43 protein-coding genes and 2 tRNA genes (2 of these 45 running past the window's edge) are annotated in these 57,671 nt (G+C 58.5%); 13 read left to right on the top strand and 32 right to left on the bottom strand.

Going from position 1 to position 57,671, the window contains the following annotated elements:
- The 3 genes from M0D66_RS21860 to M0D66_RS21850 all read left to right on the top strand — a co-directional run.
- On the top strand, positions 1-1,123 hold the final stretch of the coding sequence (locus tag M0D66_RS21860; protein WP_266211570.1) for a non-ribosomal peptide synthetase/type I polyketide synthase. 8,774 nt of this gene lie to the left of the window's left edge; only the last 1,123 of its 9,897 coding nucleotides appear in the window; its start codon lies beyond the left edge, outside the window; its stop codon occupies positions 1,121-1,123.
- 3 nt (positions 1,124-1,126) lie between these two features.
- Positions 1,127-3,457: a condensation domain-containing protein gene (locus M0D66_RS21855; protein WP_266211569.1), complete on the top strand. Its 2,331-nt coding sequence runs from the start codon at positions 1,127-1,129 to the stop codon at positions 3,455-3,457.
- Positions 3,458-3,598: 141 nt separating this feature from the next.
- A complete protein-coding gene (locus M0D66_RS21850) occupies positions 3,599-4,825 on the top strand; it encodes a dienelactone hydrolase family protein (protein ID WP_266211568.1) in 1,227 nt (408 codons plus the stop codon).
- A gap of 41 nt (positions 4,826-4,866) precedes the next feature.
- Here the strand turns inward: M0D66_RS21850 and M0D66_RS21845 are convergent, their stop codons facing one another.
- The 6 genes from M0D66_RS21845 to M0D66_RS21820 form a co-directional block, all read right to left on the bottom strand.
- Positions 4,867-5,865 carry a glycosyltransferase family A protein gene (locus tag M0D66_RS21845; protein ID WP_266211567.1) on the bottom strand — a complete coding sequence of 333 codons (999 nt, stop codon included), beginning with the start codon at positions 5,863-5,865 and terminating at the stop codon, positions 4,867-4,869.
- 245 nt (positions 5,866-6,110) lie between these two features.
- The gene (locus tag M0D66_RS21840; RefSeq protein WP_266211566.1) at positions 6,111-6,767 is read right to left on the bottom strand and encodes a hypothetical protein; all 657 of its coding nucleotides are present in this window, start codon (positions 6,765-6,767) and stop codon (positions 6,111-6,113) included.
- An 89-nt stretch (positions 6,768-6,856) separates the two neighbouring features.
- Entirely contained in the window at positions 6,857-7,933 is a 1,077-nt protein-coding gene (locus tag M0D66_RS21835; protein ID WP_200620420.1) for a glycosyltransferase, read from the bottom strand.
- Positions 7,934-7,960: 27 nt separating this feature from the next.
- Entirely contained in the window at positions 7,961-9,067 is a 1,107-nt protein-coding gene (locus M0D66_RS21830) for a glycosyltransferase family 1 protein (RefSeq protein ID WP_093632546.1), read from the bottom strand.
- Positions 9,068-9,565: 498 nt separating this feature from the next.
- Positions 9,566-10,480: a transcriptional regulator gene (locus tag M0D66_RS21825; protein ID WP_266211565.1), complete on the bottom strand. Its 915-nt coding sequence runs from the start codon at positions 10,478-10,480 to the stop codon at positions 9,566-9,568.
- A gap of 211 nt (positions 10,481-10,691) precedes the next feature.
- On the bottom strand, positions 10,692-11,582 hold the full coding sequence (locus tag M0D66_RS21820) for a hypothetical protein (RefSeq protein WP_200620418.1): 891 nt from the start codon (positions 11,580-11,582) through the stop codon (positions 10,692-10,694).
- A 271-nt stretch (positions 11,583-11,853) separates the two neighbouring features.
- Here M0D66_RS21820 and M0D66_RS21815 point away from each other — a divergent pair, with 271 nt between their 5' ends.
- Positions 11,854-13,335: a flippase gene (locus M0D66_RS21815; protein WP_256456433.1), complete on the top strand. Its 1,482-nt coding sequence runs from the start codon at positions 11,854-11,856 to the stop codon at positions 13,333-13,335.
- A 112-nt stretch (positions 13,336-13,447) separates the two neighbouring features.
- A complete protein-coding gene (locus tag M0D66_RS21810) occupies positions 13,448-14,551 on the top strand; it encodes an acyltransferase (protein ID WP_093632542.1) in 1,104 nt (367 codons plus the stop codon).
- A gap of 140 nt (positions 14,552-14,691) precedes the next feature.
- Here the strand turns inward: M0D66_RS21810 and M0D66_RS21805 are convergent, their stop codons facing one another.
- Positions 14,692-16,743: an acyltransferase family protein gene (locus M0D66_RS21805; protein ID WP_266211564.1), complete on the bottom strand. Its 2,052-nt coding sequence runs from the start codon at positions 16,741-16,743 to the stop codon at positions 14,692-14,694.
- A gap of 387 nt (positions 16,744-17,130) precedes the next feature.
- On the opposite strand from M0D66_RS21805, the gene M0D66_RS21800 reads away from it, so the two are divergent.
- Positions 17,131-18,051 (top strand): glycosyltransferase family 2 protein, encoded by a 921-nt coding sequence (locus M0D66_RS21800; protein ID WP_266211563.1) that lies wholly within the window; start codon positions 17,131-17,133, stop codon positions 18,049-18,051.
- Positions 18,052-18,211: 160 nt separating this feature from the next.
- Here the strand turns inward: M0D66_RS21800 and M0D66_RS21795 are convergent, their stop codons facing one another.
- The 3 genes from M0D66_RS21795 to M0D66_RS21785 all read right to left on the bottom strand — a co-directional run bounded on the left by M0D66_RS21795 (position 18,212) and on the right by M0D66_RS21785 (position 22,059).
- A complete protein-coding gene (locus tag M0D66_RS21795) occupies positions 18,212-19,687 on the bottom strand; it encodes a hypothetical protein (RefSeq protein WP_266211562.1) in 1,476 nt (491 codons plus the stop codon).
- Positions 19,688-19,750: 63 nt separating this feature from the next.
- On the bottom strand, positions 19,751-20,968 hold the full coding sequence (locus M0D66_RS21790; RefSeq protein WP_266211561.1) for a glycosyltransferase family 4 protein: 1,218 nt from the start codon (positions 20,966-20,968) through the stop codon (positions 19,751-19,753).
- Positions 20,956-22,059, bottom strand: a complete 1,104-nt coding sequence (locus tag M0D66_RS21785) for a glycosyltransferase family 1 protein (RefSeq protein ID WP_054034696.1) — start codon at positions 22,057-22,059, stop codon at positions 20,956-20,958. The genes M0D66_RS21790 and M0D66_RS21785 overlap by 13 nt, the downstream gene beginning before the upstream one ends.
- A 455-nt stretch (positions 22,060-22,514) precedes the next feature.
- On the opposite strand from M0D66_RS21785, the gene M0D66_RS21780 reads away from it, so the two are divergent.
- The gene (locus tag M0D66_RS21780; protein ID WP_266211560.1) at positions 22,515-23,915 is read left to right on the top strand and encodes a calcium-binding protein; all 1,401 of its coding nucleotides are present in this window, start codon (positions 22,515-22,517) and stop codon (positions 23,913-23,915) included.
- A 166-nt stretch (positions 23,916-24,081) separates the two neighbouring features.
- On the opposite strand, the gene M0D66_RS21775 is transcribed toward M0D66_RS21780, so the two are convergent.
- The 8 genes from M0D66_RS21775 to rnr all read right to left on the bottom strand — a co-directional run bounded on the left by M0D66_RS21775 (position 24,082) and on the right by rnr (position 34,987).
- Positions 24,082-26,307 carry a GNVR domain-containing protein gene (locus M0D66_RS21775; protein ID WP_093632537.1) on the bottom strand — a complete coding sequence of 742 codons (2,226 nt, stop codon included), beginning with the start codon at positions 26,305-26,307 and terminating at the stop codon, positions 24,082-24,084.
- 97 nt (positions 26,308-26,404) lie between these two features.
- The gene (locus tag M0D66_RS21770) at positions 26,405-27,406 is read right to left on the bottom strand and encodes a polysaccharide biosynthesis/export family protein (RefSeq protein ID WP_308112698.1); all 1,002 of its coding nucleotides are present in this window, start codon (positions 27,404-27,406) and stop codon (positions 26,405-26,407) included.
- 458 nt (positions 27,407-27,864) lie between these two features.
- Positions 27,865-28,944 carry a sugar transferase gene (locus tag M0D66_RS21765; protein ID WP_266211559.1) on the bottom strand — a complete coding sequence of 360 codons (1,080 nt, stop codon included), beginning with the start codon at positions 28,942-28,944 and terminating at the stop codon, positions 27,865-27,867.
- Between the two features lie 608 nt (positions 28,945-29,552).
- A complete protein-coding gene (locus M0D66_RS21760) occupies positions 29,553-29,975 on the bottom strand; it encodes a type II toxin-antitoxin system HigA family antitoxin (RefSeq protein WP_093632535.1) in 423 nt (140 codons plus the stop codon).
- Positions 29,976-30,171: 196 nt separating this feature from the next.
- The gene (locus M0D66_RS21755; RefSeq protein WP_167378278.1) at positions 30,172-30,327 is read right to left on the bottom strand and encodes a hypothetical protein; all 156 of its coding nucleotides are present in this window, start codon (positions 30,325-30,327) and stop codon (positions 30,172-30,174) included.
- A gap of 477 nt (positions 30,328-30,804) precedes the next feature.
- Positions 30,805-31,500, bottom strand: coding sequence for a ribose-5-phosphate isomerase RpiA (gene rpiA / locus M0D66_RS21750; protein ID WP_093632534.1), 696 nt, complete (start codon positions 31,498-31,500; stop codon positions 30,805-30,807).
- A 43-nt stretch (positions 31,501-31,543) separates the two neighbouring features.
- Positions 31,544-32,287, bottom strand: coding sequence for a 23S rRNA (guanosine(2251)-2'-O)-methyltransferase RlmB (gene rlmB, locus M0D66_RS21745; RefSeq protein ID WP_063496380.1), 744 nt, complete (start codon positions 32,285-32,287; stop codon positions 31,544-31,546).
- A gap of 183 nt (positions 32,288-32,470) precedes the next feature.
- Positions 32,471-34,987 carry a ribonuclease R gene (gene rnr, locus M0D66_RS21740; protein WP_200569731.1) on the bottom strand — a complete coding sequence of 839 codons (2,517 nt, stop codon included), beginning with the start codon at positions 34,985-34,987 and terminating at the stop codon, positions 32,471-32,473.
- Positions 34,988-35,291: 304 nt separating this feature from the next.
- On the opposite strand from rnr, the gene M0D66_RS21735 reads away from it, so the two are divergent.
- The 4 genes from M0D66_RS21735 (at position 35,292) to M0D66_RS37975 (ending at position 36,793) form a co-directional block, all read left to right on the top strand.
- Positions 35,292-35,378: transfer RNA gene (locus tag M0D66_RS21735), tRNA-Leu, on the top strand.
- 261 nt (positions 35,379-35,639) lie between these two features.
- Positions 35,640-35,726 (top strand) — tRNA-Leu (locus tag M0D66_RS21730).
- A complete protein-coding gene (locus M0D66_RS21725) occupies positions 35,686-36,144 on the top strand; it encodes an Arm DNA-binding domain-containing protein (protein WP_266211558.1) in 459 nt (152 codons plus the stop codon). The genes M0D66_RS21730 and M0D66_RS21725 overlap by 41 nt, the downstream gene beginning before the upstream one ends.
- Before the next feature lie 358 nt (positions 36,145-36,502).
- Positions 36,503-36,793, top strand: coding sequence for a DUF6602 domain-containing protein (locus M0D66_RS37975; protein ID WP_367619543.1), 291 nt, complete (start codon positions 36,503-36,505; stop codon positions 36,791-36,793).
- Positions 36,794-36,806: 13 nt separating this feature from the next.
- Here the strand turns inward: M0D66_RS37975 and M0D66_RS21720 are convergent, their stop codons facing one another.
- The 8 genes from M0D66_RS21720 to M0D66_RS21685 form a co-directional block, all read right to left on the bottom strand.
- Positions 36,807-37,949, bottom strand: coding sequence for a branched-chain amino acid ABC transporter substrate-binding protein (locus M0D66_RS21720; protein ID WP_266211557.1), 1,143 nt, complete (start codon positions 37,947-37,949; stop codon positions 36,807-36,809).
- A 418-nt stretch (positions 37,950-38,367) separates the two neighbouring features.
- Complete coding sequence (locus tag M0D66_RS21715; protein WP_266211556.1) at positions 38,368-38,907, bottom strand: hypothetical protein; 540 nt, start codon at positions 38,905-38,907, stop codon at positions 38,368-38,370.
- Positions 38,908-38,929: 22 nt separating this feature from the next.
- Entirely contained in the window at positions 38,930-39,760 is an 831-nt protein-coding gene (locus tag M0D66_RS21710; RefSeq protein WP_266211555.1) for a glycine betaine/L-proline ABC transporter ATP-binding protein, read from the bottom strand.
- Entirely contained in the window at positions 39,757-40,683 is a 927-nt protein-coding gene (locus M0D66_RS21705; RefSeq protein WP_266211554.1) for a proline/glycine betaine ABC transporter permease, read from the bottom strand. The genes M0D66_RS21710 and M0D66_RS21705 overlap by 4 nt, the downstream gene beginning before the upstream one ends.
- A gap of 50 nt (positions 40,684-40,733) precedes the next feature.
- The gene (locus tag M0D66_RS21700; RefSeq protein WP_266211553.1) at positions 40,734-41,777 is read right to left on the bottom strand and encodes a glycine betaine ABC transporter substrate-binding protein; all 1,044 of its coding nucleotides are present in this window, start codon (positions 41,775-41,777) and stop codon (positions 40,734-40,736) included.
- 75 nt (positions 41,778-41,852) lie between these two features.
- Positions 41,853-42,797 carry an electron transfer flavoprotein subunit alpha/FixB family protein gene (locus tag M0D66_RS21695; protein WP_266211552.1) on the bottom strand — a complete coding sequence of 315 codons (945 nt, stop codon included), beginning with the start codon at positions 42,795-42,797 and terminating at the stop codon, positions 41,853-41,855.
- Between the two features lie 10 nt (positions 42,798-42,807).
- Positions 42,808-43,557, bottom strand: coding sequence for an electron transfer flavoprotein subunit beta/FixA family protein (locus tag M0D66_RS21690; RefSeq protein WP_266211551.1), 750 nt, complete (start codon positions 43,555-43,557; stop codon positions 42,808-42,810).
- 16 nt (positions 43,558-43,573) lie between these two features.
- Positions 43,574-45,997, bottom strand: a complete 2,424-nt coding sequence (locus M0D66_RS21685) for an FAD-dependent oxidoreductase (RefSeq protein WP_266211550.1) — start codon at positions 45,995-45,997, stop codon at positions 43,574-43,576.
- A gap of 361 nt (positions 45,998-46,358) precedes the next feature.
- Here M0D66_RS21685 and M0D66_RS21680 point away from each other — a divergent pair, with 361 nt between their 5' ends.
- Positions 46,359-47,270, top strand: coding sequence for a LysR substrate-binding domain-containing protein (locus M0D66_RS21680; RefSeq protein ID WP_266211549.1), 912 nt, complete (start codon positions 46,359-46,361; stop codon positions 47,268-47,270).
- 5 nt (positions 47,271-47,275) lie between these two features.
- Here M0D66_RS21680 and M0D66_RS21675 read toward each other — a convergent pair whose 3' ends face one another.
- The 4 genes from M0D66_RS21675 to folD form a co-directional block, all read right to left on the bottom strand.
- Positions 47,276-48,307, bottom strand: coding sequence for a flavin reductase family protein (locus M0D66_RS21675; RefSeq protein ID WP_266211548.1), 1,032 nt, complete (start codon positions 48,305-48,307; stop codon positions 47,276-47,278).
- Positions 48,304-49,551, bottom strand: a complete 1,248-nt coding sequence (locus M0D66_RS21670) for an aromatic ring-hydroxylating dioxygenase subunit alpha (RefSeq protein WP_266211547.1) — start codon at positions 49,549-49,551, stop codon at positions 48,304-48,306. The genes M0D66_RS21675 and M0D66_RS21670 overlap by 4 nt, the downstream gene beginning before the upstream one ends.
- A 262-nt stretch (positions 49,552-49,813) precedes the next feature.
- The gene (locus M0D66_RS21665; RefSeq protein WP_266211546.1) at positions 49,814-50,956 is read right to left on the bottom strand and encodes a porin; all 1,143 of its coding nucleotides are present in this window, start codon (positions 50,954-50,956) and stop codon (positions 49,814-49,816) included.
- 467 nt (positions 50,957-51,423) lie between these two features.
- On the bottom strand, positions 51,424-52,290 hold the full coding sequence (gene folD / locus M0D66_RS21660) for a bifunctional methylenetetrahydrofolate dehydrogenase/methenyltetrahydrofolate cyclohydrolase FolD (protein WP_266211545.1): 867 nt from the start codon (positions 52,288-52,290) through the stop codon (positions 51,424-51,426).
- Between the two features lie 622 nt (positions 52,291-52,912).
- Here folD and M0D66_RS21655 point away from each other — a divergent pair.
- Entirely contained in the window at positions 52,913-54,103 is a 1,191-nt protein-coding gene (locus M0D66_RS21655; RefSeq protein ID WP_266211544.1) for an amino acid aminotransferase, read from the top strand.
- 159 nt (positions 54,104-54,262) lie between these two features.
- On the opposite strand, the gene M0D66_RS21650 is transcribed toward M0D66_RS21655, so the two are convergent.
- Together M0D66_RS21650 and M0D66_RS21645 are read right to left on the bottom strand one after the other, a co-directional pair.
- Positions 54,263-54,847, bottom strand: coding sequence for a sarcosine oxidase subunit gamma (locus M0D66_RS21650; protein WP_266211543.1), 585 nt, complete (start codon positions 54,845-54,847; stop codon positions 54,263-54,265).
- Positions 54,840-57,671 carry the 3' portion of a sarcosine oxidase subunit alpha family protein gene (locus M0D66_RS21645; protein WP_266211542.1) on the bottom strand. 168 nt of this gene lie beyond the right edge of the window, so the window shows 2,832 of its 3,000 coding nt (coding positions 169-3,000); the start codon falls outside the window, past its right edge; it ends in the stop codon at positions 54,840-54,842. The genes M0D66_RS21650 and M0D66_RS21645 overlap by 8 nt, the downstream gene beginning before the upstream one ends.

Raw genomic sequence — 57,671 nt, 5'->3', positions numbered from 1 at the left:
GATCCTTTGCGGCGGTGAGCCGTTGCCGCGCGATCTCGCCGACGATCTGCTGGCGACCGGCGCTCAGGTGTGGAACCTCTACGGCCCGACGGAAACAACGATCTGGTCTTCTGCCTTGCGTGTTGTTGCGAACGGGCCCGTGGTCATCGGCGCCCCCATCGCCAATACGGACCTGCATGTGCTGACCGACGACCTGCATCTGGCGCCCGAAGGTGTCAGCGGCGAACTGTGGATTGGCGGCGAAGGCCTGGCAAAGGGCTATTTCAACCGTCCCGATCTCACCGATGCCGCTTTCAGGCCGGTTGCCATCGAGGGTGCTGCGCCGCGCCGGCTCTACCGCACCGGCGATCTTGCCAAGCGGCTTGCCGATGGCTCGCTGCTACACCTCGGCCGTCGCGACCAGCAGATCAAACTGCGCGGCTTCCGCATCGAGATCGAGGATATCGAGGCAGCCTTGCGTAAGGCGCCCGGCGTTGCTGCGGCAGCCGTCGCCTTGCATACCGTCAACGACAGTCCTCGCCTCGTGGGCTATATCGTCGAGACTGCCTTTGACAAGACCGACCAGGGAGCGATCGCGGCGCATGTTGCCGGGCAATTGCCGGCCTATATGGTGCCGACCCTGTGGATGACGCTCGACGCGCTGCCGCAGACCAGCAATGGCAAGCTCGACCGTAAAGCCCTGCCCGTGCCGACACCGGACATGGTGGCCACACCTGTCCGTCAGCCGCACGCCGCTCTCACGGTGGTTCCGCAGGCGTCCATGCCGGCCGGATCAGTGGCCACGCCGATCGAACTACCGGCCGTGCCGGCCGAAGCAGCAACCGTGACGCCGACTCAGGCCACCATCGCGGCGATCTGGGGGGAAGTGCTCGGCTTGCAGCATATCGGCATCGACCAGCAGTTCTTCAGCCTCGGCGCAGACAGCCTCCAGCTGTTCCGCATCGTTGCACGAATGAACGAGCGCGGACTGGGTGTGGATGCCCGTCAACTCATGAAGAACGTTACGATCGCCGAATTGGCGGTGAGCCTTGACGGCACGCAGGAAAACGAACTGATGGAGGCTCCTGCCGTAGCCCGGCCATCGATCCTCAACTTCAAACGCAGAATTGCCGAAGGAGCCTGAGCGATGAACGGGATAGCCTTGAATATCGCCCCGACTCACGAGATCGAAGCCGGCTACGCCCTGTTCCCGGCGACCGCCTGCCAGGTACGGTTCTGGCATGAGCAGAAGGCATCGCCAAAGGCCTCCGCCCTCAACATCGCCTTCCGGCTGCAATTGTCGGGTCCGCTCGATGCCGCGAGCATCGAACAGGTGCTCGGCGAACTGGTCGCGCGACACGAGATATTGCGGACCCGCTTCGTGATGACGGGTGCGGGGCTACGCCAGCAAGTCTGGAGCCATGCTCCTTTTCGGCTCGAAGTGGGCGACCTCACCGGTTTGGAGGAAAAGGCCGGCGTAGCCGAGGCCGAGCGTGTCGGTGGAGAGCAGGCTCGCACGCCCTTCGAATTGTCGTCCCCCTCCTTCTTCCGGGCCGTATGGTTGCCCAGGTCGACCACGCAGGGTGAATTGCAACTGACCTTCCATTCGCTTGTCATGGACGGCTGGTCCTTCGCAATCCTCGTGCGTGAACTGGTGGAAGGACTCGCCGCATTGCATGCCGGCCATGATCCCGAATTCCCCGATGTCGACCTTCACCATGGCGACTACGCGCTGTGGAAGGAAGAGTTCCTTGCCAGCGGTGCGCTCGATCGCGCGCGCACCCATTGGCGCCAGGAGCTTCAGGATTTCAGCCGCTTCGATGTTCCCGGCGATCGTCCCCGGTCGCAGGAGCGACGCTTCCAGGGCGTCATTCGCTCCATTCTGTTGCCCAGCGCGCTTAGCGACCGCCTGATTGCGGCTGCCAAGGCCCAAGGCGTCACCCTGTTCAGCGTTGCGGCCGCCGGCCTCGCGATGGCGCTGCAAACGGCAACCGGCCAGATCCGTGTAGCCATGGGCACCCAGATGTCGGTGCGGGATCAGCAGGAACTCGAGGGGGTGGTCGGACCGCTCATCAACACGGTGATACTTCGCCTCGACGTTCCTCGAAACAGCACCATTGCCTCTGTCACAGCGCAGTGCGGTGCAAAGCTCAGCGACGCCATCGAACATCTCCACTTGCCGTTCGAAGAGATGATGGAGATGGCGGGCGAGGTCTCCGATGTAGATCGCCCGTCGCTATGCTCGGTCAATTTCGCCCTGCAGCAAAGCTTCGTCGGCGGGGGCGATGAGGTTCGCCGGCAGGATTTCGCCGCGACGACCTCGCCTTCCTTCAACGCAGGCGCACTCTACGACCTCAACTTCTTTATGGTGCGGCGCCCGCAAGGCTGGCGCATCTCCTGTGAAGGCGACACGGACCTTTACGACGTCGAGACGATCGACCGGCATCTGGCCAAGTGGCGCGAGATGCTGGAAGCCGTTGAAATCGAGGCGCACCTGCCGCTGGCGCCTGCTGCCGGGAGAGCGACGGCGAACGTGGCGGGAGGCGTCGGTGCTAGTGGTTTCATGAGTCAGGCCGACCTGGAGGCGAAAGCGCGCAATATCGTGCGATTCAACGAGGATGCGCCTGGAACGCCCATCATCGCGCTCAACAACGTGGCGGTACTCTTCGGACTGGCTCAGCAAATCGGCTCCGATCGGCCGATCGTCGACATCTCTATGGTGCCGGAAGGAGCCCCGCGCGAGTTCCCGCAGCGTGCTTTCCAGGATATCTCCGCGGACGCCGTGCGGCTGATCAGGCTGGCCCGGCCAAGAGGCCCCTATATCCTCATGGGGCACTGCGTGCTGGGCGCGATGGCGCTGGAGGCGGCACATCAGCTACGGCGCGAAGGCGAAACGGTGGAGCTCGTCATCCTCAACGATTCCTGGTGCCCCGGTTATCGCGAGTTGATGCCTTGGTACGACCGGCAGTTGCGCAAGATGCAGGTGCGTGCGGACAACATCCCGCGCGACTTCCGCAAGGCAATGCGGGGCGAGACATCCATGGTCTCCTTCCTCAAGCAGTATCGGATCGTTCGCTGGCTCGGTATTGCAGACCTTGCTCTCAAACTCGGCCTGATCAAGGGCGATGCTTCCGAGCATATGGTTTCCGAGAATCGCTGGTACATCGAATATCTGCTGGCTCAGCAGGCGCGGTACCGTCCGGCTCCCTATGACGGCGACGTCCAGATCTTCCGCAGCGGCCAGGTGCTCAACGGACGCCTGTTCGCCTGGGACCTGGGATGGCATCAGGCGATAACGGGCAAACTGGTTGTCACCGAGATTCCGGGCATGCACGACCAGATTTTCCGCTCGGCCGGCGCCGCTGTCATCGGCAAGCAACTGCGTGAGCGTCTGGCCGGCATCGAAGCTAACGGGGTTGAAACCAGCCCTGACGAGCAGGACGGTCCGACAACATTCCTGAGCCGTGCCGAGGCTTAGATCCGCGATGCACACCATACATTTCGGACCTGATTGGATAAGGCGGTTGGGCTATGTCACGTTTGCGTAGAGTATTACTTCCCTGGAATCGACACGGACACGTCCCTTTCCCTAGGTTCCTAACAGCGACGAGGCATCCGCATGATCTCTGGAGCACCTTCTTCCTGGGCTCTTGCCGCTTCCAGTCTTGTCGCGCTCGTGGTCGCGGCGGTGATTGGCGTCAGCTGGTATGCAGGGCTTGCCGACCCGAAGGAAATGATCCGTGCCGTGATGTTCCTCGACACAGACAGGCCCCGGTTGGAGGGGCCCTATGCCGTCGGCTTCGCCAGTGTTGATGTGAAAACGGGGAGCGACGGCCCTTCGCTTCCGGTCGATATCTGGTACCCCGCGCAGGCGCCCGGCGATGGCTTTGGGCGCTCAATTCTGCAGTGGATCGCAGCAATCGGACATCCTACCTCGCCGCCGTTCACGCCAAATGGAAAGCTGTCCGAGGCCCGTGCTAAATATCCCCTCATCATTTACTTTCCATCATGGTTCAGTGTTCGCCAACAGAGCACATTTACGCCCGCAAACCTGGCGAGCCATGGTTTCGTCGTCGCTACGGTGGACGACATCGTGCACGCCCCTCGTCTTCCCGGACGAGAGGGCGAAGCTCAGGCATCGGAGATACCCGGCGATTCGATGGAAAGCTTCGAGGCTTATCGCCCCGTCGCAGCCCTCCGGGCTGAACTGGCGGCGAAATCGGGCTCTGCCATCATCGACGCATTTCAGAATATTCCGGTGTTTGGACAACGTGTGGATATGGCGAAGGTCGGCGCCGTCGGATTCTCGTTCGGAGGCGCGACGGCAGCGCAGATGAGTAGCGACGATCGACGCATCAGGGCCGTCGTGAATTTTGACGGCTCCTTGTATGGCCGCCCTGAACGCGGCAATGTCGAGGTGCCTTACATGATGTTCTTTAGTGGTTGGACCTATCCGACTTGCGAGGAACTCATGCATAGTGACTTCGCCACGCGGATCAACTCGGTGCTGACGGTCGAGTCAGTTGCGCACCAGATTCGCCAAGCCACGCTCCCGAACAACTGGACCTTCACGGTAAAGGGTACGGTACATGACGATTTCGCGGACAAGCTCGCGAAGCCCTCATGGAAGGCCGCATTCGACAAATCTGCAATCAACAGGGCGAAGACCTGGTCCGAGATCAATCGCTACGTTGTTGCATTCTTCACCCGTTTTTTGCTAGGCGAGAATCAGCCTTTGTTGACGGAGCCAGCCCCGTTCGCAGAAATACGGCCCTTCATGGAGAACCAGGCGCCGCCACAAGACCGGGCATCGGCCACTGGTTCCACACAATCCCGCTGTCCTTAGATCACAACGCGTTTTTGCGCGTCTGGTCGACCAGAGTTGATCTATTCGACGCCGACTCCGGCCATGGCTTTGCCACGCCGGTATATTGAGGCGACATCCTCTGCTCGTTCGAAACCAACGAAACGCGACAATGCCTTGAGATAGGATGGACTTAAGGGCAGGAAGCGTCCGAACATCTGGTCGAGTTGTGCGAGGCGGGTCCGGAACGCCCCGATATCGTATCGATACAACAGCCGCATGTATGACGAGAGGCGTTGCTTGAGCATTTCCTGATCGTCCTCTGAAAGCATGTCTAAAGAATGCCAGTGTCCCTCAGTTATCCTGAAGAAGTTCTCCATATATTGTTCTGTGAGGTCTATGGCGTTGTAGCGCGCTCCCCGGAGCCCAAGACGGCGGTGTCGTTGCTGTCTCCACGCGAAGAGCGGGTCTGCGCTCTCGACCGTCAAAACCTTTGCGCCTTTTTTCGCGAGCTTTAGCAGAAAGTCCTGGTCCTCATCTACCTTGAGATTCTCGTCGAAGCCGGCCACATCCGCGATCCATCGTCTTCTGAATACGCTCTGACCTAAATGTATTAGAGGTCCCTTGGCGAGAATTTCCAGTTCGCTCGGCTGTGAAGAAAACGCTGAGCACTCGGCGAGGCGGACCCTTCGCGCAGCATCGCGTTCGACGACGACCTCTTCCCATCGCGACATCACATAGGCGACACTCGGATCAGCAGTCCGGCAGGCGATCGACTGAAGCTGCAGTTTTGTAGGAGCCAGGAAATCGTCGGCATCCAGAAACTGAATCCAATCTGCTGTCGTCGATTGCCATCCCAGGTTTCGGGCAGCACTAACCCCCTTGTTGGGCTGCGTGAGAATCGTCCACCGATGGCGGCAACCCATGAGGTGTTCCCGAGCCTTCGAGACGGTATCGTCCGATGAGCCGTCGTCGACGATCAGGATTTCAACCTCGTCATGCGTCTGTGACATTACAGTTTGCAACGTAGTGTCGACATACGCAGAGGCGTTGTAGCAAGGAATGACGATGGCGATTTGCAACGATGCCCCCACTGATGGATAACTTACGATCTCATCGCACCAAGATTTGCTCGAGAGTGCGAAGTGTCAGTTCGCGGTCCTCAAAAGTAACGATCCACCGGCAGAGCCGGTGGCTTTCGATGGCTGGCGCCTCAGAGGGGCCTGTTCGCCATCGGTAAAAGGCTCCAATATCGACCGACGGTGGCCCGGGTGAGAAGCGGTACAAAACATGGGGAAAAGCCGACTCCTGGAAACGTCAAACCGTGTTAGTCCCCCAGCAGAGCTGGGGGATTTCCCGCGATAAAAAAAGATTGCCGACATTGCCACCCATGTCGAATATCTTTTTTATGCAAGGGATCCGGTCGCGGAGATAATTCGACAAGCCAAGCCACGTTATCCATCTGGTGTAGAGTGTTGCCGATCTCCGCCCTGGCGAATGTTCGGCGTCGCTCATGCCACGCTACTTCGATAAGGATGCCGGCATTGCCAGGGCCGATCGCGCGCTTGCAGCGAAGCTGGGTTGCAGAAAGCCGATGACCTCGGCATCCGTGATCGGTTTGAGATGCAATCCGAATGCGGCATTCAGGGAAGTGAAGGTGCTGTGCCCAAAGGGTATTCCAGACCACGCCGCAGTGACCGTCGGCAACGACAGCGTTGTGCGGATCGTCGCCGGATGTATTGGTGACGGCACAGCCAGGCGACAGATGCAATGTCTTGTAAAGCGGACGACCTTGGCCGTCACGTTCGCCCCACAGGCTCCTGAACAAGGCGCGATCGTCGAGAAAGTAGACATGGCGATCCGCCGCGGCCAGTTTGCGCAAGCCATTGTCAAAGAGATCGAGGCCGGCGTCGATATTGGCCATCTCCCTGGCCGATTGCCAATTGTCGAACTTATCGAGCGAGCGCTCGAAGCATGGCGGCATTGCGAACTGTCCAGGTTCCGCGCGTCGCGGCCCCACCTGTCCTGTAATCTCACACACGCCACGCGCCGTGGCCAGCACGAGCGAGTGACTCAGCCAATCCTGTCAATCAGTTCTCTCCAGCTGGCCAGGATGGGTTCACGGGCAAATTTACGGAGATGCGTGTGGGCCTGGGAAATTCGGCGGCTTCGCTCCTCGCCCGACATTACGGCTAGCGACCTCATACCAGTCACGATGGATTTCCGATCAAGCGGATCGGCGTCCAGCATGGCTTTGCCCCCGATTTCCGTCAATATGCTGGAACTGGATACGAGGCACGGCAAGTCGTGCTCTATCGCCTCGATAACTGGCATCCCGAACCCTTCCAAAAGACTCATGAGCACGAACCCGGATGCGTTACGGTAGAGCCAACGAAGCTCATCGTCACTCGTGTAACCCGGCAACACGACACCCGGAGTCTGCTTCGCGAGTTCGACAGCGGTACTGGCGCCAGGCTCGCCCCCACCGACAATGACATATTGCCACCCTTTCTCCGCAAGCCCGCTTGCCGCGAATGCCTCGATACAACAGGCTTGATTCTTACGGTCACCGATACTCCCCACCGTCAGGAGGAAAGGGCGCGAAATGCCATCCACCGGACACCCCTCACCTTCCTTCGCGCCCAATCGCGTCGGAATGTAGATGACATTGGAGGAGGCATATTCGTTACCGTACAGCCTGTGAAATTCCCGCTGAGACGTCTTGCTGACAAATACCATGTGGGGCTTGATTCGCTGGATCTGATCATAGGCCCGGAGATACAACTCATCCACGCCCGGTGCGAAGTATTGGGGATGCGTGATCGGACCGACATCATGGCAGAGCACAATATCGCGTGCCTCTAACCGATGACGCACAACGCTGACTGGGTCGAGATGCAGCGTAGGACGAGGGTCGCGGATGACCGGGAAAAGCGAAATCAGCCATGACCAATATACTCTCGCCATTGTTTCGTTGTGAGTCAGGCGACCCGCGACACGGCGCACGAAATCACTGCGCGGAAATCCGTGAAGTCGCCCATAGCGGACCCTGGCAACTCGACTGCCGAGCGACGAAATAATATCGTTTCCCAAAAAGAATTTCCCGGTACGATCATTGAGTGCCAGCGAGAAATCAACATCAACAGACATCGCGTATCCCCTGTATCTTTTTCCAGATTAGCGGGTCACAGCTTTCACAGTCTCGAACAGGTTGCGCGCCGCCCGTTTCCAGGTGAAGCCGCCAGCCTGCCGACGTCCGGCGGATATCAGCGATTGCCGCGTTGCCTCGTCGTCGAGCGCCGTTAGAATATTCAGACGCCACGCGTCCGGACTGAAAGGGTCCGCATAGAGCGCGGCCTCGCCGCAAACCTCCGGAAGCGCGCCAAACGGCGCGGCTATCACCGGACAGCCCAGTGCCATCGCCTCCAATGGCGGCAAACCAAACCCTTCCGTTAGCGAAGGAAAGGCAAGCGCGCCGGCATTGGCCATCAGCCCCACGAGCTCCGGATCGGTAATCCGGCCTGCGAATCGCACATTGGGAGGCACGACATGCCCGAGATTTTCGAAATCGGCTTGCGTGGCGCCACCGAATAGCACGAGCTCGACGCCATTCAGTTCCGCACCGGCGAACGCCTTGAACAGGACGCCGATGTTCTTGTGCTTCTGGGTGTTCGCGAGCGCGAGCACATAGCGCCGCGGTTTAAGGCTCAATGCCGCAAGCTGCCCTTCGTCGGGTTGAACCTGCAGAACATGATCGCAACCGTTGTAGACGACGACGATCTTGTCGGCACTGGCAACGCCATAGCGTACGAGTTCTCTTTTGGAGAATTCCGAAACGGTAAAGATGATCTTGTGCCGCTTGCCAATGAAAAAGAAGAGAAACTTGTACCACAAGCGAAAACCCAGGGAATAGGATTCGGGTGCAGAATACACTTGGGCGTCGTGGATCATCGTCGCCGAATCGCGATGCAACAGCGGGCCGAGATTGCAGAGGTTGAGAATAAAGTCCTTTCTGCGAGCCAAGGGAAAATAGCATTGTTCCCACGCGATTCTGTGTATCCTGCGAACCCAGGGATTCTCGCGAACGCACGAAATATTGCGGTAAGGCGGGACCTCGACGCTGTCTCTGACTACGACGGCATAATCAACGTCGTTACCGGCTTGTCCGGCAATCAAGGCATCAGTTGCGGCGACGAGTTGCTCGGCAACCCTGTGCACGCCCGTCGGCGCTGCCCCGAAGAACTTGCCGTTGAACGCTATCGTCTTCGATGCGATCGTTTTCATAACTTTCCCGCACGCTCACGCGTGAATATTCTTCGCACAAAGTCCCAGAAGCCAATCAGATTGCCGCTCAAACGGTCCAGACGATCGCCTCAAAGCGCCGGCGCGATACTGCGCACGATGTCGCTGGCGACGTTACGCAGGACAACGCAGTTTTCTCTGACAGGTAGGGTATCGGTGTATCAAACACGGCACTGCTGCCTAACGCACGCAAGCGCACGCAAACACGCGCATACCGGGTAAGCCCGCGCGCTACCGGTTTCCAGGGGCAATCATGCGCTTGCCCAAAACTTGACCGGACAGCTCCAGCCGATACGCCGGCCTTCCGCAGTCTCGTGGCAAGTTGATCGCCGGAACTGATGCCGATACCTTGTCTGGTCAGCGCTTACCGATGAACGCCCTCAAAGAAAAGGCCCTCGTCTCCACGAGGGCCTTGGGAATCAGCCTGCAGGGCGGACGCGACGACGCCAATTTTCAACAGGTTAAGCGACCGGCTTGAGACTAACCGCCTCTTTGCAAAGCCGACTTGATAGCTCGCCCGGCGGCATGCGCCGTCGAAAACGCCATGGCCTTGGCTCGATCCCGCACCGCGCATCGTCCAGGCGGACTGGGATTGATTCCAAGCTTCCTGAGGTAATAGTTGGCGCGATAGATATCCCTTCGCACAGAGTCAATAAACTGGAAGTTTACGCTCAAAGTCACCGAGATATTGTCATCGTTCTTCAACCAGTGGGGGCAGTTGACAGGAACGTGAACGCCATTTCCCGGGACCAATCTGTACAGCCGCGCTCGGTCCTGCAGTTCGGGTCTATAGTTTGCCGCGTTGTTGTCGTTTGTCCAGAACCGCTCAATTTCCACCTCTGGAAGAACCTGCCGATCTTCCCGGTCAAAGACGTACAAATCCTTTCCCCCATGGATTTGAAGAATAAAATTGCATTCGCGATCTATGTGATATGCCGTCACCCGCTTCGGTGACGTGATGAAAATGATGATCTCCTCATTTCTGATCTTGGATTCGATGCCGCCGCCAACCATATCCTTGACCTCTGCAATCGCATGCCTGTACAGCTCGGTGTAGGCAGGATCTCTTTGCGCGTCTCTGAGGATGAACCAGGCGTTTGAATCTTCCAGCTGCCTTAGTGCATTCAGCGGTGAGAACGCACGATTCGTATCTCTCCATTTTTGACCAGGTGCGACGTCACCCATGTCGTAGTAGAGATCAGATGGGCGCGTTCTCAGGGTTCGCTCCGCCAAATCTATCAATTGAGGGACTTCAAAGCGTGGATGAGATGCCAGGCGGTGGGAAACCTCGAAGCTCTTCCGGTCGAAACGCTCTCGAAACACTGAAGAATCTGCGTCGATCCACTTGTCTGGCAATGTCACTTCGGGGACCGCGGAATCCGTGGAGATGTCCATGCGATCGCTCCTTATAGTCTGATAACCGTTGGGAAAACGAGATCCGTTAGTGCCAAAGCCGAACGCCACCCAATTGCGTGGAATCTGCAGAAATCGTACACCGGAGGCCAAGCCGATCAAACCCAGCTTTCAGGGGTTCGGTGCGCTAGCGCACCTTCTGGTTGGTTCAGTCCATCGAATCAGACGAGAAAATGACGACTGCAATGCCAGATCAACGGCCCCGATTCAGATTGCGAACGATACGCCTGCGGACGGGAACAACAACCCTCATCACCGATGATTTCGCATTGTCGGTCCCGGCGTTCGCACCGGGCGGCTGAGGATTTACTCCGAGTTTGCGCAGGATGTGATTGGCGGCCAGGATGCGGCCACGGGCCCGGCTCGCGTCGGTCTCATAGACGAACGCATAGGAAACGCTGCGTTCCGCGCCGGTTTGAACCCAATGGGGCGCGTCCTGCGGCTGGTGAAAACCACTACCGGGCACAAGGTCGAAGACATGTTCGAGGCTCTTGTCTCGCGTGGCCAGATCCACCTGGCCGATCTCGACTATGCCCTGCACGTAGAAATCCTCGAGTTCGTCTTCCCGAACGGCACTGGGACGATAGACATGGTAGTGCTTGTCGCCCTCGATCTGGAAGAAGTGATTGATTTCCGGATCGAAATGGAACGGCGTGGTCGAGGAGGCGGAGCTGACGAAGATGGCCGATTCGAGCCGCACGACCTTTTCACCATTGAGACCACCGCGTAGTTCGATCACTTTTTCGAACAGCTTGTCCAATAGTTCTCGAAAGCCGGCGTCATAATTCTCGGGCCGCTTCAAAAGCACGCGCGTCGGCCCCGTGGCAAGCTGAGCAAGCGCCTCATCCGGCTTCGACGTTTTTGATTTGACATCGAAGAATCGGGTCCCCGGCGTGGAAGCCGAATTGGAAACGTAATAATCCGCAGGTTTCCCACCATACTTCTTCGCCAACTCCGCTAGTGCCGCCGGCTGGAACATCGACAGCTGATGCAGACAGTGCTTGAAACTGAACGGTGTATTGTTGAATGCGGTCTTGTAGACGGCTCGATCAACGGTCAGCAGAGCGTCGGCAGAAGGGATCATTGTTGTAAATCCAAAGGGTTAGACAACGTCGCAAGCGCGGCAGAACCCGATGTCCAAGGCCTCTCTCGTCAGCGCTTGACTAGCCGCAAGCCATTCCGGCCAGCATATGAGAGGGCATGCTATTGGTGTAGCAGACGCAGCACTGCTGGCTACCGCACGCAAAACATGCCTCGATAGATTTAACCTTTAAACCCCGTCTCTCCGTACGCGGACACACAAACGCTCTCGCCTGCCTCGGTCAGAATGTGCAAGTCGCGCACTGGAGTACCCCATGACCGCAAAACCCAGTCTCACACGCAGCGCCACGCTCAACTTCGTGGGCGGGATCCTGCCTATGTTCGTTGCGCTCGTGACGACGCCGATTTATCTCCACCACATCGGTGCGGCGCGCTACGGGGTACTCGCCATCGTCTGGATGGTGCAGGGTTATTTCGGCTTTCTCGATCTGGGGCTGTCTTCGGCGACGTCCAACCGCATCGCGCAACTCGGCGATGCGCCACACCGCGAGCGCGAAGCAGTCCTGTGGACAGCGATGATCCTCAACGCAGCACTGGGTCTCGTGGGCGGCGTAGCACTGTATGCGCTCATGCACGTGCTGCTCGCGTACTTCGACATGGGTGAGGCCCTGCGCGTCGAGTTGTTGCCCGCATTGCCCTACGTAGCCTGTCTCGTGCCGCTCTCGAATCTCATTTCCGTGTTCAACGGCGCACTCGTGGGGCGCGAGCGCTTTGGCACGCTCAACGCGGTAACACTCCCGGTCACGCTGATGTATCAGCTTGTGCCGCTCGGGGCGGCGCTCGTCTTCGGGCCGAATCTGCGCTTTCTGGTGTTCGGCACGCTAGTGGCCGGGGTAGCGGCGCTGACGGTGACGGCATTCGCGGTCTGGCGCGTCTTTCCGTTGCGCCTCGCCAGCGGCCCACGCCGCGAACTGGTCGGCCAACTGTTTTCCTACGGCGCGTGGATCAGCGTGACGAGCCTGGCGCAGCCGCTGCTGGAGACCGCCGACCGCCTCATGATCGGCCACGCGCTCGGGCCGCAGGCAGTCACCTACTATCAGGTGCCCTTCAATCTCGCCGCGCGCGCGCGACTTTTTCCATCCGTCATCGCCCGGACGCTATTTCCGCGCCTCTCGGCACTCGACGCCGCGAGCGGCGTGGCGCTCTCCTCCAGCGTGATACGCGGCCTCGCCGCCGCACTCACGCCGATGATGGTGTTCGGCATATTCCTTATGCATCCCTTTCTCTCACTGTGGGTGGGCCAGGAATTCGCCTCACGTGCCGCGTCGGTTGGTGAGACGATTCTGGTTGGCATCTGGATCAACTCCCTCGCATGGATCGCTGCCTGCCACCTGCAGGCAACGGGCAGGCCAGGCATCGTCGCGCGTTTGCAGGCTTATGAAATGTTGCCGTTCCTTGCCTTGCTGTGGTGGATGCTGCAACACTTTGGCGTGCTGGGCGCAGCGCTCGCGTGGAGCGCGCGCAACCTGCTCGACGGCGTGCTGTTGCTCCATGCCGCGCGTCTGGATGCGCGGCCAACACGCATGCTGGCCGTGCCGGCGCTGATCGTCACAGCAGCGTATGTCGGCACACTCGTCTTCGCTCCACTCACATGGCCAAGCATCGTGGTGTGGCTCGGTATGACAGCCGTCTCGCTCGCATGGAGCGCACGCACCGAACCTCGGTTCTACGCACGTGTGCTCGAGCTGGTCGCGTCGATGCGCAACTACACGCGACGGTGGGCGCAAAGCCAATGATCACGCGGCATGGCAACGGGCACTCCCTCCCCGCGCGATGTCTGAATGACCGCGCCGACACAGGGCGTCCGCTCCGGTCGGGATTGTCGAACACGCAGACTGCGAGCCAGACATGAGCAAGCTCCACTCCCTTACCGTGCTGCGCGCAATTGCGGCCACGACGGTCATCTTTTTTCACATCCTTGCGCCGACCGGACACACGTTCGGCGAATTCGGCGTGGACATTTTCTTCGTGCTCAGCGGGTTTGTGATCGCACTCGTGCTGGATAGCCCCGGTATGACCGTAGGGCGCTTTCTCGCAGACCGCATTGCCCGAATCGTGCCGCTCTACTGGCTGCTGACATTCAGCGTATTAGCCGGCACCCTCATCGCCCCGTCTTTGTTCAATTCAACGACGGCCAACTTCGGAAACCTGCTCAAGTCGCTGCTTTTCATTCCCTACCGCAAGGAAAGCGGCGAAATTTTCCCGATGTTGTTCGTCGGCTGGACGCTGAACTACGAAATGATGTTTTACGTGGTTGCGGCAGTGTCGCTGATACTGATGCGCCGCCATCGACTGCTATTCGCGTCGGCATTGATCTTCGCAATCTTTTGCGCATTAAAGGCCTCAGGCTCGCACGGCGCGATTGCCACGTTCTACTCCTATCAGCGCGTATTTGAGTTCCCGCTCGGCTTCGCGAGTTATTGGCTCTGGAGGCTCGGGGTCCGGATCATACCGGTCCTTGCGGGCTGTATCGTGGCAGGCGCCTACGCATGGATGGCATTCGTGGACTGGCACGCAATGGCGAATATCCCATTGCTGTATTACGGTATTCCGGCGTTCCTGATGGTCATTGGCAGTCTGAGTCTCGAATCGAAGATGGGGTCTGGCCTGTTGACACGTGGCGCGATATTCGTCGGCAATGCCAGTTATGCCGTCTACCTGAGCCATCCATACTGCGTCGAAGCAGCGCGCAAACTGCTGCCGAGGGCTATCAATGATTTTGACGTCACTGCGCCCATCGGCGTGGCGGCCATCATTGTCCTGGCGACAGCGGTGGGCGGCATACTCTACTGGTTCGTCGACCGACCGCTGCACAAGAACGCGCGCCGGCTATTGCAGCGGCTAGCGAAGATACCGTTGCGTGGAACAGGCCACGCAGGACTGAACCAGCCGGTCATGGCCACTCATGAAGCCCGGGCCCGCAACGTGCCCGTCAAACAGGACGCGAGCTGACTGGCGAACCTTGCCGAGAGGTTGGCACTGGCGGCAATCAAAGCTGATCGGAGCCGGCGCGAACCGGCCTCACCTCAGTTGGCGACTCCGGCTATGCCGCCCTGTTCGAGATCGAAGCTGCTCATGCGTGGCAGGAGCACTCAGATTTGCCCCCCGCCCTCGATGTCCTGCATGAGCCACCTAACGACGTAGCGCGAACCATCGGACGTCAAGTGATCCCGGTCCGCGTACATAAACGCCCCGCCCTGCCGTGCGTAGCAATTCTGCGCGTCGCACAGAAGCGGAACCGGATTGAACACCTTCACGTCGGGAAACCTGGCCAGCACCGCTCGGATGCGCGTTTGCACGGCCCTCAGCCGCTTCTCCACTTTTGCGCGTGGGACCGCGCAGGGCGAGCGCACGGAAAATTGCACGGGGCGGCGTACGCAGGCGTTGGGATCGAAATCCAGCTCCGGCGTGTCGAGCACGAACACCACGTGCTTACCCGCAGCGGTAAGCCGGCCCAAGGTGCGTTCAAGACCAGCGAGATAGACGTCCAGGTTGCTCTCTTCGTCACGCTGGCCCAGCGTCGGATTAGCCCGACCGCCGCCCGCAGCCACGAGACGGATATAGCCACCCTGACCGTAGTCGAAGCCGCCCGTGATCGACGAAATGGCGTAGCTCGACAGCACCACCGAACGGATGTCGGACGATTTCACGACGTAATCGAGCACGCCGCCGAACAGCGCCGCGCAATGCTTGACGTGCTCGCCAAGGTAAATGTCAACGTCGGAGAACGGTGGACAGTTGCCGCTACCGACCGCAAACAGCCCAATCCCGTTGGATGCCAATGCCGGCTGCAGCCCTTCGTACAAGTGATTGGCGTGACTGTCGCCGAGCAGCGCCACCTCGGGACGTCCGTTGGGCGCGGGAATGACGCAGAATTCCGAGCCTGGGAAGGTCTTCTTGCATGTGTCAGTGAGTACCCAGTGTTGCTGATGTGCGCCGAAGCTCGCGTCGGGAAAACGGTCCGGCAAGCCGTTATCGCTCGAAATCGCGTAGCTGGACAGGCCAACGCCCGTCATCATCGCGACTAGCACGCTCGCAGCACGCACAGGGTGGCACCGCACCGTGCGGCTGAAGCGCGCGGGCGTCTCGATAAAGCTGAGTGTGATGGAAGACAACGCAAAAGCGACGACGACGGCGGCGACCAACATCGTCGCCGTTGGCGTGCCGCCACTCAAAAGATGCAGAAAGACCAGTATCGGCCAATGCCAGAGATAAAGCGGGTAGCTGATGAGTCCGATGTAGACCAACGGCTTAAGGGCAAGCACCCGGCGGTTGAACCAGGCCGCCGGGCCTGCGGCAATGATGAGCGTGGCGCCGCCGGCGGGTAGTGCCGCCCGCCAGCCCGGAAACACAATCTTCGGATCGAACAACGCAAGGCTGGCGGCAATGAGGGCGACGCCTGCAAACGAGGCGAAATCGCGCAGCGTCAAGCGCCATGCTAACGCCGTATCCCTTGCAAGCGCGGTGCGGCGTTCGCCGGAATGAAACTCCACCCATGCAAGCGCGGAGCCAAACAGCAATTCCCAGAAACGCGTGACCGGCAGATAAAATGCCGCGATGGCGTGCGTACCGCTCAGGAAGATGCTGCTGGCAAGTGACAGCACGATGCCCGCGGCGATCGCAATTGTCGCCACGCGCCGACTCACGAATCGCCAGAGCAGAAAGAGCGCGATCGGCCAGATGATGTAGTACTGCTCCTCCACGCCGAGCGACCACAGATGCAGGAGCGCGCTTGTCGATGCCCCCTGCGAAAAGTAGTCTCGCGTCATATAAAAGTAGATGTTCGCGACGAACGCGACGCTCGCAAGTGCATCCGATGCGAGCTGCTTGAGTTCACCCGACGCCATCAGCACGATGCCAGCCGCGAGACTGGTGACCATCACGGTGATGAGAGCCGGGTAGATGCGCTTGATACGCCGCGCGTAGAAGTCAATGAGGCTGAAGCGTCCCTGATCGAGCGTCTCGATGATGTGCTGCGAAATCAGGTAGCCGGAGATCGCAAAGAATATATCCACGCCGGCGAAGCCACCCGCCAGTGTCCCAGGGAACGCATGGAAAATGACCACTGAAATAACCGCGGCCGCGCGCAATCCATCAATGTCCGGCCGATAAGCCTGTACAGGCTTGCGCGATGTGACGCTCATCGATGTCTCCCCTCGAATGTCCGCGTGGCTGCGAGCCTGGCCAACGGCAAATCCGCTCGATGACGACGCGCGACGCAGCGCGCCGTTCAGGCTGCTGGTACATGGTATCGGCTCGCCATACGCGCACTGCTACCTACCCCACGCAAGCGCATACATCCCAGACGCTCTCGCACCCTGTGTGGCGCACCGCACATACGGGATACGATTCGCGAGCGCTCGATATGCGTGTATTTGCGTGTGCGGTAGGCAGCAGTGCTGCGTCTGCCAGACCAATACCATGCCTTCTACATGGTGGCTGGAATTGCTTGCGGCATCCGCAACTTTCAGCCAGAGGCCAGACAACGGCAGTTGGCCCCAGCATAGACACTGAGGACGGAAACACTGAGGATGGAAACCGTGAAAATAAGCCACGACAGAGGCCCCTCTGCCGGCAAGCAATCAAAAGTTTGCCTGATCTTCGCCACGCGGGGCCGCGCCGAGCTCCTTAAGCATGTCATCGCCTTCGTCGATCTGCAGACTGTCAAGCCGGATCTGATCATCGTCTCTTGCGTATCGGATGAGGATATTGGCGACCTTCCAACCCAACCTGGCATGCTCGTCATCAAGGGGAAGCCTGGCAGTTCCGCGCAACGCAATACCGCATTGAACCATGTGCCGGAAGACTTCGACGTCGTGATCTTTCTGGACGATGATTTCCTGATGCACAGCACCTGGATTTCGGAAATCCTCAAGGTCCTGGATAGCGATCCCTCTATCGCCTGTGTTACCGGAACGGTACTCGCAGATGGCATCCATGGGCCGGGTTATTCGTTCGAAGAAGGACGAGCTATCCTGGCCGGGACGCGTGAAACCCCGGAAAGATTGATTGCAACTCCGGCCGGTGCTCCCTACGGGTGCAATATGGCGTTTCGAGCCCGCAGCATTGCAGGCCTCCGCTTTGATGAGCGCCTTGTTCTCTATGGCTGGCAGGAGGATCGTGATTTCGGAGGCCAGATATGGAATCTCGGCCGTCGTGTCGTTCGCGTTAATACCGCACTCGGAGTGCACCTGGGAGCCAAGCGTGGGAGGGTGTCTGGGCGCAAGCTAGGCTATTCACAGGTCATCAATCCACTCTATCTGGTGAGAAAGAAAACGATGCCTTTGCGCGTTGCGCTCGACCACGTTCTGCGAAATGTTGCCAGCAATATTGTACGAAGTATTGCACCGGAGCCTTGGGTCGATCGTCGCGGTCGTCTGAGCGGCAATCTGATCGGCCTCTGGGACTTCGTACGAGGAAGGCTGACACCTGAACGAGCGGCAAAGTTATGAAAACTATCGAACATAAGACGATAGCGTTAGATTGCAAGCCGGCATTCTTCCTGTACCAGCCGCGGATCGTCGAGTGATTGTTGAGTGCGCCGCACAAGCCGCCGCGCGGGGTTAAAAGGCAGGCCAGGCGCACTCTCCCACGCGGCTCTTCGCCAGAACCCTACCCGCGGCGTTTCGGCTGCGCCACAAATTCAACAGGCTCTACGTCGACAGGTTCTACTACGTTACGACTGGGCCAGACATAGGCAGAAGAGGCAACCCGTCCCTGACGCCTGAATACGCGTCTTGACGCAAGCGGCGAGAGTGCCCCCGCTGCGGCCGCAAACAGGTAGAAACACGAACCCAGCTCAAACACCCCAGCCGAAGTCGAAGCGACGATCAATGCCGAGATCATGCTATGCCGAGCCGCGTAGCAGACGGCGCGTTCCGTGATTGGGTAATGGGCTGGCATCGGCGAGAGCAGAGACTTGCCAACGAACATCCCATAGCAGACCGCACCCACGATACCCAGACTCCCCAGCAGTACCACCAGGAAGCTCGATGCGCGAATGCTGCCCAATCCGACGCCTATCCCATAGGTATCGAAGAAATTGGTCATGCCCTGAGTGTTCCAACTCATTCGTTCAACGCCGGATGAGCTACCAGCTTTGCTCAATATCGCCGCGTCGACGAATTGCCCGAGCGTATCCACCACCCCCGGCAGGAAGAGTATGACGTAGAGCACACCCAGCACGCCCATGCAAGCAGAGATGATCCACATGCGATGCTTGCGCACAGCGGCGTCACGCGCGACAAGATGCGGCCTGCTGAACACCAATACGATCAGATACCCAGCCATCCCGACATAGGCGCTTCCCGAAGTGGACAGCAGCATCAGTGCACCCGTCGCGACAGCAAGTGCGCCGGCCAGTTTCGGACGCCACCCGACCAGCCATAGATTCAGGCAAAAGACAAAGAGCGGCAGCGTGAAGGTTGAGAACGCGGAAGTCTCGCTGAACGTGCCGCTGATGCGCACCAGTCCACCCAATTCCTCGCCGCTCAGATCGGCGAACTGTGCTGTCTTGACGAGCGAAAGAACATCAATGCCGACAATGTGCGAAACGGCATCGATCACGCCTGCGAGCACGTCGAGCAGAGTGAGCAGGAAGATCGCGTTCGCGAAGGTCCTGTACGCGCCACGACATTTCAGAAATGCATACATGCAGCAATACACCACGACATCGCCAATGCAATACACCACCTGAGACAGATTGCCCGAGACTGGGCGGAGCGGCTGTAGCAGTATCAAGTCGGTACTGCGATCGACGGGAAACACGAACGTCGTACCGAGTAACAGGCGCGGCAGCAGGATGGCGCCCACGCTTGCCCACAGGCAGTTGCAGAGCAGCCAGAAACCCGGCTTGTCCATCGAGAACGCATCGCCAAGCTTCTTCCCGCCGACAAGATTGAAAGCCCTCAAGGCGAAGAATGCGAGAAAGAGTTGTGGCGGCAAGATGCCGATACCGCCCAATCCCAACGCGAGCGCACAACCGAACAGCGAGTAGACAGCCATTCCGTAAATCACGGCGCGATGCGACGTGTAGAGCGCCACCATTCCGGTGACGAACACAATGATCCCGAATATCGTCAGTTCCACTTGCTTGAACCCCTATCCGTCCGCCGCACGCTCATGCGCGAACGATCTTGTTGCTGCGCCGTCTCATGCGGAGCGTCGGTACTGGAGCGCCGGCGGTGTATCGGCAAACCCTTTGTTGTCATGCATCGCGCGTTCCACGACATCCATGAATTCGTGTTTGAAACGTTCCGCCGTAAAGCGCAAGGCATTGCGGCGGCAGACTTCCCCACGAAACAGCGGGCGCGCTTCGAAACGCTCCACCGCATCGACGATGGACGCCACATTCTGCTCATCGAAGAAAAGCCCCGTGCCGCGCTCCGGATCCGCCGAATCGACGACGATCTCCCGCACACCTCCACGGCCCAACGCGATGACCGGGGTGCCGCAGGCCTGTGCTTCGACTACCGAAATGCCGAAGTCCTCTTCCGCGGCGAAGACGAAGGCGCGCGCGCGTTGCATGTAGTCCACCAGCACCGCATCGGGCTGATAACCGAGCAGCGTTACGTTAGGCGTCGCGCATGCTTTGGCGCGCGCGAAATCGGGGCCGTCACCGATCACCACGAGACGCCGCGAGGGCATCGCCGCAAAAGCCTCGACGATGAGCGGAATCCGCTTGTAAGGCACCATGCGCGAGGCAATCAGATAGAAGTCCTCATGCTGCGTGCCAAGCTCGAACCGCTCGACATCGACAGGTGGATAGACAACGGTGGCGTCACTACCATAGGCCTTCCGGATGCGTCTTCCGACGAAGGCCGAATTGGCGACGAAAGCGTCCACACCATGTGCGGTGCGATGGTCCCAGATACGCATGTAATGAAGCAGCAGACGCACGATCCAGCTCTTCATGCCGCGCTGCATGCCGGCTTCGGCCAGATATTGATGCTGGAGATCCCACGCATAGCGAATCGGCGAATGCACATAGCTCACGTGCACCTGATGCGGCCCGGTCAGCACGCCTTTGGCCACAGCATGGCTCGACGAAATCACGAGATCGTAGGCCGATAGATCGAACTGCTCGATCGCCAGCGGCATAAGCGGAAGGTAGCTGCGGAACGATTTGCGCGCCCGCGGCAAATGTTGAATGAACGAAGTATGGGCGCGTTTTCCGCCCAGCACGCCCCGCTGCGACTCCGGAAAGAAATCGACGATACTGTAGAGATCGGCATGGGGAAACAATTGAAGAATCTGTTCCACCACCTTTTCCGAACCCGCATATGCAGCGAGCCAGTCATGCACGAGGGCTACCCGGCCGAAGCGACGTGTGTCGTTTGCAAGGGTTGCGGCAAGCGTTACATTAGCCACGGCGATATCTCCTCGATCAGCTTGACTGCGGTGGCACGCCAGGTCAGTTCCGCAGTACGCGCACGGCCCCGCTCGCGCAGACTCGCACGCAGCGCGGCGTCGCTGGTGATCTGTTCAAGCAGGTGCGCTAGTTCCGCGGGATCATCCGGCGAGGTGTAGAGCACGGCATCGCCACACGCTTCCAGCACGGCCGGCAACCTCGAAGCAATGACAGGACAGCCGAGAGCCAGCGCCTCGACCGGCGGCAGCCCGAAGCCCTCATAACGTGACGGATACACGAAACACGCCGCGCGCCGGTACAGCGCCGCCAACTCGCCGTCGCTCACGTAACCGAGGTGTTTCACGAACGCGGGCAACGCATCCCGGCCCGCTCCGTACACCCGCGAATCCCCGCCGCCCACCACCACGATGTCGAACTGCGCATCGTTGATGAGGTGCGCGGCCTCGGCCACGAGACGGAAATTCTTGTGCCGGTTGAGGCTTCCCACCGCCAGCACGAATGGACGTCCATTCAGCGTGGACTCCACTGCGCCTTGATCCTGTTGCACACGCAACATGTGCTCTCCGCTCTCCGGCACGACACCAATCTTGCCGGCAGGAATCCGGTAAGCGTCGCACAACTCGCGCCGCGAGAATTCCGACACGGTGAGCACGCGCTGCGATACCCGGCCGATGCGTGGTGCCATCAGGCGGTACCAGGCGACAAAGGAACGGCTGTAACTGTCGGGCACGCGTGCGGGCGCCGCGTCGTGCAGCACCGTCACCTGACGGCCGTACATCAGCGGCCCGGAGTTGCAGAGATTGAGCAACAGGCGGCCCGATGCCGCCTGTGGTAACGCGAGTTGTTCCCAGCGCAGGCCGCCGCCTTTTCCGCTCCCCCGCAGCCCGACGTGCCGAAACGGATTGACCATGCCGGCCAGTGCTTCGGGTACGACGATTTCGGTCCTCAGTCCGGCGACGAGCGGATCGTCCAGTTCGATCAACTGATCGAGCGCTCGAATGGTCTCGAATGCGAAGCGATCGACGCCCGTCGCGCGGCGCCCCAGAAAACGGCCATTGATTACCAGATTCGGAGTATGCAGGGGTTTCATCGGCGGGTTCCGGGGCATCGCTCAAGGTACGTCGTTACGCGTGCGCAAAGTCACCGCGACACACAACCAGATTCGACAGACCGCGTCATACAGGTCATATGGCCCAGAGTGTGACCGACCCGCAGCCAGAAAAATGTTCGCCGTCGCTCATGCAACGCCAGTTTTCACACCGGGCCCCGTTCGCCGGCAATCGCATAGGTGAACCGGAACGCCCGCGCGTACAAAAACGCAGCCCGCCGCGGCGGGCCGGGCGGGCCAGGATATCCCTTTGCCTCGGAGACCCACACCTTCGCGCAGCATGTCACGTCCTATCCGTTCGCCGTCGCACACACGAAGGACGCAACAACGTATCAAGATGATCTTTGAATGCGTCTCCAACAGAGGCCAAACCATCGAGATGCCGGCATCGCGCAACGCGCACGGAGCCGGCAGCCCTCTCACACAAGGAATCCGCCGTGAAGCATCCCGTAGCAACCACCCGTGTCCTGCCCGCCAACACAGCCGTCTCGTCCGATTCGCGATCCGCGAACCGGACGAAAACATACCGGTGGTTCGGCACACGCGCCGCCGAAAGCGTCGCAGCAGGCATCTGCGTGCTCGCGTGCGTATCGACGGTGCAAGCCAGCGATGCTGTGCGAGCCATGCCTGCCGACACCTTCATCGAGACACTCGCTGTCATTACCCACGTCAACTATACCGATGGCGCCTATGTCAACGTACGTAACGTCGCCGACGATCTGGCATGGCTCGGCATCCATCACGTGCGCGACTATGCGCCCGGCAGCAGTCCGCCGTTTTCAAGCTATGTCTATCTCGCGCAACACGGCGTCAAATTCAACTTCCTGACGGGCTCGAACTTTGCGGAGTCAATCGGACAGGCTGCGAAATTGAACGTCACAGTGCCTGGCAGTGTCACGGCCATCGAAGGTTTCAACGAGATCAACAACTGGCCGATCCCCTATCACGGCCTCACGGGCACCGCTGCCGGGCTCGCCGTGCAGCGCGAGATCTACGCACGTGTACACGCCACGCCGGAACTCAAGGGCGTGCACGTCTACGATCTCACCGGCTACGACGAGAAGTCAGTCGAGACGCGCGCAGATTCCGCCGATTACGCGAATCAGCATGTCTACCCACAAAACGGCGAACAACCAACCTATAACGCGAACGGCGACAGGTGGATGGGCGCGGCCATTGATGCCGTCAAGAAGTTTCAGCTGCCGCTCGTCATCACCGAATTCGGCTACTTCTCGATGCCTCAGGCAGGCTGGTACATGCTCGGCGTCGACGAGCCGACCCAGGCCAAGGGTGTTCTCAACGGCTACATGGACGCGGCGGCGGCGGGCGTAAAACGGACCTTTGTCTACGAACTGCTCGACCAGAAACCCGATCCGCAGAACAAGAGCGGCGAAATGCACTACGGACTCTTTCGCAACGACAATAGTCCCAAACAGGTGGCCCACGCGATTCGCAATCTCACGTCGATACTGAACGCTGGCACGACACTGCGCGCGAACGGCACAACCGGCGCGGTGCGTGGCACCCTCGCTTATAAACTCTCCGAAATGCCGGTATCGGCGAACAGTTTGCTGCTGCAGAAAAAGGACGGTCGCTTCGTACTGGCGCTATGGAACGAAACGCCGATCTGGGACCGGGCGGCGGGGACACCGCTCACCAGCCCGCCTGCCTCTGTCGAACTTGACTTCGGCGTGAAAGCGAGCCGTGTTGACCTGTACGATCCGCTCGTTTCGGCGGCGCCGCTCGCCAGCCATCGCGATTTGCGCCAACTCACCGTGAACGTACCTGACCACGTCATTCTGCTCGAAGTCACACTCGCGGACACGCCGGGAACCTGAACGCGTTCGCCAGCGCCTGACCGCTATCCCGAGGCTGCCGATTCGAGCGACGAGCCACGGGTGTACGGGCGTATCGCCCCGTACGGCGACCGTCCGCGAATCAGCTCCACTAGTTGCTGAATCGCGTACCGACACACATACTGCGCGCTCGCGCCCCCTTGCAATGTCAGGCCTCAGTCCCCTTGGCGGGTACTCCGGTGGTGTAGCTGGAATATCCGTAGGCGGCGTACGCTTTCCCGTAGCGACCTGGTCTCGACATCGCGTCGTTGAAAATGACACCGCGAATCGGCACACCGATCTGCTCGAACCTGCGCGTCGACTCGCGCAGTTCCTCCACCGTTGTCACGCCGTGTCGTGCAATCACGAACACCATTCCCGCAATCGAAGCCACAATGCCTGAATCGGCAACCGGCAGAATAGGCGGCGCGTCGATCAGGACCACGTCGTATTCGCTGTCTACCTGCTGGGCGAACGCGAGGAAGTTCCGATGCTTGAGAATTTCGCTTGCGTTCTGTATGTATCCTCCGTTCGCGATGAAATCGACACCTGGCAGAATGCCGCGGTGTACAGCATCTTCGAACGTCTTGTCACGCGTCACGATATTGGTAATGCCAGGGCTGCATGGAACTCCAAGATATTGGTGCAACGTGCCCCTTCTCAGATCAGCATCGACCAGCAGCACACGTTGCCCCGACGCCCCGATCAACGCCGCGAGATTAACCGAGACGAATGACTTGCCCACAATGGGCGTCGGCCCGGCGAGCAAGACAATCCGGTTAGGTGCGTCGACGAGAGCAAACTCAAGCGCGCTTCTGAAGCTTCGCAGACTTTCGATCGCTGCATCGCCCGCCGCTGCGTGCGCCAGCACAAGATTTGAATCGGTGTTGCGTAGAAGACTACGGGCCAACGTTTCCTGTACTCTGCTGCGAGGAATCGTCGCGTACACGGACAGCCCCGTGCCGGTTTCAATTTCGTTCTGAATGGTGACGCCGTCAAAGAGCCTTCGCTTGAGCAATACCAACACGACGCTCGCGAACAGGCCCGCCATCAAGGCTCCGATAATCGCAAGCACGCGTTTCGGCCGAATCGGACTATCCGGCACGATAGCGGTATCTACCAATCGCACATTCGACACCTTCCCCGCTTTGAGAAGACGCAGTTGCTCACGGGTGTTCAAGAGGTTCGTGTAGATGGAGGTATCCACCTGAACCTCTCTCTGCAGCCGCAGCAGGCTCTGCTCCATCGGCGGCAGTTGCTTGGTCACGGAAGCAATGCCTCCAACCTCCCTCTGAGCCTCGCTTAATTGGTCGTTGACGGCGATCACTGCCGGGTTTTCCGATGTGTACCGCGCGAGAAGCAACGCTCGCTGCTGCTCAAGGTCGGCGACCTTGCTTTTCGCCTGGGTCGACCGTTGCAGAAGCGCGGCTGCTTCCGCGCTAAGATCCACTGTCCCGTTCTTCGCCCGAAATGCGTTGAACTCGCTTTCCGCGACCTCCAGTTTGGACTTCAGTTCAGGCAATTGAGCATCGAGAAATGTGATCGACTTCTGTGCCTCTTCCTGAGTACGCAAGACATTTTGCCGAACATACGCCGCACCGATCGCATCGAGAATAGCGCTGATCTTTTTCGGATCGGTGCCCTCCAGAGCTACGCCGATCACATCAGATTCCTTACCTTTCTCCGAAATCAACAAGCCCGATTGCACACGCTGAATCGCAGCAAGCTCCGAAGTCCGAACAAGTTCGAAACCGACGCCCGGCTTTCCGACGATCTGGTCCACGAGGAGATCAACTGGCCCTTCGGCCGTTTCAGCGTGCAACAGTTCACCGACGCGCCCGGGCAACTCGATGCTTTTGTACTTCAGCAAATAGTTGCCGTTCTTGTGCAGTGTCAGGATAAATGTCACGCCTTGCAGTGCATCGGGCACATCGAATTTCGAAACGCTGATCCGCTCATAACCCCATGCATAGCCGCCCATGCCGGAGTGGGCCAGATCACTCAGGTGGCCAGCAATCCACCGGCCGACTACCGGAAAATACCGCGGCGTCGCGCTGAGGCTGAGTTGCGCACTGGTCACGGCTCCCGCGATCACCAGTCTGGAGCGCAACACCTCGATCTCGGCCGAAGCAGCCGTCTTGACAGCGAACATCGACTTCACGTCACCCAAGGCGTCCTTGGCGGCATTCGGATTCTCCTGAACCTGGATCAGAATATCGGCCTGATACACCGGCGCCGCGAGCAGTGCATAAGCCGCACCCATAAAAAGAAAGCACGCGGTGATCAGCGCGATCATGCCGCGGTTCTGATACAGGACGTCCAGAAAGACGCCAAGATGGTCCGCCTGTTCGGGGACTACATCTATGGTATTAATTGACGGGTCATGGTAATTCATGTGCCTTCTCCCCTATTCCCAAACGTTCCGGCAACGCCTGCTTTCGCCATCGCTCTGCCGGATGCACTGCCGCCAGGCCAAACAGATTTTTGGTTCATTAGTAACCGATGGCCCGGCCAGCAGCTGCCGCCTGTGTACTTGGCACAATCAAACCGATCACGCGGCTCCACCTGACAAGTGCAGATGCATCGACAAACACCACGTCATTTGGCTTTAGCTCAAAGCCATCCGCAGTTGCCATCGCAGCCGGAGACCCGGCATTCAGGTGAAAGACCACCGGCTTACCCACGTCGCGCCCGCGCACGACAAAGACCTGCGACGCATCTCCCGAGGTTTGACTGATGCCGCCGGCGTCACCTAGCGCTTCGTTCAAACTCATTCGACCGTTGTTGAACGTCAAACTCCCCGGACGTTGGACTTCGCCAAAAACGTACACTTTCGTGTCGGTCTGCGCGAAGACGCGCACCATATCGCCTCTGCGCAGTTCGATGTTGTCGGGGTTCACGCCCTTTGCAATCATGCCGGGGATATCAACATTCACGGTCTTGTCGCCACGCGTAATTGCGACCATCGACCTGTCCGCGGTAGGCGTAAATCCTCCGGCACGATTGATGGCTTCGGGCAAGGTCATCGGCATGTCGTTGAGAACCTGCACGCCGGGATTCCTGATTGCGCCGTCCAGATAGATCCGCTTGCTTCGATAAGTCTCAATCCGCAACGTCACCTGAGGTTGGCGCACGTAACGGCTGAGTTTTTGGGCCAGCAGATCACGCGCCTCCATTTCGGTGAGCCCTGCCACCTTGAGTGGACCGATATAGGCATACTGGATCATGCCACCCGAGTCGACTGTATAGCCCGAGGTCATCGAACCTGCGCTGTTCGCTTCAGGTCCGGCGGACGGCGAGGAGCCCGGCATATTCAGCTCAGGGTGATCCCATACGACAATGCTCAATATGTCGCCGGCCCCTAACGTGTATGGCGCTGGCTTCGCGAACAATTGCGTGACTTCGTCAGGCACCGCCTTCGAGCGTTCGGCGCGTTCCTTTTCAACCAGATCGTCGGTGATTTCGATCAGGCTGCCCGTGGGGAACGCATCCACACCCTTACCCGGGTGAGCGTCTGCCGTCGCGCGCACGCTGCTGCTGGCGAGACCGCTGCCCCCCTCCGCTTGTCCCGGACCAGACGTTCCGGATGGGGGACTGAATGACATCCCCGGTGACCATGCACACCCTGCCAGGCATACCGCCAGCGCAGCGCCGGTGACTGCAGTCCTGACCTGTTGTCGGCAGCTTGCAGCACGAGTTCGCCTGAATGAATCGTGCACCGGGTCTGCTCGATCTTCAACCAATACGTTTGACTCTTGCGCGTTCGTGGTCCTTTCCGAACCCAACTTGTTGCGTAACATCATCGCTACTCCCTCTGTCGCGCGTCCAACCTGATGCCCCCGTTGCAACGCGCACATCACTATGTAGAATTTTTTCTTACTTTTTGCTGGCGATACCCAGCCGCCCCACGCCGCCCGGCCTTATAGCCTTCGATCAACCCGTCACCTCCGATTCAGTACGCGCCACTCCCCTTGAAGACCACCTTGAAAGTCCTAAAAAGAATGGCGACGTCCCGGAGCAACGACCAGTTCTTCACATAGGCGACATCCAGGGACACCCGCGTCGCGTAGTCCGTCGTACTGCGGCCGCTGACCTGCCACAGGCCTGTTATGCCGGGTTTGGCCATCAGGTAGTACATGACGTTTGTTCCATAGCGCTCCAGTTCCTGGTCGATGATAGGGCGCGGTCCGACCAGGCTCATATCGCCGCGCATCACGTTCCATAACTGCGGCAACTCATCTAGACTGGTACGGCGTAGAAACCGGCCGATACGGGTGACCCGCACGTCGTTCTTGAGCTTGAAATCACGTTCCCACTCGGCACGCGCCTGCGGATCGTTTTCAATCAAGGTCTTGAGCACCTGGTCTGCGTTCACAACCATCGAACGGAACTTTAGGCAACGAAATTTCTTCCCTTTATGCCCCACACGGACGTGTCCGAACACGGCCGGGCCTCCATCGCTCAACACGACCGCCGCGAGCAAAACGAGGACCGGCAGCAGCGCGACTATCAACGACGCACTGACCACGACGTCAAAGCTGCGCTTGACGACCTTTCGTACGGCTCCAGCGCTGTCCAGGCCATATTCGCGGGGCGTCGTATCGATTTCGGCATCGAAGCCCGAAGTGCCGGCGAGCCGAAGTCCCGCGAAACGGGCAAGTTTGAATTCGCCGAAGATGAGCGTATGCGAGCCGAGCAGGGATATGCCGGTCGTGAGCGTCCAATAGAGGAACCACTGCAACGGCAACTGGTTCTCACGATGAATTGCATAGAGCAACCCAAGGCCGCAGAGCTGGACAGCGAGCCACGCGAATGCAGTGCGGCTCGCAAGGCCGAACACCGCCCGCGTACGCCGCGCAGGGTAGGTTCCGCAAGCCGGAAACACGGACAGAGCAAGGGCAGCAACGAACGCGACGAGCGACGGATCAAGCTCGTGTGGATGACCCACTTGCGGCAAGTTCAGGTGCAACGCGCCAAACGCACCCAGTACGATCAGTGCGATGTCGGTCAATCGATGGACTAGTACTGACATTTCTGTTACCCCAGACCTTAACGTTCCCCGCGACGATCACTCCCGACTCATCGCCGCCCACGGCTGCCTGATTTCCGTCGAACCGGCCGTAGGACCAGCAACGGAAATCTCGCCTCCCGCATCGCTAGCGGCGGGACGCACTCTGTCGTCCGCGCCGATATATCTCTTCGACCGCCACCGTGTCGATCGCGAACGGCAGCCTGCCCAGGGTTTCGACTCGTCTACGCGCGCCCAGCGCGGAGGGAGTCTGCACCTTGGTCCGATGTGCATTTCGTGTCGCTTCACGTCACGGTCTTATCCACTTGATAAGCAGTACTTCAGTCCACAGCAATACGCTACGCCCTCGACCGGATACATTCCGTGCGGCATCACACCAATCAGGTTGTTTAGACGAAGTTCGCATTTTGGATGAGTAACATCATGAAAGCCGGCGGGCGACTTAAATCCAAAGCGCCGTGGCAGAAGCCTGGCGCTCGCCCAAAAAAAGGCGATGCGGGTAAACTATCCCTTAGTATTATTTTTATTAGTCATGCGAATTAATATTGTTTATATATAGCGAAAACACATTTCCCACTTCGCACCGTCGATTCTCTATATTTAGCGAGATCTCATAGAAATGCGCCGACGTCCGTTCGAAAACGCACAGCTAGCGCCTTTGCCACTTTCTTGCTAATCGCACGGCGCCCCGCGAGAATATCGCTGACCACCGTTGGCGAGGCGATATCCGCCAGGTCCTTTTGCTTGAGACCATGCGTTTCCAGCAGGTGGCGTAGCACTTCACGTGGTTCTGCACTGGGGAGAACCACATGACGAGTTTCCCAGCAGTCGATCAGAGCGGACAGAACGCCGAGCAGATCCACCAGCGGATTGCCCGTGTCACCCTGGGGATATTTCGTCAGGGCATTCGCGAGTTGCGTCATCTCCTCGTATTCCTGCTCGGTACGAATGGGTTTGATAGACACCTTGCTCTGCAACGCAGCCCAAGCTTCTGCGATGTCAGGGACCTGGCCCAAAAGGCGATCGGCATTCATATTCTTTGAATTCTCCTTTTGAGAAGATCGTATTCTTTCGGTGTTGGGTAATCCAGCCATGCCGTAACGCGACTCCCCCGCAGTGATGCCGTGCCGCTCTGTCATAACTCCATCTCCGCAAGTAACGGCAATTGCTATTGCTCATCTCTCAATTTATTTAGTAAGACGAATTTTTAACAATTCAAAATCACTTTTATCAATCCAACCCGTTTGGCGTGATCGGCGCACAGTGCTTGAAGATGTCGAGCCGATCGGATGGATCGGCATTTCGATATTTCTCGACTATCTGTTTGCGCACGCCTTCTGCTTCTGCTGACGCCATGAGCCAGTCGGCGGCAATCGTCACTTTCACGATGTCGCCCTACGCGCAGCAGTCCAACTCCACGAAACCGAGTTTAAAAGGAGTGTCGTCAGCAGTGCGTGCGCGCGGCCACACTCCGCAATCGAGAAACGGCCAAAAGTGCGTGCTCGTCGATCAGCCGCCAAGGTCTGACACTGTTCGCAGCCCCGGATAGCACGCCATGGTCACAGTCGAGCGAAACCAGCGCAGCATGTGGGCCGCAACCAGAACGTCAAATAACGGGGGCAACAAACGGATCGGGGGGCCTGCGCGCACAAGAGAGCACGGGCCGACGACCGGGAAGGTAGGCAGCGCCAGGCGGCGGAGACATTGGGGTTGCGCGCTCGCGCCACCAGGCGAATATGTAGTGAGCCCGAACGCTCGGAGGGGGGAGCCGGATCACGGCACCGAGGCAGCAACAGCCGCCGGAGACATAAAACAAGGCATCGCACCGCGCTCGACGCCGTGCGATGCCTTGAATACGCAGCGTTAACTGAGGGCGTAGCGAATCGCCTCTACGCCTGTATCAGTGCCGAGCAGACACAGATTCGCTCCGCGTTCTGCGAACAGGCCAACGGTCACGACGCCCGGCCATGCATTGATCTGTGCTTCGAGTGCACGCGGATCGGCGATCTTCAGACCTTTGATGTCGAGGATCTCGTTGCCGTTGTCCGTGATAAACGGTGCACCGTCCTTCGTCACGCGCAGGACCGGCACGCCGCCGAGCGCCGTCACGCGGCGGCCGATCGCGGTACGCGCCATCGGCACGACTTCGATCGGCAGTGGGAAGTTGCCGAGCGTGTCGACCAGCTTGCTCGCATCGGCGATGCAGACGAATACGTCCGACACCGACGCGACGATCTTTTCGCGCGTCAGCGCGCCGCCGCCGCCCTTGATCATCGCGCCGCTGCGGTCGATCTCGTCGGCGCCGTCGACATACACCGGCAACGTTTCGATCTCGTTCAGATCGAGCACCTTGAAGCCGTGCGATTGCAAACGTGCGGTAGTGGCGAGCGAGCTCGACACCGCGCCACGATAGCGGGTCTTGCTGGCGGCCAGCGCGTCGATGAAACAGTTCGCGGTGGAGCCGGTGCCGACGCCGATCACGGAGCCTTCCGGCACGTTGGCGTTCACATAGTCAGCGGCGGCCTGGCCGACCAGTTGCTTGAGTTCGTCTTGGGTCATGGGGAATGCAGGCGAGCAGTAAAAACGACAAGTTTACCGGAGTTTACTTCTTCACCGAACGCTGACGCACCGCTTCGAACAGACAAACACCGCTCGCCACGGACACGTTCAGGCTTTCGACCGTGCCCGCCATCGGAATCTGCATGACCACATCGCAGGTATCGCGCGTGAGGCGGCGCATGCCCTCGCCTTCGGCGCCCATCACCAGTGCGACCGGACCGTCGAGTTCGGTCTCGTAGAGGCTCTTGGTGGCCTCGCCGGCGGTACCGACCACCCACACGCCCGCGTCCTTCAACTCACGCAGCGCGCGCGCCAGATTCGTGACGGTGATGTACGGCACGGTGTCGGCCGCGCCGCTCGCCACCTTCGCAGCGGTCGCGTTCAAACCCACTGCGCGGTCACGCGGCGCGATCACCGCGTGCGCGCCGGCCGCATCGGCCACGCGCAGGCAGGCGCCGAGGTTGTGCGGATCGGTCACGCCGTCCAGCACGAGAATCAACGGCGAACCGTTGATGCCGTCGAGCAGTTCGGCCAGATTCTGCGCAAGCGGCATATCGCCCGCACGCGCCACCACGCCCTGGTGCCGCTCGGTATGCGAGAGGCCCCACAGACGCGTTTCGTCGGCGGCGATCAGACGCACGCCGGCTTCTTTCGCCGCGTGCAGGAACTCGGTCATGCGACGGTCTTTGCGCGTGGCGTCGTAGTAAACCTCTTCGACCGTCGACGCATCGTGCCGCATACGTGCGGTCACTGCGTGGAAACCGTATAGAACCTTGAGACGTGACATGACTGACAAACCTTTGATTGAGCGCGCCCTGACAGCGCGCTGCTGTGATGAATGCGAACCTGCTTACTGTGTTGCCTAAGTAGCGTGTCTCGCTACCTGACTTGATTGCGATGAAACGAAGACCGCGCGCAACCGGTACGTTTCTACGTACCCGATGCGCGCGGTTCAAGCCGTCAAACGACTTCAGCGCTTCTTGCGGGCCTGCGGTTTCGAGGCCGACTTGGCCGGCGCGCCGCCGTGTTTCTTCGCTGCACCGCGTGCCGCGCGCGCTTCCTTGACGGCTGCGGTTTGCGCCGGCGCGGCCTTCTTGCGCCGGCCGCCCGGCGCTGCCGCGCCGCCCGCACCGCTATCCGCCGGCGGCAACGAACGCACGCGTGCGCCGCCGCTTTCACCGGATGTCTTGTCGGCAAGAGCCGGACGACTTGCCGGCGGCTTGATCGGCGTATCGCGCACGAGGCGGAAGTCGATCTTGCGCGCATCGAGATCGACGCGGCTCACCTGCACCCGCACCCGATCCGACAGGCGATAACGAATACCGGTACGCTCGCCGCGCAACTCGTTCTTGATCTCGTCGTACTGGAAGTAGTCCGAGCCCAGTTCGGTGACGTGCACGAGGCCTTCGATAAAGAGCGAATCGAGTTGCACGAAAATGCCGAACGACGTCACGCCGTTCACCATGCCGCCGTACTCTTCACCGAGCTTGTCACGCATGAAGTAGCACTTGAGCCAGGCTTCCACATCGCGCGATGCCTCATCCGCGCGGCGTTCGTTCGCCGAGCAATGCAGACCGAGTTCTTCCCAGATCGCCACGTCTTTCGACTTGTTGCGAACGCCGTGTTTTTCCTCGTCGGCCTGCTGCATCGCGCGGGCGCGCGGCGACAGCGCCGTGTTCAACTCGACGCCTTGCGGCGGCTCCGGCTGATACTTGCGGCCTTGCAGAATCGCGTAGATCGCGCGGTGCGTGAGCAGGTCGGGATAGCGGCGAATCGGGCTCGTGAAGTGCGCATACGCCTCGTACGCGAGACCGAAGTGACCGATGTTGTCCGGACTGTAGACAGCCTGTTGCATCGAACGCAGCAGCATGGTCTGCAACATCTGTGCGTCCGGCCGTTCGCGGATCTGCGCCATCAGCGCGGCGTAATCGCTGGCGTGCGGCTTGTCGCCGCCAGCGAGCGAAAGGCCCATGCCGCGCAGGAAGGTGCGCAGATTCTCAAGCTTCTCGGCGGTCGGCCCGGCGTGCACGCGGAACAGACCCGGGTGCTTGTTGCGCTTGAGGAAGTCGGCCGCGCAGACGTTCGCCGCCAGCATGCATTCCTCGATTAGCTTGTGTGCGTCGTTGCGGGTGCGCGGAATGATCTGTTCGATCTTGCCCTGCGCATTGCAGACGATGTACGTCTCGGTCGTATCGAAGTCGATCGCACCGCGCTTCTGGCGCGCGGCGAACAGCGACTTGTAGACGCCATACAGATTCTGCAGTTGCGGCAGCAAGGCGGCGCGACGCGCGGCCTCCGGGCCCTTGGTGTTTTTCAGCACCGCGGCCACTTCCGTATAGGTCAGCCGCGCCGCCGAGTGCATCACGCCCGGATAGAACTGATACGCCTTCACTTCGCCACGCGCGGTGACGATCATGTCGCACACCAGCACGCAACGGTCGACGTTCGGGTTCAGCGAGCACAAACCGTTCGACAGCTTTTCCGGCAGCATCGGAATCACGCGGCGCGGGAAGTACACCGAGGTGCTGCGTTCCAGCGCGTCGGCGTCGAGACCGCTTTTCGGATGCACATAGTGCGAGACGTCCGCGATCGCGACGATCAGGCGGAAGCCTTCGCCACGGCCGACCTGAACCGGCTCGCAATAGACTGCGTCGTCGAAGTCGCGGGCATCTTCACCGTCGATCGTGACGAGCGGCACGTCGCGCAGATCGATGCGATGACGCGCGTCGACCGGACGGACTTCGTCGGGCAGCCGCGCGGCTTCGTCGAGCGCCGACTGGCTGAATTCGTGCGGCACGCCGTACTTGCGCACCGCGATTTCGATTTCCATGCCGGGGTCGTCGATATCGCCGAGCACTTCCACCACGCGGCCGAGCGGCTGCGAGTGACGGCTCGGGAAATCGGTGAGCTCGACTACCACCACCTGGCCGACCTTGGCCTTCTTGGTGTTCTGCGCGATCAGGATGTCATGACCGATGCGCTTGTCTTCAGGCGCGACGATCAGTGCCCCGTTCTCGTTGAGCAGGCGCCCGATCACGCGCTTGTTGGCGCGGTCCGTGACTTCGACGATATGCCCTTCCGGCCTGCCGCGGCGGTCATAGCCGACAATGCGCGCGAGCACGCGATCGTTGTGCATGACCTTCTGCATTTCGCCGGTGGGCAGGAACAGATCGTCCTGACCGTCGTCGCGAATGAGAAAACCGTAGCCGTCACGATGGCCCTGGACGCGGCCCGCGACGAAGTTCGACGGATGGGTCAGCTGATAGAGATTGCGCTGATCGAGCCGGATCTGGCCGTCGCGCTCCATGGCGCCTAAGCGCTTGAAAAATCCTTCGCGCTCCTGGCGCTTGATCGACAGGGCTTCGGCGATGTCGTTCGCGGCAAGCGGCGCTTCACTCGTGCGCAGGACGCCCAGGATTTCTTCGCGGCTCGGGATCGGATACGGGAATTTGCTCAAGGGCTTGTCGATGATTTTTTCTCGTTGCATGGACGTCGGTCGGCGATGTGGCTGGGCTTAAGAGGCGCTTGGGTTGCGCTTAAGTTGCACTTGCGATTGCACTGGAATGACTGCTCGGGTCCGGCTCGTTCAAGTCTGAGTCCGACGGGCGTGTGCACCGTGCCAACGAACTACTGCGAGGCATTCTAACACCCGTCTTGTGCGCCAAGCGGCCCGTCAATAGTCGCTGTGAGGCGCACGCAGGTTCGCTGCGGCGATGTTTAAGCGACTTTTGAGAAACGCTTGACAGCCCTGAATCTGTCGCTATAATGGCGTTCTTTGCTGTTCATCACCTGCCCAGGTGGCGAAATTGGTAGACGCACTAGGTTCAGGTCCTAGCGGTGGCAACACTGTGGAGGTTCGAGTCCTCTCTTGGGCACCAGATTCAAAAGTAAAGCCGCCTGATGTTTCACATCGGCGGCTTTACTTTTTGTGTGAGGCTATGTGGTCCGATTCTGGTTTTTCGGTCGGATCGGGTGGTTAGCAGGACGGTTGCGTCAACGCGAGTTGGCGGTGATTGAGCAGTGAAGTTTTACTTCGCTGCGCGACACAACCGGGTGGTTGATGAAGCGATAGTCAGTTTGTATGTAGGGATTGACACGCTGCATCAGCGCGCTAAAATGGCGGTCTAGCTTGAAGACGTGCCCAGGTGGCGGAATTGGTAGACGCACTAGGTTCAGGTCCTAGCGGTGGCAACACCGTGGAGGTTCGAGTCCTCTCCTGGGCACCAACAGTTGTTCCGGCTTAGTTCCAACTCAAGCCGAAGAAGTCCGAGAAACCCCGTAAGATCAACGTCTTACGGGGTTTTTTGTTCTCTACAGATCCCTTGCGTTCCGCTGACATCGACGATTTTTGCGTATACACGGAATCGAGATGTCAGGCCATGCCCAAACGCGTCGAACCGAACTCTGATCGCCAAACCGCGCGAGCGCCCGTATCTGCTCGCGGATGGGAATGGCTTGGCCTTGCGCATCTGGCCGGGCGGGAGCAAAACCTGGCTGTTCCGCTATCGACGGCCGAGTACGGGCAAGGAGAACTTCCTCAGCCTCGGCCCCGATATCACACTCGCCGATGCGCGTCGGTCGGCCACTACCGCACGCAAAACTGGCACACGCCAAACGTGGCGATGTACAAACGGCCTACGATAGAACAACGTTTGACGACGATCGTCGCAGGGTCATGCAGGAGTGGGCCGACTATCTTGATCGGCTAAGCATGCCAACGACAGAAGCTGGATCAAGCAAGCGGACCGGAGCGGCATGTCCGCTCAATCGTCAATCGCGTGCCGCAACTCCGACTCTGACTTCCCTCAGGTCACGCTGGTCCAGCCGATGATCAACCATCATTTTCCTGTTCAGCGTCATATCTTTCGCGCAACGGTTTTGTTATATACAAGATCTCGTCCAAGTCCTCGAATACGACGGACCGAAGCCGTATTGTCATGGCCTTGGACGAGGCAACACGCACGTTCCTACGCAGCGTAGCATTGCGTCGAAATTGGCAGGAATGAGCGAACGCATCGGCACCTTGATCGGTCACGGCCCGACAGTCGGTACATACAGGGAAAACCTGCTACAGACAGTTTTGCGGAAGCATCTTCCCACGTACTATCACGTTGCGACGGGGTTCATCAATGGTTCCCCGCCGCAAGTCGATATCCTGATCTATGATCAGGTCGACTACGTCCCAACATTCCGGGAGGGTGTCTTGGTGTCCGAGGTCAGGTCTAAGGTGCACATAAGAAAGGTAGCGCTGCGCGCTGTCCTTACCTCGTCGAAATACCGCATACGAACCTGAGCTTCGAACGCTCCTACTTTGACACGGCCACCGATTCCACTCCTTTCCAGTGTCCGTCAATAACCTTGAATATCGTCACGCGTGCAATCCGAAGGTCACCTTTGTCATCGAATGAAATTTGGCCGGTGACACCGTCAAAGCTTACTTCCCGGAGCGCAGCCTGGATGTCTGAACGCCTCACTGAATTTGCTGCCTGCATGGCCTTGATGAGTGCCCACGTGGCATCGTAAGCGTAGGGCGAATACAGGACAGGTTTCCCGTATTTGGCAAACTTCGTCGTGAACTCTTTGCCCTTCGGCATAGCGTCGAGGGCGAAGCCAGATTCGGATGAAATATTGCCAGCTGCGTTCGCAGGTCCACCTGCAAGCTCGACGAACTTGTCGGTCTCAATGGCGCACCCAGCAATGAGTGTTTTGCCCATCCCCAGCCCGACCATCTGCCTCCGCATGGGTCCGGCTTGAGCATCAACACCCGCGTAAATCAGAACGTCTGGGTTGTGGGACTTGAGTGCCGTGAGGATGCCTCGAAAATCGATCGTCTGCGTCGTGACGTACTGACGGTCGACGGGGGTCAAGTTTTTCGCCTTCAACTGCTCGACCACATCGTCCGCGAAGGACTGACCATAGGCGCTGCGATCGTCCACGACGGCAATACGTTTGGCGTGCATATTCTCGAGCACGTAGGCCACCAGGACTCTGACCACGTCATGGTCATCACCGATGACACGGTATGCGGTTTGAAAGCCTTGTCTGGTGTACTGCGAGTTCGTCGATGCAGGTGAAATCTCGGGCATGCCCGCATCGGAATATATCTTCGATGCGGGCAAGGTCGCACCGGAATTCAGATGCCCTATGACGCCTACTGCGCCACTATCAACCAGCTTTTGTGCGACGCTCGTCGCAGTCTTTGGATCGCCCATGTCGTCTTGCGACTCGAGTTCGAACCGCACCGACTGGCCACCAATACGCACGCTGCTAGAGTTGGCTTCTTCGATTGCGAGTTTTACGCCGCTTTCTCCGTCCTTGCCGATTTGAGATACAGGGCCTGTCATCGGTCCTGCGTACCCAATTTTGACCACTTGCTGCGCGGCCGCCGTCGTGCCACACGCGATGAACAGCATTTGGGCGATGACGCCAGCAACGATATTTGATTTCATGTCTCTCTCCAAAGCTGTTGGAATTATCATTTCGGGCCAAAACACAGCGGTCAACTCGAAAGAACTGGTGCACTGCATGAAAAAAATCATGCATAAGCCATTCCCTCTTACAGCAATTGACGTAGCTTCGACTCCGACAAACATACTGACTGCGCTACGCGTACCTATGTAGCCTGACCGGCGCCTCACAAGATAGACGCTGACCTAAGCTCGGCACTCTCCCCACGCCGTCAGCGCAAAACAAGGGTGTAGCCATTTGGAGAAAAGGCGTCGTAGGGAACATGCCCATACGACGCCCGAAAGTCACCAACTCTTGGAATTGGTGACCGTGGAGACAATCGGGGCGTCGAACAGCGTGGCTCGGGGTCATTGCTACACCACGCCCCCTTTGATACGCCCGATATAGGAGGACCGACGCTCAATGCGGGCCGACGCAACTCACGCTTGCGTTGTGTAGCTTTAGCCGACGCAGATATTTCACGCATGGTCTCAACGCTTCATTGCTGCGATGTGGCTTGCACCGCACAAAAGCATCAAGAGCCCGCTCATGCTCGACGAGTAATGCGATAACCACTCGGTCATCAACAGGCGCCTTGCTTAGAAGACATTCGAACCGAACGACGGCCGGAGAGATCCGCTTGGCCATCTCGACCATTAGCCTGTCCCACGCGACGCCACTCAGACTTTGAGCGACGGCGAGTCCCCGCGCGATTGAAACATCCGGCGCTGGACACGCCACATGATGTTTCGCCAGTAAGTCTCGCATCAATACACGCGTACCCCGTTCGACCTCGGCCAGCAGCATAAACGTTCGTTTGGCGTACGGGTCGGCCTGATAGCGACACGACATTTCCCTGAAGAAACTGTGACCTAATATCTCGCCCTCATGGGCAGCCAGAATCTCCCGGTGGTAGCTGCCAGAAATTTCTTCCGGAAGATTGCACGATTGGTCGTCCAAGGCGCGGGCCCATGCGTAGCGCTCAGTGCGCCGCGCCCTTCTTGAAGAAGCGTCGCACGTAGTCGTTCGCAGGGTTGTTCCGAATCTCATCCGGACTTCCAACCTGAACGACCTCCCCATCCTTCATGATGGCAATTCGAGAGCCGAGTTTCATCGCTTCGTCGATGTCGTGCGTGATGAAGATGACCGTCTTCTTCAATTCGTTTTGCATCTCCAGCAACAGATCCTGCAAGTCGGCGCGAATCAGGGGGTCTAGCGCAGAAAACGCCTCATCCATGAGAAGGATGTCTGGGTCCGACACAAGCGCGCGAGCAAGTCCCACGCGCTGCCGCATTCCTCCAGAGAGTTCGTCCGGAAACTTATCTCCATAGCCTTGCAATCCAATGCGGCCTTGGATCCACTTCTCGGCATCCGCTAAGGAAGCAGTCTTTGAATCGCCCCGTAGCATCCTTCCAAAGATGATGTTTTCCATCACCGTTTTGTGTGGCAACAGCGCGAAGCTCTGAAACACCATGCCAATGTTATGTCGACGCACGTTTCGCATCTCGGCTTTAGATAGCTTGAGAATGTCCTTGCCACGAAAGAGCAATTGGCCGGACGTCGGCTCAATCAGGCGGTTGAAATGTCGGACCAACGTCGACTTACCCGACCCTGACAGACCCATGATGACGAAAATCTCGCCTTCCCGAATTTCCAGTGAGACGTCACGTACTGCAATCGTGCAATTCGTAGATTCGAGGATGTCCTGTCGGCTGCCCCCATTGCGAGCAGCATCCTGTGCAGCTCGAACGCTGCCCGAATCCCTACCAAAGATTTTGTAAACGTTTCGTAGTTCAATCAGCGTGGAAGTCATGCTTTCGCCTCCTGCTCATCCGCACTTGTTGCGCCCGGCTTCCGGCTAAGCTGCTTGCATGCCTTGACCGTTTTCAGGCGCTCGCGTCGCGAGCGGCCATAGGCCTGCGTTACCCGGTCGAAAACTACCGCGAGCATCACGATTGCAAGACCGGCCTGGATGCCTTGCCCCATATCAAGGTTGTTAATGCTTGCCAGAACGTCCTCTCCGAGACCTTTCGCACCAATCATCGAGGCGATGACCACCATTGCGAGCGACATCATTACCGCCTGGTTGACGCCCGCCATGATTGACGGCAAGGCGAGAGGTAGTTCGACGGCAAATAGTTGCTGAATTGGTGTAGCTCCAAACGCTTGAGACGCCTCAAGCACATCCTCTGGTAGCTGCCGAAGCCCCAACTCGGTCAGGCGCATGAGCGGCGGCAAGGCGTAGACCGTCGTCGCAAAAACGGCCGGCACTCGCCCAAGTCCGAAAAGCATCAGGACCGGAATGAGGTACACAAAGGACGGGAGCGTCTGCATCATGTCGAGAACAGGATTGAGGATTCTTCTCAAACCTTTCGACTTAGCCATCGCAATGCCCATCGGAATTCCGAGGATCACCGTCACCAGCAGAGATACTGCCATGATGGAAACTGTCGAGATGAGCTTACTCCAGAGACCGAGGCAACCGATGCCATAGGTGAGCGCGACCATCATCAGAGTCGGCCCGAGCCGGCGGGTGCCCAGCCACGCCAACAATCCAAGCGCCAGCAAAAGGACAACAGGTGGAGTCGCCTGAAGGCCATGCTCCACCGGGTTAAGCACCCATACCAGGAGCCACGTACTGACAGCATGGAATTGGTCAGCATACTGCTGGACTATTCGAGTGAAGCCCTGATTGATGGAATCAGCCACGTTCACTGAGACAAAAATATCATTCACAACGCCGCCTCCATAACCCGTTGCCCGCAAAGGGGCAACTGGCATCACACCTAATTCGAAATCGACGCTTCTACTTTTTTAGCAACGTCTGCAGGAACCCACGTCGCGAGCTCCTGCGGATTTGCCTTCAGGTACTGGATAGCCAGCGAACGCGGGTCGGCTTTTGTCGCGCCCATGCTGGCAAGCGCCTGATTCACGGCCGACATCGGCAGTGACATCTTGCTTAGGAAGTCGACCGTGGTGCTATCAGCCGCCGCGAAGGGAGCCGACACAACAACTTTCAAATTGGTTACGGGGGATGCCGACGGGCAAGGGCTGGAATCTTTACTGTTATTGATCGTCTTCCAGCACTTTTCACTGAATGCCGGTTCGTCTAGCCGAATCGAGGGGTATCGCGCCAACAGAGTCGACGGCTGATAGTAATAGTAGACAATCGGTTTACCACGCTCGTATGCCGAAGCAATCGTCGCATCCATTGCTGCTCCGGTCCCGGGATGCGTGTTCGTAAACGATGTATCAAGCTTGTACGCTTTCAGCTTTTGACTGTTGTCGGACTCGCACTGCCAGCCGATGGGACAGTTGAGAACGCTGCCTTTAGTCGGGTCTTCGGGGTCAGCGAAGATTTTGCTGTAACCTGGAAGCTGCGACACAGACTTCAGGTCGGGCGCAACAGCTTTAATGCCGCGCCTCGGGTCACCCTGAACCACGTATGTCGGTACGTAAAAACCCTCAACACTGCCGCCTTTGACCAGATCGCCGACGACTTTAACCTTCCCTTCCTTCGCTGCCGTTTCCACAGCGGCAGTACGGCCGTTCCAATATTCAACGAAGACCTGGAGGTCGTTCGTCGAAACAGCGCCAAGTGTGATGGAGTTGGACCCGTTCACCGTTTCCGTCTTACATTCGTAGCCCTTTTCGAGGACGTATCGAGCGATCTCGGTGAAGAATTTGCCACTGTCCCAGCCGATTTCCGCGAACTTGATGGGCTTCCCTGAACTACACCAAGGCGAAGTGGGTGCGGCGAACGCCGACGCAGACATGCCGGCAAAGCCGAAGGTAACCGCCGCCACTCCTAGAATCGTCTGATAGTTCATGGGTGCCTCATGGGGTCTTAGATAAATTCGACTCGCCAGTGTCCTGGCTGAGCCGAGGTCGGTCAGTTACAACACTTATTGAGCCTCAAGCCAATGAGGCACTGCAGTAAAAAGGTCGGCAACCAGTCCGTAGTCCGCGACGCCGAAAATCGGCGCATCCGGGTCAGAGTTCACCGCGACGATGACCTTCGATTCGCGCATACCAGCAAGATGCTGGATAGCGCCAGAAAGACCAATCGCGACATACACATCGGGCGCGACCACCTTGCCTGTTTGACCGACCTGGCGGTCATTAGGAGCGAAACCAGCGTCTACGGCCGCTCGCGAGGCGCCGAGTGCAGCACCGAGCTTGTCTGCCAAGGGTGTCAGGACGCGGTCGTAGTTTTCTTTGCTACCCAAGCCTCGGCCGCCCGAGACGACAATTTTTGCGGACGCGAGGTCTGGTCTATCCGACACTTCGTTGTGTCGCTCGGTGACTCGGGCATAACGCTCAGCCGTTTCGGCATCTGACTGCTCAATCGTCGCCACGTCATCCCCAAACTGGGCTGCAGCGAATGCCGTAGAGCGAACAGTGATGACTTTGACTGCATCAAGCGCCTCGACCGTCGCAATCACGTTGCCGGCATACGTAGGGCGCTCGAATAGGGCTGCTCCCTTGACTGCTGTGATTTCCGAGAACTGAGCGACGTCCAGCTTCGCCGCAACGCGCGGCGCGACGCTCTTACCAAAACTTGAGGCGCCGAGCAAAACGTGGGTGTAGTCGTTGCCAACAACGGCGAGAACGGTCTTTGCAACACCCTCGACATTGCGGTCAGCAAGACCTGGCGAAGTCGCCATCACAACCTTGTCGACGGGCAATCGGGCAGAGGCCTTTGCGGAATCGTCGAAGCGCTCGCCCACCAACAGCAGATGAACGTCGCCACCGGTGAGCGCTGCGATCTCTCGCGCGGCCGTGACAGTGTTGAAGGTCGATGGGAGCAGCGCGTCATCAAGGACGTCTGCAATAACAAGAATAGCCATGAACGTACCTTCAGTTTAAGTTTGTCTCAGCGCGCAGACGCGACACCAGTGCGTCTACATCGGGAAGCAACTCGCCCGGCTTGCGCGCCACCGGTTCACGCACGCTCACGGTGCGGAACCGCGGCGCGATATCAACACCGAGACTTGCGACGTCGACAACCCCCAGCGGTTTCTTCTTCGCTTTCATCAGGTTCGGGAGGGTGACGTAACGCGGTTCGTTCAAACGAAGGTCCGCCGTAATGACGGCGGGAAAGCTCATCTCAACCGTTTCGCGTCCGTAGTCGGTTTCCTTCACGACAGTCAATTGGTCACCCTGTCGCTTGATTGAGGAGGCGTATGTCGCCTGAGGCGCATCAAGCAGCGCAGCGAGCAATTGACCGGTCTGATTGGAGTCGTCATCGATAGCTTGCTTACCCAGAAGCACGAGCTCCGCGGACTCCTTCGTGACCAACTCCTTCAAGATCTTTGCGACGGCCAACGGCTGCAGTTCGGCATCGGTCTGGACGAGAATTGCCCGATCTGCTCCCATCGCCAACGCTGTCCGCAACGCGTCCTGCGACTGAGTGGTTCCGCAAGAGACGACTACCACTTCGGATGCGCCACCGCTTTCCTTCATTCTCACTGCGGCTTCGACTGCAATCTCGTCGAAGGGGTTGATGGTCATCTTGATGTTGGCGAGGTCAACACCGGCGCCGTCACCACGTACGCGTACTTTGACGTTCGGATCGGGGACACGCTTTACACCTACCAGAATCTTCATTTCAATCATTCCTGGATTACTTCGGCGCACGCATGCGGGCGCCCGTCGGGTCGTAAGGGACTTGCGAAACAAGCTTTGCAGTTCGGCGCTCGCCGAGCACGTGAACTTCGTAGTTCGTATCTGCGTTGATAGACGATGTCTCGATGTAGCCAAGCGCCAGGCTCTTCTTCACCGTATGCCCGTATCCGCCGGACGTGGTGAAACCAACGACTTTCTCACCAATCCAGATGGGCTCAAATCCACTCGCATCCGCGTCAGTGGCTGCCACTTCGAGCATCACAAGCTTGTGTGTCGGCGTCTCATCCTTCGCCTTGATTGCCGCTTCCCGGCCGATGAAGTCAGCTTTCGCGAGGTCGACAAAGTGGCCGAGGTCGTTCTGGAATGGTGTGTACTCGGGTGCGAATTCACGAGACCAGATACCGAAGCCTTTTTCCAGGCGCATCGAAAGTAGCGCCCATACGCCGTATTCGCGCAGGCCGAGGTCTACGCCACTCTCGAATAGTTGCTTGTACAGAGTGCGCACGTAGGTGGACTCACAGTAGAGCTCGAAGCCGTACTCACCCGTCAGAGACATGCGAGCCATCATCACAGGCACGACCCCAGCTTCTGCCTTGGTCACCGAGAGCAGTGGCTTCGCCGCATCGACAGCCGCTTTGCCAACAAGTCGCTCGATCAGTTGGGCTGCCTTGGGCCCGGCAACTGCCAGCATGGAAAGCGAGTCGCTTCGGTTCTCGATCCGGACGGACCCGTCCGAAGGCAGATACGCTTCAAACCAGCGCATGTGCCACTCTTGCAAATAGCCCGAACCGGTGATGAGGAATGTTTCCTCTGCCGGGCGGAGAATGGTCAGGTCACCCATCAGTCGTCCGGACTCGCCGAGCATCGGGGCGAGGCGCGCGCGCCCCACTGCAGGAATCTTCGATGCGAACATGCGGTCGAGCCACGCATAGGCGCCGGGGCCGGTTACCTCGTACTTGGCGTATCCGCTTGCATCAAACAATCCGACGTTATCGCGAACATTTATGCATTCTTCAGCGACGACTTCAAAAGCATTCGAACGCTTGAAAGTAGGCGTCTCAAACGCTTCATCGCCTTGACGCGCGAACCACATCGGCGTCTCGAGTCCGTAGCTGACGCCAAAGACCCCGTTTTTGTCCTGCTGATACTCATAGAGCGGCGTGGTGCGCATCGGGCGACCAGCGGGCCACTGCTCGTTCGGACGGGCGAGGTAGAAGCGGTGCTCGTAGAATTCTTGTGCTTTTGCGGTGACAAAATTCTGAGTCAGCTTCGGAAAGCGCGCCACGTCGAAACCGAACACATTGTCCGACGGCTCGCCGTTAATCATCCACTGCGCGAGTGCGAGACCCATGCCGCCGCCCTGGCTGAAACCAGCCATGCAGCCGCAAGCGGCCCAGTAGTTTCGCTTGCCGCGCACCGGACCGACGAGCGGGTTGCCATCCGGAGTAAATGTGAAGGGACCATTCACGATGCGCTTAATGCCAGCGTTACCAACGCTCGGGAATCGCTCAAAGCCCTTCATGAGTTCGTTCTCAAGCTTCTCGAGATTCGGCTGAAGAAGGTCGGTCTCTCCATACTCCCACGGCGTCCCCGCCAACGACCACGGCGTCGAGTTTTTCTCGTAGACGCCGAAGAGCACGCCCTTGTGCTCTTGTCGCATGTATATTTCGCCGTCCAGGTCCACCATGACGGGAATTTCTTTCCCGAACGCTTCGAGTTCCGGAATCGTCTCGGTGATCAGGTAATGGTGTTCCATCGGGATGAGCGGAAGCTTGACGCCGGCCATCATTCCCACTTCGCGCGCCCACAGGCCTGCAGCGTTGACCACGTGCTCGGCATGGATGACGCCTTTGTCGGTGTACACATTCCACGTGCCGTCAGGCCGTTGCTCGAGGCTTTCCACCTTCGTATGCTGATGAATCTCAGCGCCTTGTTTCCTGGCTGCGCGCGCATAAGCCTGCGTTGCGCCGTAAGGATCAAGGTGACCCTCGTCAGGTGTCCACAAACCGCCCAGCACTTCTCCAACCTCTGCGAGCGGGCAAAGCGCCTTGATTTCCGAGGGCGTGATGAGCTCACTCTCGATGCCCATGAAACGGTGCCGGCTCGCCTCAGTACGCAGGAACTCCCAGCGCTCCGGCGTCGCCGCCATGGCCACGCCGCCCGGCACGTGCAGCCCGACGTCCTGGTCGCCGATTTCCTGAATCTCCTTGTAGAGCGCGATCGTGTAGGCCTGGAGCCGCACCACGTTGGGGTCGCTATTGATGGAATGGAAGCCCGCTGCCGCGTGCCATGTCGAGCCGGCCGTCAGTACTTTGCGCTCAAGCAGCGCGACATCTTTCCAACCAAACTTGGTCAGGTGATAGAGAACCGAGCAACCAACCACACCGCCACCAATGACCACAGCCTGATAGTGAGATTTCATTTTTCCGCCAGTTTCAATCTATTCGTCTTCGCTTGAGTGAATCAGGAAGGCCCGTCAGTGCAATCCACCCAAAGGTGAATGTCGAGCCTCAAACTTAGGTAGCCAGAATTCGGGCCGAAACTCAAAAGAGTTGAGGTTATGCATCAAAATTTTCATGCAAGCTCAAAAGCGCCCCAACTCGCTGATATCATGAGATTTCCGTTCGACGCCTTATGTGGCGGGCGAAACGAGGGTAGGGAAATTCCTGAGGCGGTTTGACGCCGCGCGCGTAGCCTGCTTTTTTGGAATCCAGTACATTCCCGGACATCCAGACATTCAATCGCGTGCAGGCGCATCGGCCTGCCCCTATCGAGGCTGACAAGTGGCAACCCAGCGCAAACGTCTTCCACCACTCAACACCATCGCGGCTTTCGAAGCATCGGCCCGGCTGATGAGCTTCACGCGCGCAGCGGAGGAGTTACATTTGTCTCAGGGCGCCGTGAGTCGGCAGATTCAGGTGCTCGAAGAGCGGATGGGCGTGACGCTGTTCAATCGACGTCACAAGGAAATTCAGTTGACGCGCGCTGGGCTTATATTTCAGCAAGCCATCGCCCAAAGCCTCAATTCGATTCGTCGCGCGGTCACGATGATTGAAGCGCTGGATACCAGCACGGTTACCATCGCCGCAAGCAATGCGATGGCCAGTTTCTGGCTGATGCCGGCCATCATCGACTTCCGCAGTCAGTACCCCGACATCGACATACGGGTATTGGCGAGCAATTTACCCGTGGACCCATGGCAAGACCCTATCGACCTGGCAATACGTTACGGCGACGGACATTGGCCCAACATCACCAAGGTGAAGCTATTCGAAGAAGAGATCTTTCCGGTTTGTGCCCCCTCATACCAGCACGAGCACAACATCGAGAGCATTCAGGACTTGCTGAAGTGTGAGTTGATCGAGCTCGACTCGGGAATCTCCGAATTCAACTCTTGGGACGCGTGGTTTGAAGGAACCGGATATCAGCCTGGCGTATTGCACAAAAACATCACCGTGTCGAACTACGACCTTGTCTATCGGGCCGCATGCAGCGGCAAAGGTGTTGCGCTGGCATGGGCCTATGGTATCCCGCACGAAGCGCGCGAAACACTGCTGGTCCGACCGCTCGACATCTCCATCAAGACCGGCCTTTCCGAATACATCATCTACACCGAAAACGAGGAACTCAGCGCGCCTGCCCGCACGTTCCTCGAATGGCTGATTGACTTTGGCAAGCGGAGCCTGTGGACCTAACTCCCTCAGTACTCGACTGTGATGTTTGAAAGTGGCACTGAACAGCACGTCAGGATGTAGCCCTCATCGACTTCATCGTCCGTAATCCCGCCGTTGTGCTGCATGTCCACTTTTCCCTCGAGCATGCGCAGCTTGCATGTGCCACACACGCCCGACCGACAGGCGTTCGGTATCTTTACGCCACGCGGCGACGCGTGCACCGCGTCCAGGACCGTGGATCCTGATTCGCAGATTACATCGAAGCCAGAATCAGCAAGCCGAACGGTCGAAACATCTGCATTGGTGACTACGTGCGCTGGCGGCGAGTCAGGGATGTTGAAACTTTCCTGATGAAATTTGGCCGGGTCGCCGCCGTTGCGAACGAAGGTCTCCTTCATATCCGCCATGAAAGAGTCCGGCCCGCAACACAGCACCGTGCGCGACTTCCAACTGGGGACAAACTTATCCAGTAGGTCGCTACAGAGCCTGCCCGGCTGACAATCGCTGTTGCTCGAACGCGAGGCGAAAAAGCGCGGCACAATCCCGCGCGATACGGAGCCCATTTCTGTCAGCTCGTCGCGAAAGAGAATATCGTCTGACGTTCGCGCGAACTGCAGGAACTCGATGTCTGCTGCTTTTTCCTGCATGTGAAGTTGCCGAGCCATGGACATCAAAGGCGTGATTCCGACGCCTCCCGCAATGAGGAGCAACGGCTCGCTACGGTCATGCGGCAGCACGAAGTCACCGGTAGCGTGGGATACCTGAATCCTCATGTTGACCTGCAGCGTCTCGTGCAACCACGTCGATACCAGCCCGCCAGCCGAGTGTTTGACCGTAATTTCGAATTCGCCCGGCCCCTGACTTTCCGGGGCACAGGAGACGGTGTAACAGCGGTAGAGAGTCTCCTTGCCGATTTCCAGCCCCAAGGTCACGTACTGTCCGGCCTTGAACACGAACCCGCCGTCCGAGTTATCCGTACGGAATCGGAATGTCTTCACATTCCAAGTCTCGCTTCGAATATCGACGCACGTCGCCTCAACGAATGGACTGGAGGTCATGCTTGGGTGCACTCCACAGGAATGACGGTGGGCGCTCCTCGCAGCTCGCTTCGAAGCGTATCGAGATACCAACTGATGAATTCGGTCACTCCGCTTTCGACAAGCGGCGAATAAGGGCCGGGCTGATAGCCTTTCGAATTGATGCCTTGCTGATTCGCCTCCACGAGCTTCTGGTCCTGCGCGTTGGTTGCAGCCCAGACAGCAGTCAGCTCATTCAGGTTGTAGTCTTCGCCTTCTACCGCTTCGCTGCTGACCAACCACCATGTGGTCACTTGAGTTTCTGTCGGGCTCAGCGGGAGAATTCGGAACGCAACCGCGTGGTCGGAGAGCACGTGATTCCAGGTGTTCGGAAAGCGTAAAAGACGAAGCGAACCCACGTCAGCATCTTGATTGGTGCCGAGCAGCTTTTTGCTGGCAAGCGCGCCACTCATCGTAAATGACAGGCCGCGCTCCATGGCAACGCGTACGAGCCGGTATCCCTCATCGGTCTCGATGGGTTGGTGGGGCAGACCTGCGGCCGTCCAGCGCGCCTCGTCCTTCTCGCATTTGATTGCGTAGTCACCACCGAAACGAGGGTCAGTCGGTCCATCGAATTCAGAAATGGTCCTCAGAAGCTCAGGGTGACTGCCGGTGCAGTGATAACACTCGCGATTGTTTTCGAGGACGAGCTTCCAGTTGCCCTTCTCGATGATGGTCGTTTCGTGTGCAATTTTTGCGTTATCGAGTCCGTGGGGCCGGATGTACGGAGAGACCTTCTCCCTGAACTGCTCGAACGGAGCAGGCTCGTCAGCCAGAGAGATAAAGATGTAACCCTCCACGGTTTCGCAATGCACCGGCTTGAGAGAGAACGCCGACATATCGAAATCCTGACCCATTTCCTTGGCGAACATCAGCTTTCCGTCGAGTCCGTAAGTCCATTGGTGATAGGGGCAGACAAGCGTGGCGGATGAGCCTTTCTCGCCGGCACAGACGCGCGAGCCGCGATGACGACAGGTGTTGTAGAAGGCGCGGACGGTTTTGGCGCGGTCGCGAATGACCACGATGGAGCTTCGTCCAAGCTGGACTGTGAACCAATTTCCCGACTTCGGAATCTGCGCCGTCATACCCGCGAACAACCATTGCCGTTCCCAGATAAGCTCGAGCTCGCGATTGAACACCGCTTCGTCGGTGTAGAAGGGTTGCGGCAGCGACCGCCCAGGCTGACGGGAATCGATGAGAGCAGCGAATTGCGAATTTGACAGCATGATGAGTTTCTTTGTGAAGTACGGTGGGGAGACGACCTGTATGCCGATTTGAATCGCAACGAAAATTCAACGCAATCGAGAAATCCTGATGCTCTGCATGCGTTTCTGGCGGTCAGCGCTCGCGACCGGCTCGTAAGGAGCGCCCGAGCGACGGGACTTTGGCTACATAAGGCACGAGGCCGCGCCGAACGCGGCCTCGCTTTGATGGCACCTTTCCACGGTCACGAGCAGATTCGCCCGTGTCCGTCCGGAAAAAATCGGTTTAGAAGAGGTGGCGAAGCGCTACACGAGCAACGAACTGCTTGTTGCTTGAGGACGAGTTATCCGTACCCGTGATGTACGCCTGGTCCAGGAATGTACCGGTCGAACCAGACACCTTCTGGTACACGGTCTGGACGTACACGTCCGTGCGTTTCGAGAGGTTGTAGTCTGCCATCAGACCGAACTGGTTCCAGTTCGGATGCGAGTTGCCATTGCTGGCGTCGTAATGACCGCGGGTATACGTGTACATGCCGCCGACGAAAAACGTTGGCGTGATGTAGTACTGCGCATTCAGTTCGAAGTTGTCGAAGGTCAGCGAGTTGACGTTGATGCCCGCAGGGAAAGCTGACGGCGCCAAATAGCCGTTGCCAGTCGGATTATCGAGGTGGGTGTGGTCGTAGGCAAAGCCGACAGTTGCCAGTCCAATCTTATAGTTGATGCCCGCACCGAAGGTGCGCTCATGCCCTGCGAAGAAGCTTGCGTCGTTTGCTGCGACTGCACCTGTAGAGCCGACACCTACGTTGTTGATGTCCATGTATGCCACCCCAATCGTGACAGCACCGCCCGAGTAGCTAGCGCCAGCACTCATAAGGCGGTTGTTGGCGAACTGTCCAGCGGTATTACTGAAGCCGTACACGCCGCCAAACTTGAATCCTCCGAGATTCGGGCTCGCGTATTTGACTGAGTTACTCACACGAAACGAGTTGTCAGTGTTGTCGTTGTCGTACGGATGCGCAAAAAGATAACCCGCCCAGTTGCCGTTGGCGGTAGTCGGCGCCATGAAGTCAACCATAGAGTCGTACTGACGGCCCATGGTGAGCGCACCATATTGGCTGCTGACGCCGACATAAGCCTGCCGCCCAAACATGCGGCCGCCTTGATTGGCGCGTCCGCTATTGAGGTCGAAGCCATTTTCGAGCGCGAAGACGGCGTTCGTCCCTCCGCCCAAGTCCTCGTTCCCCTTCAGCCCCCAGCGACTTCCATATGCGTAGCCCGACGCCATCTCGAAGTTGTGATTGCCACCGGTATTGTTGGTGTAGTTGAGACCTTCATCAATAATCCCGTAGAGCGTGACCGTCGACTGCGCGAAGACCGTCGGGGCTGTAGCGAGCATCAATGCGAGGACGGTGAGTTGCCTTTTCATTTGAATCTCCAAACTTGCACATCGTTAATATGACTTGTGGCCCGAGCGGATAAGCGACGCCTGGCCTATTTGGGTAGTGCTTGGTGGAGACTAAGAAGCGCAAAAACGCGCCGCAAACCAAAGAATCGAATGCATTGCATTCGTTAAGGAATGAACCGCAAACACCTCGCACTGACGGCACATCGGGCTAGGCATGCTCTGGGCGAGCACACGGGCATAAGGGTTTTTTCGGAGGTGCACCGAATAGGTTTGTCACCAAAACAGCACACTTTCGACGCGCCGCAACCCTCTATCTATCGATGGTCAACGAAGGACAAAGACGAAGACGAACCCGCCGCAGGCGTGGCGTCGCACTATTGAACGCGATGGGTTTGATTGACGCGTGAAGAACGACTAAGGCACGCACGCAGACGAAAAATGGGCGTCTGCGTGGTGATTTGACGGTGGTTCAGGCAGAACGCCTGGTCTTACTTTTCGTTCTGTGCAGCGAAAAGTTCTGCAGATTCGAGCGTATTAACAAGCAACATGGTAATCGTCATGGGCCCTACTCCGCCCGGTACAGGGGTGGCATAACCCGCAACTTCTACCACCGACGGAAAGTCGATGTCGCCACAGAGCTTTCCTTCGTCAGTCTTATTCATGCCAACGTCGATCACAGTCGCCCCCGGCTTGACCATGGTACCGGTCAGCACCTTGCGCTTGCCTACTGCTGCGACCACGACGTCCGCGTTCCGTGTGTGCGCCGCCAAGTCCGGGGTTTTACTGTGACAGATGGTCACCGTTGCGCCGGCCTCGAGAAGGAGTAAAGCCATCGGCTTGCCAACGATGTTCGAACGACCGATGACGACGGCCTGCTTCCCTGAGACAGGGATGTTATAAGCCTCGAGCAACTTCATCACACCATAAGGCGTGCACGGTTTGAAACGAGCACTGCCGGTCATCAAGGCGCCTGCGTTTGCAACGTGGAATCCATCGACATCTTTTTCAGCAGAGATCGCCTCGATGACTTTGTGACTGTCGATGTGCTTTGGCAGCGGCAACTGCACAAGAATTCCGTGCACGGTCGGGTCCGCGTTAAGTTCAGCAATACGGTTGAGCAAATCGCGTTCAGTCGTCTCTGCAGGAAGGCGGTCTAGTGTAGACCGCAGCCCGTGCTGCTCGCACGCCTTGACCTTGTTCCGCACATAAACCGCGCTCGCCGGGTCATCCCCTACCAGAACGACCGCCAGCCCCGGAACCACGCCTTTGTTCAGCAGCTCCGCTGCACGAGCTGAAACCTCATTCCTCAACTTGTTGGACACTGCCACGCCATCGATGACTGTCGCCTGACTCATTTCAACTCCGCTTGGTCCTTGGCAGCAACCACAACGTCGCCGCCAAAATCAGTAATGCTCATCACTGTACATGACTGCTGCGACGTGTAACTTCATCATTTTTTTGCATGCATAGGCCCAGAAATCGCATATTTCGGAGACCTTGTCGAGCTACCCTGGCAAGAGTAAATTCCGTACACATCTGAACATTTAAGCTAATTCTCTTGGAAACCGAGTACAACTGCCTGCCGATAGACTTGCCTCTGGAGTGCCGACGCCTCTTCCTGCGCAGATGGAAACCGACGGAGCTCGAAGGTGGGCTGCAACGGGCGCACGTGAACGTCGAAATTTGGGTTCGATATGAGAATTCGTCCGCGGAGACAGACGTACTCGAGGACGTCCTGGACTACAACGTCATGCGTGACGCGCTCCTGCTAGCTGGCGCTCCAGACTCATGGGCATTCGTAGACAGGGCACTTGAGGAACTAATGAAAGCCCCTATCGAGGCCGCGCGCGTTGAGCTTGTGTACGGAGACCCAAGCGAGCCATGGCGTGGTTCACGCTGTGCCAGCCGCTAATTCGCAACGCCGGATTTTTGCGCGGCACGCTTAAAAGACCTCACCCTTGCTTTAGGAACAACTCAATGTTTGCTCATGTTCAACCATATGCTGGCGACCCCATTCTGGGTTTGATGGAAAAATTTGCACAGGATTCGCGACCACTGAAGGTCAACCTCGGCGTCGGTATCTACTACGACGAAGAGGGCCGAATTCCGGTACTGCAGTCCGTGAGAGCTGCGGCCGCGCGCGTCTTTGAATCGAACACGCCCACTTCATACTTGCCAATCGAAGGTGACCGGAACTACCGCTCCCAAGTGTCGGGGCTCCTTCTTGGCAAGGAGGTCAACGACCTCCATGATTCGCTCGCCGTCATCCAGTCCCTTGGAGGAAGTGGCGCGCTCAAGGTCGGCGCGGACTTTTTGCGCTATCACTTTCCTGAAAGCACGATCTATGTGAGCGATCCCACTTGGGACAACCACATCGGCATTTTCGAAGGCGCTGGGTTTACCGTCGGTCGGTATCGCTACTACAACCCAAATACAAAAGGCCTCGACTTCGACGGCATGCTTGAAGATTTCGGTCGTCTGGCTGAGCACGACATCGTTTTGCTCCATCCCTGCTGCCACAATCCGACTGGTGTCGACCCCAGCCGCGACCAGTGGCTAAAGATTCTCGACGTGGTGCTGGCGCGCAACCTTATCCCGTTCGTTGACATGGCCTATCAGGGTTTTGCTGAAAGCCTTGCCGATGACGCCTTTGTCGTACGCGAGCTTGCGCGCAGAAAGGTCGACTTCCTGGTCAGCAATTCATTCTCGAAGATCTTCTCTCTTTATGGAGAGCGCTGCGGCGCGCTGACCGTACACTGCTCCAAACCCAAGGAAGCGGCCAATGTCCTCGGGCAACTCAAGTTCACTGTTCGCAGGAACTATTCCAGTCCGCCAACCCAAGGCATGCGACTCATCGCCACCGTGCTCTCCGATGGATTGCTGCAACAGCAGTGGGCCGGCGAGCTTGAAGGTATGCGCCGTCGAATCGCATCTATGCGAACGCAACTGCACGACACACTGAGCGAACTTGTGCCGGGAAGGAACTTCGACTACCTCATCAAGCAACGCGGCATGTTTGCTTACACTGGGCTCTCTGCTGCACAGGTGGCCACGCTGCAATCCGAGTTCGGCGTGTATGCGGTCTCGAGCGGCCGAATTTGCGTTGCCGGCCTGAACAATTCGAATGTCGATTACGTGGGCGAAGCTTTCGCCCGAGTCATGCGGTAAGCTCGCAGCCGCTTTAGGATTGGGTCGCTCGCTCAAGCAAGCGACCCATAGTTCCAACGATGTTGGTACAGCCTCCCCTCGCGGCGCCGCCAATCTCTCAGGTTCTTTAACGAGTCTCTTAGTGGACGCGTGCGATTTGCACCATCGCTCTGAAGCGTTTCAGACGTCGAATTCCTCGGCAGCGTCACTCAGCCAGTCGATGAGAAAGCCGGCCATCGATACGTCGAAGTACAGGACGTATTCACATGTGTCCCTGTGCAGAAGCATGGCCGGCAATCCTGCGAAGCGTGTCGTGACCGTAGCGCCAACCGGAAATGCCGTCGCATGCAGGTCAATCGCACATCCTTTTGCAACAAAGTCAGCAGCTACATCACCAGCAACAAGAAAAGATACCCGGCTATCCGACACCAAGGTGACTGTCGAAAACTGATCAGCTAGCGCCTTGGTGAGTTCATCGAGGATACCCAACTCTTCCTCCACAGCGCAGAGGACGAGCCATTCGTTTGGCCCGACCCACGCGAGCCGTTTCGATTTATCTTGAGTTGAGCGCTCAGGGAGAGGCAAGTTCAGCGCCAACACCGACTCGATAATGGCTCGCGTCTGTGCGGACTCGCTGTCCCCCTGGATTCGAATGATTCCATGCAGGGGGACCTCCGAAACGCGCAGTGAGGGAGTATCGACCGGGAAATTGTGTCCCCTAAAAAATTGCGATGTGACCGTCGTGCGGGCTTGCAGCTTAAGCATTGAGACGCTCTCCCTTTGGGTCGAAATGGGCAGTAGGGACGACACGTGCCAGAATGACGCGACCGTTGGAATAGATTCGAACCTCTTCACCCAGCCGGCTAAAACCATCGCGAAGGATGCCCAATCCGATTGACTTCTTCAGTGTCGGGCTGAGGCAGGACGAGGTTACATATCCGTCAGAGCGAGATGGCTGACCCGCTGCGTAGGCGTCGACGAAGTGGCCGCCTACAGGTAATTGCGACGAGGCGTTAAGGCTTTCAAGACCGACAAACTCCAGACGACCGCTCCTCTTATCTTCTGGACGTTGCAGCGAGCGTCGCCCGATAAAATCGTCCACCTTTTTCTCGATGACTTTTCCCCATCCAATATCAAGTGCGTTGGAACATCCGTCCGTGTCGGCGCCGACGTGAAGGTAGCCTTTCTCCGTACGCATGACCTCGAGCGCCTCGACGCCGTACGGCGTTATGCCAAACGGCTCACCGGCTTCGGCCATGAAGGTCCAAAGTGCCTGACCGTATCTGGCTGGAACGGATATCTCGTAAGTCACTTCACCTGTAAAGCTTGCGCGCAAGATGCGCGCGTTCGCTCCGGCGAACTTGCCGGACCTGAACTGCATGTGAGGAAATGCCGTAGCCGAAAAATCGATGTCAGATTCCACCTGTTGCATAACATCACGGGCCTTCGGACCGGAAATCGTCACGTTCGCCCACTGCGTGGTCACGTTATTCACGTGGACTTTCAAGTCAGGCCATTCGCACTGGAGGTATTCCTCCATCAGAAGGAAGACGCGCCCTGACGCCGCGCTTGTCGTGTGCACGAGAAAGTGGTCTTCGGCCAGCCGTACCACGACGCCATCATCGATAAGAACGCCGTTGTCGTTTGACAGCATGGCGTACCGCGCCGAGCCTGGTTTGACGGTGGTGAGGTTGTTCACGTACATGCGGTTTAGAAACCTGGCGGCGTCCGGCCCTTTCACCTCAAGCTTGCCAAGCGGCGACCCATCAAACATACCGACGTTGTTTCGAACCGCGGCCACCTCCCGATGCGTTGCTTGAACGATGTCTTCGGTTCCACGCGGATAAAAGTCAGGACGTTGCCAGCCATAGTCGCCAAACTTCGCATTCAGAGCGCGGTGGGTACTCGTCGCATGAAGGCTCTGATACGGGGCATAGAGTTTGCCTACTGTGCCGCCGGCGAACGCCCCTAGCGTCACGGGCTGATAAGGCGGTCGAAAGCGCGTCGTTCCCACCTTGACGATGGGTCGACCGCTAAGCTCGGCCATCACTGCCAGGATATTGAAGTTGCTGGACTTGCCCTGGTCAACGCTCATACCGCCGGTCGTATATCGCTTCACATGCTCGACCGATACGAAGTTTTCGCGCATCGCGAGTTCGACGTCCGACACCTTCACGTCGTATTGGAAGTCGAGCCACTGCTTGTTGGTCGGCGCGCCTTGCGTGTACCAGTAGGGCTGTATGCGTAAAGTCTCCTCATGCTCTGCGTCGACAACTGGTGCGAGCAAGTCTGGCGCATCCGTAACAGCCAGCGCACGCAGCGTCTCCATCGCCCCCGACGTTGCCTCCTCCAGACATTTCGCGAGCGAGAAGGCGCCATTGGCGGCGCCAACAACTTTGACGGACTGCGCACACGCATCGGGGACGAGACACAATTGGGTGTCGTCGAGTTTCAGCGAACCGCCGGCTTGACTGAACAAATGAATGGTCGGCGTCCAGCCGCTCGACATTGCCACCAAATCACACGGCACCGTTTGATGCGGGGCCTCGAGATTTCCTGCCTGCAAGTGCTTCGCCAGCTTCACCGCCCTGACTTTTCGCTTACCCATGACGTCAGCGATTCCGTAGCCGACATAGTGTTTTATGCCTGCCGCTTTCAACCTGGTCGTGAGAGCTGTATCGACCACCGGGCGCGTGTCGACGACAGTTAGCGAACGCACCCCGACAGCATGCAGGTCAAAAGCGGTCAGATACGCGTTGTCGTTATTTGTCGCGATGACGACGTTGCTACCGGGCAGCACGCCGTGGTGGTTTACATACATTCGCACAGCCGACGCAAGCATGACACCGGGGCGGTCGTTATTTGCGAAAACCAACGGACGTTCAAGCGCACCCGTTGCCAAAATGACTGTGCGCGACCGGATTTTCCAAAGCCGCTCTCGAAGGCGTCCGCTCTGGTTCACTGGGCCCAAGTGGTTTGCAACCCGCTGCTGAGCAGACAAGACGTTGTGTTCGTAATACCCACTTACGTTGGTTCGAGGGAGCAGTTGGACGTTGTCCATCTTCTCCAGGCGAGACACCATGTCCCGCACCCAATTTGACGCCGGAGCGCCGGCGATCTGGAAGCGCTCTCCGAGCAGGGAGCCGCCGAACTGTTCCGCGTCGTCGGCAAGGATGACTCGCAATCCGGCCGAGCCAGCAAGGAACGCCGCGCGCAGACCAGCGGGGCCGCCGCCCACTACGAGCACGTCGCAATGAGCATTTCGCTTTTGATACTTCTGCGCGTCAGGGACTGTCGGTGACTTTCCCAAGCCAGCGACCGGACGCACGAGTCGCTCATAGAAGTGCCAACTCGGCCAAATCATCGACTTGTAGTAGAACGACGCCGGCAGCAGGCTGGAAAACTTGTCCAGCACGCCCATCAAATCGCAATTGGCGTTGGGCCATGCGTTTTGGCTCTTGGCCTTCAGTCCATCGTACAGCGGCATGAGCGTCGCGCGGACGTTCGGTTCATCAAACCCCCCGGCCTCAAGCTGGACCAAACCGTTGGGCTCTTCAATACCACGGCCCATAAGACCGCGCGGACGGTG

Source organism: Paraburkholderia sp. SECH2 (assembly GCF_030464795.1).
GTDB classification, from domain to species: domain Bacteria; phylum Pseudomonadota; class Gammaproteobacteria; order Burkholderiales; family Burkholderiaceae; genus Paraburkholderia; species Paraburkholderia aspalathi.
This window is presented reverse-complemented; position numbering and strand designations above follow the sequence as displayed.

Coding starts and splice junctions, on each gene's coding strand:
- M0D66_RS21775 (WP_093632537.1), bottom strand. CDS start 26,307: ATGAATTACCATGACCCGTCAATTAATACCATAGATGTAGTCCCCGAA.
- M0D66_RS21665 (WP_266211546.1), bottom strand. CDS start 50,956: ATGAAAAGGCAACTCACCGTCCTCGCATTGATGCTCGCTACAGCCCCG.
- M0D66_RS21685 (WP_266211550.1), bottom strand. CDS start 45,997: ATGAAATCTCACTATCAGGCTGTGGTCATTGGTGGCGGTGTGGTTGGT.
- M0D66_RS21695 (WP_266211552.1), bottom strand. CDS start 42,797: ATGGCTATTCTTGTTATTGCAGACGTCCTTGATGACGCGCTGCTCCCA.
- M0D66_RS21850 (WP_266211568.1), top strand. CDS start 3,599: ATGATCTCTGGAGCACCTTCTTCCTGGGCTCTTGCCGCTTCCAGTCTT.
- M0D66_RS21855 (WP_266211569.1), top strand. CDS start 1,127: ATGAACGGGATAGCCTTGAATATCGCCCCGACTCACGAGATCGAAGCC.
- M0D66_RS21700 (WP_266211553.1), bottom strand. CDS start 41,777: ATGAACTATCAGACGATTCTAGGAGTGGCGGCGGTTACCTTCGGCTTT.
- rnr (WP_200569731.1), bottom strand. CDS start 34,987: ATGCAACGAGAAAAAATCATCGACAAGCCCTTGAGCAAATTCCCGTAT.
- M0D66_RS21710 (WP_266211555.1), bottom strand. CDS start 39,760: ATGACTTCCACGCTGATTGAACTACGAAACGTTTACAAAATCTTTGGT.
- M0D66_RS21765 (WP_266211559.1), bottom strand. CDS start 28,944: ATGTCAGTACTAGTCCATCGATTGACCGACATCGCACTGATCGTACTG.
- M0D66_RS21830 (WP_093632546.1), bottom strand. CDS start 9,067: ATGAAAACGATCGCATCGAAGACGATAGCGTTCAACGGCAAGTTCTTC.
- M0D66_RS21805 (WP_266211564.1), bottom strand. CDS start 16,743: ATGAGCGTCACATCGCGCAAGCCTGTACAGGCTTATCGGCCGGACATT.
- M0D66_RS21810 (WP_093632542.1), top strand. CDS start 13,448: ATGAGCAAGCTCCACTCCCTTACCGTGCTGCGCGCAATTGCGGCCACG.
- folD (WP_266211545.1), bottom strand. CDS start 52,290: ATGAGTCAGGCGACAGTCATCGATGGCGTGGCAGTGTCCAACAAGTTG.
- M0D66_RS21800 (WP_266211563.1), top strand. CDS start 17,131: ATGGAAACCGTGAAAATAAGCCACGACAGAGGCCCCTCTGCCGGCAAG.
- M0D66_RS21670 (WP_266211547.1), bottom strand. CDS start 49,551: ATGCTGTCAAATTCGCAATTCGCTGCTCTCATCGATTCCCGTCAGCCT.
- M0D66_RS21650 (WP_266211543.1), bottom strand. CDS start 54,847: ATGCTTAAGCTGCAAGCCCGCACGACGGTCACATCGCAATTTTTTAGG.
- M0D66_RS37975 (WP_367619543.1), top strand. CDS start 36,503: ATGAGCGAACGCATCGGCACCTTGATCGGTCACGGCCCGACAGTCGGT.
- M0D66_RS21815 (WP_256456433.1), top strand. CDS start 11,854: ATGACCGCAAAACCCAGTCTCACACGCAGCGCCACGCTCAACTTCGTG.
- M0D66_RS21760 (WP_093632535.1), bottom strand. CDS start 29,975: ATGAATGCCGATCGCCTTTTGGGCCAGGTCCCTGACATCGCAGAAGCT.
- M0D66_RS21690 (WP_266211551.1), bottom strand. CDS start 43,557: ATGAAGATTCTGGTAGGTGTAAAGCGTGTCCCCGATCCGAACGTCAAA.
- M0D66_RS21785 (WP_054034696.1), bottom strand. CDS start 22,059: ATGAAACCCCTGCATACTCCGAATCTGGTAATCAATGGCCGTTTTCTG.
- M0D66_RS21655 (WP_266211544.1), top strand. CDS start 52,913: ATGTTTGCTCATGTTCAACCATATGCTGGCGACCCCATTCTGGGTTTG.
- M0D66_RS21820 (WP_200620418.1), bottom strand. CDS start 11,582: ATGATCCCTTCTGCCGACGCTCTGCTGACCGTTGATCGAGCCGTCTAC.
- M0D66_RS21840 (WP_266211566.1), bottom strand. CDS start 6,767: ATGCCGCCATGCTTCGAGCGCTCGCTCGATAAGTTCGACAATTGGCAA.
- rlmB (WP_063496380.1), bottom strand. CDS start 32,287: ATGTCACGTCTCAAGGTTCTATACGGTTTCCACGCAGTGACCGCACGT.
- M0D66_RS21675 (WP_266211548.1), bottom strand. CDS start 48,307: ATGACCTCCAGTCCATTCGTTGAGGCGACGTGCGTCGATATTCGAAGC.
- M0D66_RS21825 (WP_266211565.1), bottom strand. CDS start 10,480: ATGGACATCTCCACGGATTCCGCGGTCCCCGAAGTGACATTGCCAGAC.
- rpiA (WP_093632534.1), bottom strand. CDS start 31,500: ATGACCCAAGACGAACTCAAGCAACTGGTCGGCCAGGCCGCCGCTGAC.
- M0D66_RS21835 (WP_200620420.1), bottom strand. CDS start 7,933: ATGTCTGTTGATGTTGATTTCTCGCTGGCACTCAATGATCGTACCGGG.
- M0D66_RS21720 (WP_266211557.1), bottom strand. CDS start 37,949: ATGAAATCAAATATCGTTGCTGGCGTCATCGCCCAAATGCTGTTCATC.